Genomic DNA, 57671 nt, shown 5'->3' with positions numbered 1-57671 from the left:
TTTTTATTATATATGTAATGAATTTATCATTCAATATCTTTATAGGTCATTTGCTTTATATTTCATTTTTGTGGCTTTTCCACCTCTAATATGCCTTTCTGATTTATTTAACTCTAATATCAAATGTGTCTTTTCTGCTATTGCTGGATTTATCTTAGGTAATCTTTCTGTCATATCCTTATGAATTGTACTCTTGCTTACTCCAAATACTTTTGCTGTTTTTCTTATTGTTGCCTTTGAGTCAATAATATATTGAGCTACTTCTAAAACTCTTTCTTCTATATAGTCTTTCAAAATTATACCTCCTTAACTTACATCTATTTATTATTTACTTAATCTTCAAAAAAATTCATAATATCTAAAATTAAATAATTTATATAAGTATCAGTCATTTAAAATGACTGATACTTAGTAAATTATTTAGCAATAAAATAAGCACTTGGATCAACATCTTTTCCATTTACATCTTCTACTTGAACATTTAAAACATCTCCACAAAGCTTTGATGTAAATATTCCTGAAGTATTTCCTACAGTACCTATTTCAGTACCAGCGCTAACTACATCTCCAACGGCTACTTTGACATCTTCACTTAAGTTAGCATATTTTGTTTTTAATCCATTTGCATGAGCAATAACTACAAATGTTCCGTCTGTAGTGTTGCTTGATACTTCTTCAACCTTTCCTTCTGCAGCTGCTTTAACAACAGTCCCTACAGCAGCATTTATATCTATTCCCTTTCTAGATGTATCTTCAGTCTTATTTTCATCTGAATAAGTTCTTATCATCTTTCCAAATTCTCTTGAAATAGCTACTTCACCATCTATAGGAAATGATAATACTACATTGTTATCAGTTCCTGCTGAAACATCAACACCAGCTTCTTGATCTAAATTATTATCTTGTGAAACTTGTTCTCCATTATCATTTGCTACTTTATTTTCATTGTTTATATCATTTGTATTATTAGTAATATCTTTTTGAAGTGATTCTTCATTATTTGCTAACTTATCATTACTTTCCACTCTTTCAGCATTTTGCTTATTAACATTTGAATCAACTTCTGAAGAATTACTGTCTTGAACATCATTTAAAGATAATTCATTACTTGTTTTATTTTGCTCCTTAGCAACAGAATTTTTCTTAATAGTAAATGCTGCTATAGTTGCAACTACACATAGACATACAAGTAAAACTAAGTAAAAGCCCTCCTTTCTGAAAAAGTCCTTTACTTTATTTTTTTTATTTTGGTCCATTTCAACACCTCCTTTCTTGTATTCTTACCTAAAAAATTAAATTAATTCAATTTAAATCCAGTTTTTTTACGTCAAATTTATATAAAAAAAAACAAAAAAGGGGCTGTCGCACTAAAAATTTTATATACAATATATTGTTTTAAAAAATAAAAATCAACACAATATATTGTAGTATTTATTCTTAATGCGACATTCCCTTTTTGCAACATATTTTTATAGAATTATTATTGTTCAAACCTTAAATTTTGTATTTTAATTCCTGTATAATAATGCTTTAATATTTCATCATATTTCTTCCCCTCTTTTGCCATAACATTAGCCCCATATTGACTCATACCAACATCATTACCATATCCAATACAATTAAATTTAACTACATTATCATTTATTTCATAATTAAAATTAATAGAATTTAATCCTAATAAAAGCATAAACTCATTTCCACTAATAACTTTATTTCCTACCTTAATTTCTAAAACCCCTCCTGAGTCGCTTCTAGATAAAATTTCAATACTTTCATTAATATTATCTAAAGTTAACTTAGCATTAGGATACTTACTATTTATTATATATACTAATTTACCTACTGTAATTTCTTTTATCGTATTATAATTAGGGGAATCTTCCTCTCCAAGACTATCCACAGGCTTAAGATATGGAATTTTTCCAATTCCAATTATATCTGATGCTTCCGTCTTTCCTGAACTAACTAAAAAAGTTAACGGATATAATATTATTTCATTATCATATGTTAATACCATTCCTCTTGTTGACTCAACTGCACTTTGCACCTTATTCCAATACCTTTCTCCATTTTCATCTCCCCATTTATTAATCAATTCATTTTTTGATGAATAAACCTGACAATGTGCTGAGTTACATATATCTGCTCCATTAGCCTCATTACAATGCTTTATCTTCTTATTTATGGCATACGTTCTTGATATTATCGCTTGACTCTTTAAAGCCTCATCATTAAAACTAATTGGCATTATATTTGCAACTACACTGCATATATATTCCTCTAAATCAACCTCTTCTATTCTATCTTCTAATGTAATATAAACTGATATTTTATCATTACTATTAATAGCTACTTCATTATTTTCCTCATTTACAACTTCCTCACTAACATTACTTACATAATCATTATTACTATTACTTAAATTAGCACTATCATTTTTTTTCTTTAATAGACTTACATTAATATCTGCTTTCATGGTTATCATAGGTATTATTATCATAAATAATATAATACAAAAACTAGTAATAAATATTAACTTAAACCTTATATCTCCCTTAAATTTAATTTCCTTCATAATACCCCCAGCCACTAATATTACATCTATATATATGTTTTTATATATTAAATAATTCTATTTCCAAAGTTAATATTCTCCACAATTTATAATTTTCATTCAATAAATAGTTACTTTTTATAAAACAAAAATAAGGAACCCCTAAGGCCCCTTATTTATGAATTCTATATATTTCAGCTCCAAGCTTCTTAAATTTTTCTTCTATATTAGTATATCCTCTATCAATATGATAAACTTCACCTATTTCAGTTTCTCCATTTGCTACTAATCCAGCTAATATCATTGCTGCACCTGCTCTTAAATCAGTTGCTTTAACTTCACACCCTGTAAGTGTTGATACACCTTCTACTATAGCTATTCTTCCATCAATTTTTATATTTGCTCCCATTCTTCCTAATTCGCCAACATGCATAAATCTATTTTCAAATACTGTTTCAGTTATTACACTAACTCCTCTTGTAATTGATAATAAAGCCATGATTTGAGCTTGCATATCTGTTGGAAATCCTGGATAAGGCATTGTCTTTATATCAACAGGCTTCTTTTCCTGGGTTCCATCTACAATCATCTTTTGTCCATCTATACTACAATAAACTCCACATTCCTTTAATTTTTCAATAGTTGGCATTAAATGCTCTTCATTAACTCCATTTATTGTTATCTTACTATTAGTAATTCCTGCTGCAACCATAAATGTTCCAGCTTCTATTCTATCAAATATAGGTGTAAATGGTTCTGGCTGTTTTAATTGTGATACACCATGTATAGTAATTTTTCCATATCCTGCTCCTTCAATTTTAGCACCCATAGAATTTAAAAATCTTGCTAAATCCCATATTTCTGGTTCTTCTGCTGCATTTTCTATTACTGTAATCCCCGGTGCTAAAATAGCTGCCATCATAATATTTTCAGTAGCTCCTACTGAAGGAAAATCTAAATATATTCTATTTCCATGTAACTTATCAACTTTAGCTTCAACATATCCATATCCAATTTCAGATTCTATGCCTAATGATTTAAAGCCCTTTAAATGTAAATCTACAGGTCTACTTCCAATATTACATCCCCCAGGCATTGATATTTTACATCTACCAAATCTAGCTAACATAGGTCCCATAACTAAAAAAGATGCTCTCATTTTTCTAATTAATTCACTATTAGGATCCACTTCCTTTAAATTTAAAGTATTTATCTTTAAATCCCCTGTTATTGATGAAAATTGCACTTCACAATTTAACTCTCGTAATAAATTAATTAAGACAGTTACATCTTCTAACATAGGTACTTTTTTTAAAATTATTTCAGTTGGATTTAAAATAGTTGCAACTATAATGGGTAATACTGAATTTTTTGCAATACTTATATCAACCTCTCCTTGAAGCTTTCTCCCACCTCTAACTATGATTTTTTCCATATTATCCTCCATATTTATTGTTAGTATGTTACAAAAATTACTGGTGTTCCTATAATTAAATACGAACCTGTATCATATTTAATTCGTCCAATGTTTATATCTTGATCATTTTCAGATATAGCCTCTGAAATATAACCATTATTTATATTTAAAGACTCTTTTATTTTTAAATGTAAATCTTCTTCTAAATCATCAATTGGCTTTTTCCCTTCTGTATTTATCTTTCCCTTAATAAAAGAAAAATACCTTTCATTTATAAAATTATCACTTCTTATTTCCTTAGATAATTCATTCAAATCCTTTTCTATTTTATTAACATCATTATTTATTAAAATAATTTGAACTTTTGTTAAATCTCCATACTTATAAATATTGACATCATAATTGATGCCATCTTTTTCTGCATTAATACTATTATTTTCTTCTATATTTATTAAATAATTATTTCTTTCAAAAAGTTCCTTTATCCTTAAATATTCATTCTTTAAGGACTCACTTACTGTATATTCAACTTTAATTCCATTTTCAACAAAATCATAATTATCTATTACGTATTTTTCAATTTTTTCAAAATCATTATTTTTTGCTTCACATTTGTATTCTTTATTATTAATAACTAATAGAGAAAAGATTAAAAGAAATATTAAAAATACCTTTTTCATATTACATATCCCCTGCCTTTCCTCTAAAATTATTGTCCAAACTATATTTTTTATACATAAATATTTTTCTTACTTTAAAATCATTTGTGAATTTAAATAGTTTATCTAATATCATATATATTACTAAACTTATAAAATAGTTCTTTTTATTCTAAATTTAATATAATTCTCTACTAAATTCGTCTATATATTTCATTATATTCAATACTTAAAAGATAATTATATAAATTATTTTTTACAAAAAAAAATAAGAAAATCACTTTTTAGCGATTTCCTTATTTAAACATAATTTATTTTAATTTCAATCTTGCCTTTGCTCTTAATAGCGCTCTATTTGCTCTTTCTATATCGATACGCTCTTCTTTATTATTTAATCTTTCTTTTGCTCTCTTTAAAGCTTCTTCAGCACGATTTACATCAATTTCATCAGGAAAATTAAAAGAATCACAACAAAAATTAATTGTATCATCCTTAATATATACAATTCCTGAAGATGTAAATAATCGTTTCTTTTCACCTGTACTTGTTGTATAACTACTTACTGTTGGAACAGTAGCAACTATAATTGGTGCATGATTTGCAAGAAATTCAATATTTCCATTGCTTTCTGATGTTGATAAGCTAATAACTTCCTCAGTTAATTTTTCACGTCCTGGAGCTACAATATTAAGTTTTGCTGTCTTCCCCATAAATTACATCTCCTATTTCATATTCTTAGCTTTTTCTACAACTTCTTCTATAGTTCCAGCAAATAAGAATGCTGATTCTGGTAAATCATCATATTTACCTTCTAATATTTCTTTAAAGCCTCTTACAGTCTCCTTAACTGGAACATATCTTCCCTTCATACCTGTAAATTGCTCTGCTACTGTAAATGGTTGAGATAAGAATCTTTGAATTCTTCTAGCTCTTGCAACTACAGCCTTATCTTCATCTGATAATTCATCAACACCTAAAATAGCAATTATATCTTGTAATTCTGTGTATCTTTCAAGAATATTCTTTACTTCTGTTGCAACTTCATAATGCTCCTTACCAACTATTCTTGGATCAAGAATTCTTGAAGAAGATTCTAATGGATCAACAGCTGGGAATATTCCTAAAGATGAAATAGCTCTAGATAATACTGTTGTAGCATCTAAGTGCGTAAATGTAGTTGCTGGTGCTGGGTCAGTTAAATCATCCGCTGGAACATATACAGCTTGAACTGATGTTATTGAACCATTTTTTGTTGAAGTAATTCTTTCTTGAAGAGCTCCCATTTCTGTTGCTAATGTTGGCTGATATCCAACTGCTGAAGGTATTCTTCCTAATAAAGCTGAAACTTCTGAACCAGCTTGTGTAAATCTAAATATATTATCTATAAATAATAAAACATCTTGTCCTTGATCTCTAAAATATTCAGCCATTGTTAATCCTGTTAATGAAACTCTCATTCTCGCTCCTGGAGATTCATTCATTTGACCAAATACTAATGCAGTTTTATTAATAACACCTGAATCCATCATTTCATGGTAAAGATCATTTCCTTCTCTAGATCTTTCTCCTACTCCTGTAAATACAGAAATTCCACCGTGTTCTTTTGCTATATTATTAATTAATTCTTGAATTAATACAGTTTTCCCTACTCCGGCTCCTCCAAATAGACCAATCTTACCACCCTTTTGATATGGAGCAATTAAATCAATTACCTTTATTCCTGTTTCAAACATTTCTGGTTCTAAAGATTGCTCCTTAAAGCTTGGCGCTGGTCTATGTATAGGATATGTTTCATCAGCTTCTATAGTTCCTTTATTATCTATAGGTGTTCCTAAAACATTGAATAATCTTCCTAATACATTTTTACCTACTGGTACTGATATTGGCTTGCCTGTATCTACAGCCTTCATACCTCTTCTTAATCCATCAGTAGATTCCATTGCTATTGCTCTAACAATATCATCTCCAACATGTTGCTCAACTTCTACAACTAACTCTCTATCACCCATATCAATTTTAATTTCATTGTATATGTTTGGTAAAGAAGTTTCATCAAATTTTATATCAACTACAGGTCCAATTACTTGAACTACTTTTCCAATTTTATTTTCAGTCATACTTCTTCCTCCTTGCTACTTTTGAGCTTCGGCTCCCCCAACAATTTCTGAAATTTCTTGCGTTATTATACCTTGCCTAATTCTATTAAACTTTATATTAAGACTTTGCAATATATCATTTGCATTTTCTGTAGCACCATCCATTGCTGTCATTCTAGCACTATGTTCACTTGCCTTGGCATTTAACATACATGTTTTAAGTTGACTCTTTAAATACATATCAATTGCATTTTTAAATACAGCTTCTTTATCTGGTTCAATTATATATTTTCCATCTTCACAGCTTTCATTTTCTATAGGCAATATTTTAACACTTTTTACTTCTTGTTTAACTGGAGAAATAAATTCTGTATATACTATATTTACTTCAGAAACTTCTCCTTTTTCATATAAATATATAGCATCATTATATATCTTATTAACATCCTTAGTAGCAGGTATATCTGGTAAATCTACATATTCAGCATATGTACTTATTCCATATCTTGAAGCATATGAAATCCCTTTACTTCCAGCAATAACAACCTTAGCTCCACCACTTTTCTTAACTAAGTTATTTAAATACATAATTATATTATTATTATAACCTGAACATAATCCTGTGTCTGAAGTTAATACAATATATAGCTTATCTCCTTCGAAGCTTTTATAATAAATTGAGTCAAAATCTTCTGGCATACTAGCAGCAACTTCATTAATAACTTCTGTACACAAATTATTATATTGCTCATTAGCTACAAGCTCTTTTCTAGCTTTTCTGAGTTTAGAAGTAGCAACAAGCCCCATAGCTTTAGTTATTTTTCTAGTACTTTCAACTGACTTTATTCTTCTTTTAATTTCTATAAGTCCCGCTGCGCCCACTGTTTTACCTCCTAAAGAATTGCATAGCTATAAAAAGCTATGCATCTTTTAAAAATTCTTTCTTAAATTCAATTATACATTTTTCAATGTTTTCTTTTAAGTTATCACTTAATTGTTTTTCATCTATTATTTGCTTTAATACATCTCTATGATGTGTATCCATAAATTCTAAGAATTCATCTTCAAATCTTCTTATATCTTTTACTCTTATATCAGATAAGAAATCATTTAAAGTTGCATATAATATAACTATTTGCTTTTCAACATCCATAGGCTTATATTGCTCTTGTTTTAATACTTCTAATATTCTTTTACCCTTTTCTAATCTTCTCTTAGAATCAGAATCTAAGTCAGATCCAAATTGAGCAAAGGCTGCAAGTTCTGTATATTGTGCAAGCTCTAATCTTAAAGTTCCTGAAACTTGTTTCATTGCTTTAATTTGAGCATTACCACCAACTCTTGATACTGAAATACCTGCATTTACTGCTGGTCTTTGTCCAGTATTAAATAACTCACTTTCTAAGAATATTTGACCATCAGTTATTGATATTACATTAGTTGGAATATATGCTGTTACATCTCCTGCTAATGTTTCTATTATTGGAAGTGCAGTTAATGATCCTCCACCATGCTCTTTAGATAACTTTGCAGCTCTTTCTAAAAGTCTTGAATGGATATAGAATACATCTCCTGGGTAAGCTTCTCTTCCTGGTGGTCTTCTAAGTAATAATGACATTGTTCTATAAGCTACTGCATGCTTAGATAAATCATCATATATTATAAGAACATCTTTCCCCTTATGCATGAAATATTCACCCATACTACATCCTGCATATGGAGCTAAGTATTGAAGTGGTGCACTTTCTGATGCAGTTCCTGCAACAATTATTGAATAATCAAGTGCTCCCATTTCCTCTAATGTATTAACTATATGTGCAACTGTTGATTGTTTTTGTCCAATAGCTACATATATACATATTACATCTTTACCCTTTTGATTTAAAATAGTATCTACTGCAATTGCAGTTTTACCTGTTTGTCTATCACCAATTATAAGTTCTCTTTGTCCCTTTCCAATTGGAACCATAGAATCAATTGCCTTAATACCTGTTTGTAATGGCTCATTTACTGAAGATCTATCAATAATGCTTGGTGCTGGAACTTCTATTGGTCTAGTTCCTGAATAATTAATAGGTCCTTTACCATCTATTTCTTCACCAAGTGGATTTACGACTCTTCCTAAAATCCCTTCCCCCACAGGTACTTCAACTATTTTATTTGTTCTTTTAACTATGTCGCCTTCTTTAATTCCTTCTTCAGATCCTAATAAAACGCATCCAACGTTATCTTGCTCTAGATTTAAAGCCATTCCATATACATTGTTTGGAAACTCTAAAAGTTCACCTTGCATGCAATCATCTAATCCATAAACTCTGGCAATTCCATCACCAATTTGGATTATCGTACCTGAATCAGAAGTTTTTATTTGATTTTCATATCTTTGTATTTCTTTTTTTATGATAGATGTTATTTCTTCTGGTTTTATATTCATGCAATCACCTCTATTCCGTAGTAAGCATTAGCTTTTTCAAGTCTTCTAATCTTGTTTTTACAGTTCCATCTATGATGTCATTTCCTATTCTTACATAAATTCCACCTAAGATTTCTGGATCTATTATTTTTTTCAATATAATATCTTTGTTATACTTCTTTTCAAGCTTTTCTACTAAGGAATTATATTCATATTCTTCTAATGGAATTGTAGTTTTAACAATTCCTTGCAAAACATTTAATTTGTCTAAATGGATTTTTTCCATTTCTTTTAATTTTTCTTTTAAGAATAATATTCTATCTTTTTCTATTAATATTAATAAAAACGATAAAAGTTCTTCATCTATTTTTCCTTTAAAAATATTAATAAAAACTCTCTTTTTTTGTTTCGTACTTATTTGAGGATGCTTAATTACTTCTTGAAACTCTTCATCCTTGTCAATAAGCTCGCATATTTCTCTTAAGTCACCCAGATATTCATCAACTTTCCCATTTTTTTCAGCAACTTCATATAGTGCAAGGGCATATCTTCGGTCTAAATATTCATACATATTTAATTACCTACCTCTGAAATAAACTCGTCAATTAACTTTTTATTTTTTTCTTCATCAATATTCTTTTCAATTACTTTCTTAGAAAGTTCTAAAGCTAAATCTATTGCTTCTTTCTTTAAAGAATATTCTACTTTTTCTCTTTCTCTATCAATTTCAACTCTAGCTCTTTCAATAATTAAATTTGCTTCTGATTTTGCATCTTCAACAATTTCATTATAAACTTTTTCAGCCTTTTTCTTATGAGCCTCTGTAATTGCTTTTCCTTCTTCTTTTGCTCTATTCAATGCTCTCTCATTTTCAATTGCAATCATTCTAGCTTTATCTGTAGCTTCCTCAGCACTATCAAGCCTATCATTTATATAATCTTCTCTTTCATCTATTATTGCTTTAACTTTACCAAAAAAGAAATGTTTTAGTATAGCTAAAAGAATAATAAAGTTAATAACTGAGGCTAATATTAATCCTAAATTTATTTCCATTTATTTCTTTCGCCTCCCCTTTGGAGTACTTAATATTTTTAATAATTAGCTTAATCCAACGAATATTAAAATGATTGAAACTAATAATCCATATATAGCTGTTGCTTCAGCAAAACCTGCTCCTATCATTAAAGCTGTTGTTATCTTACCACTTGCTTCTGGTTGTCTAGCTATACCTTCTACTGCCTTTCCTGTTGCATTTCCTATTCCTATAGCTGCTCCTACACCTACTAATACTGATATTGCAGCTGCTAATGCTCTTACTGAAATTTGATCCATAATAAATTCCTCCTAAACTTTGTTTTTTACTTTAGTCTTTTTGATTAATAAATAAATTTAATAACTAAATCATTAATTTAGATTTTTTGCTTAGTGCTCTACTGTTATCTTTATATTTATCATTGTTAACATTACAAAAATAACCATTTGAATACAACCATCAAATATATCAAAATATGCATGTAGTGGCACTGGTAGTCCAATTTGTGCAATCCAAGCAATCTTATCCAATGATTCATAAACTAATTCTACTAAGAATGATGCTGCCAAGATATTACCAAATAATCTTAATGATAATGATACTGGAAGCATAACTCTTTCAATTACATTTATTGGTAACATCATAAGCATTGGTTGTCCATAACCTAAGAAATAATGCCCAATTCCAATTTTTTTCATTGTATATCCTTGAATTACTACAAATGATATTAAACCTAATGCAAGTGTTACACTAAAGTTATTGGTAACAGGTGTTATACCAACTAAACCTAACAAATTCATAGTAACTATAAAAACTGCTAATGTTCCTATAAATGGTATCATATCTCCATACTGTTCACCCATATTTGCATTTACAACATTTTGAATTGTGGTATATATGTATTCTACTACCACTTGTTTTTTTCCAGTAGGCCTACGTTTTAAATCTTTTGTTGCCCACCATGCCAATATTCCTATTAATAATACAAGTACTAATTGAATTATAGCTTCTGGCTTAATATCAATTGCTAGCTTTCCAATATTAAAAGAAAAAATAGGATGAGTTAATTCCATCTACTCACTTCCTTTCCGACTTCTTATCCAGCTAAAAATTATAATAGGGAAATGTGAAATAAATCCTCCCAAGTAAGTTAAGAGATAGAATAAATTTTTTGCAAACAACATTGCAAATAATGCTACGCACAATATCCTAATTATATAACTTAATGGAAATATAATTTTTGGAATAGTAGTTACTCCATTTAAATTCTTGTCCAAAATAATTCCACTTACTAAAAAATTAGCTATAGAAACCGCCAATCCAAATAAATATATAAGTGAAATATTTGTCCCAAAAAAACAATAAAGAATAATAGATATACATATCCCTAACACAATATCATATTTAACTGAATTCTTTAATAATAGCTTCACTTCAGTAGTCATCTATCATCCTCCTATTAATCGTATGTTATTATACGCCTCCCTTAAAATTAATGTAAATCTTATTTTACTCTATTTTTTATAGTTTTCAGCTATATTTTGCCTTTATAACTCAATACTTCTTTATTACTTACCTAAATTGCTATTTTTAAGCATTTTCTTTTTTTTTGACAAATAAAAAATTAAAATTTCTTTTTTTTAAATTTTCTTAATATTCCATATTTCGCCTTTTTATATTTGTTAACGTTTCATAAATTATAATTTTTATTAATTTTTATAAAATTTATTATTATTTTAATTAATTTATTTTATTTTTTTATTATTCCCCAATTTTTATTATATATGTATTCAATGAAATACTATTAAATTATGAATAATTTACTTTTAATTTATTCATAATTTTTTTTAAATTTTTTTTCATTTTATAATTAATCGCAATATTTTTCCATATTATCCTATTTATTATGCTAAAATTCAAAAGGGGATGTCGCACTAAAATTTTTATACACAATATATTGTTTAAAAAAATAAAAATCAATACAATATATCGTAGTATTTATTCTTAATACGACATCCCCTTTTCATTATAGTACTACTCTCTTTCAACAACCAATGCAGTTCCCATTCCTCCACCTATACAAAGAGTTGCTAGTCCTTTTTTAGCATCTCTTTTTTGCATTTCATGAAGTAATGTAACTAAAATTCTAGCTCCTGAAGCACCTACTGGATGACCAAGTGCAATTGCTCCCCCATTAACATTTACTTTATTCATATCAAAATTTAAATCTTTAGCAACTGCTAAACTTTGTGCTGCAAATGCTTCATTTGCTTCAATTAAATCCATATCTTCCACTGTTAATCCAACACCTTCTAATGCCTTTTTAGTTGCGTGGAATGGCCCATATCCCATTATTGAAGGATCTAATCCCTTACTTCCATAAGAAAGTATCTTTGCCATTGGTTTTAATCCTAATTGAGCTGCTTTTTCTGCACTCATAACTACAAATGCTGCTGCTCCATCATTAATTCCAGATGCATTAGCAGCTGTAACTGTACCATCTTTAATGAATGCAGGCTTTAATTTTTCCATCTTTTCAATTGTTGAACCAAATCTAGGGAACTCATCTTGTGCAAATACCTTTGGTTCTCCCTTTCTTTGTGGTATAATAACAGGTACAATTTCATCTACAAATCTACCTTCTTTAATAGCCTTTTCAGCCTTTAATTGTGAATTTAATGAGAACTCATCTTGCATTTCTCTTGTTAATCCCCATTCTTTAGCAATATTTTCAGCAGTTACTCCCATATGATAGTTATTAAATGCATCCCATAAAGCATCCTTTATCATAGTATCAACTATTTTTCCATCACCCATTCTTTGTCCCCATCTTGCTCCTGGAACAGCATATGGTGCGGCAGACATATTTTCCATACCACCAGCAACCACTACATCACAATCTCCTGCCTTTATCATTTGAGCTGCTAATGCAACACATCTTAATCCTGATCCACAAACTTTATTTATTGTCATTGCAGGAACTTCTACTGGTAATCCAGCTTTTACAGCAGCTTGTCTAGCTACATTTTGACCTTGAGCCGCTTGTATAACATTCCCCATTACTACTTCTTCAACTAATTCTGGTTTTATTCCAGCTCTATTTACAGCTTCTTTAATTACTATTGCTCCTAATTCTGATGAAGGAACATCCTTTAATGATCCTCCAAATGATCCAATTGCAGTTCTTACTGCACTAACTATTACTACCTCTCTCATAAAAATCCTCCTATTAATTTACCCTAAAATCATAATAGTGCTAATTGCTTAAATTGTTAAACAATTAACACTATTATTATACCACTTTATTTTTTCCATTTTCAACTAATTTTAAAAATATTTTACTTTTAATTTAAGGTTTTAATTATTTTAATAATCTTATTTTTTACTTATAGTTAATAAACTTATATTACATTTAATATATTAAGAGATGTTTTTTTACTTACTATATAATTGCAAGCTAAACATCATCTATATTTAATGATAAGTTTATTTCTTTATAACTTGGAACTAACTGCCTTAATTCAACTCCTGCACACTTAAACATCATTTTAGATGCCTTTACTGAATCAGTATTAGAATATTTATCACTTAAATAAACTACTTCACTAATCCCTGATTGAATTATTGCCTTTGCACATTCATTACATGGAAAAAGTGCTACATATATTTTACATCCTGATAAATCCTTTCCCTTTGCATTTAGTATTGCGTTTAATTCTGCATGAACAACAAAAGGATATTTTGTATTTAACATTTCTCCTTCTTTTTCCCATGGAAATTCATCATCTGAACATCCCTTTGGTAAACCATTATATCCTATACTTTCTATTACATTATTTTTATTTACTATACAAGCTCCTACTTGTGTATTTGGGTCCTTACTTCTCTTTCCAGATAACAATGCTACTGACATAAAGTAATCATCCCAACATAAGTAACCTTCTCTTTTTGCCATTTTTATTACAACCTTTCATTTAATTTTTAATTAATAGCTTATGTATAAATTAATCATTATCTAAATTTAAAAAATGCGAAAACCTACTGGCTTCGCACTTTTTTTATTTTTATTTAGTTCCAAAAAGTCTATCTCCAGCATCACCAAGACCTGGTACAATATACCCCTTTTCATTTAATTTTTCATCAATAGATGCTAAATATATATCAACATCTGGATGTTTCTCTTGTACAAGCTTAACTCCTTCTGGAGAAGAAATTAAACACATTAATCTAATCTTTTTAGCTCCTCTTTTCTTTAATAAAGAAATAGCATCAGCTGCAGAACCACCTGTCGCTAACATTGGGTCTACTACAATTATATCTCTTTCAGCTATATCTTGAGGTAACTTACAGAAATATTCTACTGGTTGAAGTGTTTCTTCATCTCTATATAATCCAATATGCCCTACCTTAGCTGCTGGTATTAAGTTTAATATTCCATCAACCATTCCAAGACCAGCTCTTAATATTGGTACTATAGCAATCTTCTTACCTGCTAACATTTGGCACTTTGTTTTACAAATTGGAGTTTCTACTTCAACTTCCTCTGTTTCTAAATCTCTTGTAACTTCATAAGCCATTAGCATAGAAACTTCTTCTACTAATTCCCTAAAATATTTTGATCCAGTATCCTTACTTCTAATATATGCTAACTTATGTAATATTAAAGGATGTTTAATTTCTGTTACTTTACTCATTGTTAATTTCCTCCTAGTTAAACCTTAAATATATTTAATTACTTAGAATATTTCTTTTCAATTTCTGTTATCTTATTTATTCTTCTTATATGCCTATCGCCTTCAAATTCTGCTCCTAAAAATGCTTTTACTATATCTATAGCAAGACCTTTTCCTACAACTCTTTCTCCCAAAGTTAATATATTAGCATCATTATGTTCTCTAGTTGCATGAGCACTAAATGTGTCTGAGCAAAGTGCTGCTCTTATTCCCGGAACCTTATTTGCTGCTATTCCTATTCCTATTCCTGTTCCACAAATTAATATACCAAAATCAAATTCTTTAGCTACTACAGCCTCTGCAACTGGCAATGCAATATCTGCATAATCACAAGCTTCTTCTGAATATGTTCCAAAGTCTTTAAATTTAATATTTTGAGATTTTAAATACTCTGCTATTTCTGCTTTTAAATTTAATCCACCATGGTCACAACCTAATGCAATTTTCATAAAATCCACCTTTCTATAATTGTCTATTTTATAAAAAAAGAAGAATAGGTTCCCCCATCCTCCTTGATTATACTTCTAAAATATCATATCCTGCAGCTTTATTTAATCTATTCATAATTGCAAGCCCAACACCATTTTCTTCAAATCCTTGACATAAAATATATTGAACTCTTAAATCATCACATTTTCTTAATGCCTCAAAAAGATTTTTTGCAATTTCCTTTAAATCATTTTCACTACCTAGTGATATAACTTTTCCATTATTAAATTTATTTAAATTTTCATTTGTAGTTAATATTGCTACATCATTACCTTTTTCTATATAATTCTCTACTATTTCATTAATTATTTCAATAGTTTTTTCATTTTTCCCCTTAATTATTTTTAAATGAGCATTTGGAGCATAATGTTTATACTTCATTCCAGGAGCTTTTGGTTTAAAATCATCATTAGGTTTTGATTTTAATGCTTTATCTAATTCTATTTCTGGATTTATTTCCTTAAGCATTTCCAATGTAATTCCACCTGGTCTTAAAACTAATGGTGGATTTACTGTACAATCAACAATAGTAGATTCAACTCCTATATCGCTACTTTCTCCTCCAATTATATAATCAACTCTTCCATTTAAATCTTCTACACATCTTTCAACCTCAGTTGGACTTGGTCTTCCAGATATATTAGCTGATGGAGCTGCAATTGGCCTTTCTGCTAACTCTATAAGCTTAAGTGCAATTTCTGAATTAGGCATTCTAATCCCAATGGTGTTAAGATTTGCACTTGTTACATTTGGAATTATATCTTTTTTTTCTAAAATAACAGTTAATGGACCTGGCCAAAATTTATCAATAATTTTTTGTGCTACCTCTGGAACATCCTTAACTAACTCTGAGATTTCTTTTGTACTAACGTGAATAATAAGAGGATTATCCTGTGGTCTTCCCTTAGCTATAAAGATTTTCCTTACAGCTTCATCATCTAATGCATTAGCTCCTAATCCATATACAGTTTCTGTAGGAAAAGCTACTGTACCACCATTTCTAATAACTTTTCCTGCTTCCTCTATAAATCTAATATCTGTATTTATATCCTTTATTATGGCAACCTTTGTTTCCATAAAAATTTAACCTTCTTTCTCTAAATTTCTTTCTGTCCTCTAGCAATCTTAATACTTTCTATAGCTGAAGATGTATATATTGCATTAACACAATTCTTATATATATTATCTAATAATATATACTTATTTAATTCTCCACAATTAATAACTTGAAAATAATATGCAGCATCATTGCGTATTTTTTTTATTCTTATGTATTCATCTGCAACTTCTTTATTTTTATTAATAAAATCTTTAGAAATAAGCTTTAATTTTTTATTTTTAGATCTAATTGATGTAATAATTATTATCTCTAAATTTTCATTACTTTTATTAGTATGTACAATTGCTACTTTATCACATTGAACTAAAGAATAAGTTGAAAATATTCCATTTCTAAATTTCAATTTATTATTATAACAAAAAAATTTAAGATATGATTTATTAACCTTGTTTATTAATGCTATACAAATTAATATTTCTATTACGGCTAAAAATATAACTAAAATAGTTGAATTTATATAAGATAAATAAGTACATAGCGGAAGAAATATACCTAAAAATACCATTAATGAATAAAATATCTTATTATAAAAATTTTGTTTTTTCAAGGCTTTTTCTATCTTCATATAATCACCTATTTTAAAAGGGGATGTCGCATTAAGAATAAATACTACAATATATTGTGTTGATTTTTATTTTTTAAAACAATATATTGTGTATAAAATTTTTAGTGCGACAGCCCCTTTTAAACTTATATTGAATCAGTGTTACCCATTGCTTTCATTTTTTCAGCTTGGTCTGCAGTAATTAAAGCATTAATAACTTCTTCAATATCTCCATTCATGAAACTATCTAGTTTATATAATGTTAACCCTATTCTATGATCAGTTACTCTTCCTTGTGGATAATTATAAGTTCTTATTCTTTCACTTCTATCCCCTGTTCCAACTTGACTCTTTCTATCTTCAGCTATTCCAGCAAGTCTTTCAGCTTCAGCAACTTCATATAATCTAGCTCTTAAAACTTTCATAGCCTTTTCTTTATTCTTAAGCTGTGATTTTTCATCTTGACAAGCTACTACTGTTCCTGTTGGAATATGTGTAATTCTAACAGCTGAATCTGTTGTATTAACGCATTGTCCTCCATTACCAGAAGATCTATAAACATCAATTCTTAAATCTTTATCATTTATTTCAATTTCAACATCATCAACTTCTGGTAATACAGCTACTGTTGCCGTTGAAGTGTGTATTCTTCCTGAACTTTCTGTATCTGGTACTCTTTGAACTCTATGTACACCACTTTCATATTTAAGTTTTGAGTAAGCACCATTACCCTTAATCATAAATACTACTTCTTTAAATCCACCAAGATCATTTTCATTTGAACTCATTAATTCAACTGACCATCTTTGAGATTCTGCATATCTTGTGTACATTCTGAAAAGATTAGCTGCAAATAATGCTGCTTCATCTCCACCAGCACCACCTCTAATTTCAACAAATACGTTTTTATCATCATTAGGGTCCTTTGGTAATAAAAGAATTTGAATCTTATTTTCTAATTCTTCTTCTTGATCTTTTAATGAAGAAATTTCTTCTGATAACATTTCTCTCATTTCTTTATCAGTTTCTTCTTCTAACATTTCTTTGTTAGCTTCTAAATCTTCAACAACCTTTTTATATTCTCTATAAGCTGTTACGATTACTTCTAAATCAGCATGCTCCTTACATAGCTTTCTCCATTCTTTTTGATTAGCCATTATTGAAGGATCTGATATTTTAACTGATAGCTCTTCATATTTATTTTCCGTAAATGCTAATTTATCTAATAACATAATATCACTCCGTACTGTATTTTTTCATATTGAACAATTATAACATATTATTTATATTTTTATCAAGATACAAGGATTTACAAGTATATTAAGCATTATAATGCTAAGTAAAAATATTCATTTTTTAAATTTAAACTTATTTTCCTTGCCACTCTCCTATAACTACTCTATCATGTCCTACTAAATCTTTTATTACCCTAATATCCTTATATCCCTTTTCACTCATTAATTCACTAACTTCATAACCTTGATCATGACCTATTTCAAATGCAAGTATACCATTTTCCTTTAAAACTTTATTACTATCATTTATAATTCTTCTATAAAATTTTAACCCATCATTTCCCCCACTCAAAGCAGTATGTGGTTCATAATTTTTAACATCTTCCATTAAAGTGTTAATAACTTCATCTTTTATATATGGTGGATTAGATAATAATATATCATATTTCTTTTCTTGCTTAATTACTTCTTCTAATAAATCACTTTTTATAAAATTAGCTCTATTGCTTAATTTATGCTTCATTATATTCCTTTTAGTAATCTTTTCAGGGATATCATAGTAATCAATTAAATCAACTTTAGTGTTTTCTCTAAAATGTGCTATTGATATACCTATAGCACCACTTCCACAACATAAATCACAAATTTTATACTCCTTATCCTTATCTAAAAATTTAAGTGCTTCTTCCACTAATACTTCAGTATCACCTCTAGGAATTAAAACTCCCTCTTCTACATTAAAATCTATCCCCATAAATTCAACAGTTTTTAATATATAACTAATAGGCATTTTGTTTATTCTTTTTTCAATTAAAGAATAAAATTCTCTTTCTTTAAAATTACTTACTTCTTCATCTTTATTAGTAATTAAATAAAGCTTATCTTTTCCTAATACCTTCCCTAATAACAGTTGAGTATCTAAAATATACGTATCTATATTAGCTGCCTTTAATTTTTTGTTTCCATCTATTAATAATTCCCCTATTTTCTTCTTATATTCAATTCCTTCTGCTGCAATTAAAGATTTTATAGCAACCTCTAATTGAGAATCATCAGGTTCCTTAGTTGTAAGTTCTTGTAATTTTAATCCAGGATATGCAATTATTTTTCCCAATTTACTTTCAGTCCTTCCAAGCCATTTAATAATTTCATAAGTTATTCCTGCTACTATAGGTGTTAAAATTATTCTTAAAATCAATCTTTGCCAAAAGCTACCCCATCCAGTTAATGAAAATAAAATAATACTAACTAACATAGTTAAAAATAAAAAATTAGTTCCACATCTAGGGTGTAATCTTCCAAACTTTCTTACATTTTCAATAGTTAATTTTTCTTCAGCTTCATAACAAAAAATTGTTTTATGCTCTGCTCCATGATATTGAAACACTCTATAAATATCATCTAATTTGCTAATTAAAAACATATACATAATTAAAATTGCTATTCTTATTACTGCTTCTATCAAATTCAAAGCAATCGAAGAAATTCCAATATTTTTAAATAATGATGCAATTCCTGTAGGAATTCCTAAAAACAATCCCGTTGCAACTAAAAGTGAAATTATCATACTAAAAGTAACTAATAAATCATTTGCAGCCTTATCACCAAATTTTTCTTTTAACCAAATGTCAAATTTTGATTCTTCTTCATCATCTTCAAAAAAACTTGCTGAATAATTTAAAGTCTTGATTCCTAGGATTAATGAATCAATTAAAGAAACTGCACCCCTAATAATAGGAATATTTAAAAATTTATATTTTTTTGTAATTGGCTTAGTTTTTTCAACCTTAACTTCTATTTCTCCATTAGGGGTTCTTACAGCTGTTGCTATTCCTTTAGATCCCCTCATCATAACACCTTCAATTATAGCTTGCCCCCCAACATCACACTTCCTCATATACTCCACTCTCACTTTTATTCATTTTTATATTTGAAATAGCAATGACCACATAATGATTCATATTCCACATTATCTACATTATCAATTGCTACTTGTTGTCCTTCAAATACAAATTTATTATTAATTTTTCTTCCATTTAATATAGCTTTTTTACCACATTTACAAATAGTTTTTAGTTCTTCAATACTATGTGCTAATAATAATAATCTTGTACTTCCCTCAAATCCTTCCATTTTAAAATCAGTTCTAAGCCCATAACAAATTACTGGAATATCTAAACAAACTGCAACTTTAAAAAGTTCATCAATTTGATTCGCCTTAAAAAATTGAACCTCATCTACTAATATACAATCTATATTATATTTTTCACTTTGCCACTTATTAACTTCATCATAAATATTTTGAGCATCATCAATTAATAAATCTACCTTTCTTTCAACCCCAAGTCTTGATACTAACTTATCTCCACCCTTTTTATCTGTAGATGGTTTAATTAATAAAACCCTCATTCCACGCTCTTCATAATTGTAAGCAACTTGCATAAGATTTGTTGATTTTCCTGAATTCATTGCACCGTATCTAAAATATAATTTGCTCATATCGTCTCTCCTCTTATATATGTCTCTTATTCGATTATAGCATTTTAATAAATACATAAAAAGATGTTTTTATTTCTTAGTTATATTGACTGTATTTGTCGACTATGATATAATTTTATAGGTCATTGCAAGTCAATGAATGTATTTTGAAAGAGGTGAATTAAATGAAACAAGGCATACATCCAGAATACCATCACGATGCTGTGGTTAAGTGCGCATGTGGAAACACATTTACAACTGGTTCTGTTAAAGAAGAGTTAAAAGTAGATATATGTGCTAAATGCCACCCATTCTTCACTGGTAAGCAAAAAATCGTTGATATCGGCGGTAGAGTTGACAAATTCAACAAGAAGTTCGGTCTTAACAAATAGAATTAAGTTAGAATTTATGAGAAAGGATTTATTTCTTTCTCATTTTTTCTTTTATAAATAATTAAATTATATTAAAAAGGCTATTACAATAATTGATTTACTTAATAAAAGTATGAATTTCAACTAATGTTATAGCCTTTTTTATTTAATTAAGAAATAAATTATTTCTTGAATATATCATTTTTAGGGAAAACCTGAATAAACTCCCTATTATTTTTTGTTTTTGATAGCATATTTATTAAATTTTCAGTAATTTTTTCAATGTTTCCATCTCTATACATTACCTTTCTAATAGCATATGCAACTTCCTTTTCTTCATCTGTTAATAATAAATCTTCTTTTCTTGTTCCTGATTTATATATGTCGATTGCTGGGAATATCCTTCTTTCTTGTAATCTTCTATCAAGATGAACTTCCATATTACCAGTTCCCTTAAACTCTTCAAAAATCATATCATCCATTCTTGAACCTGTTTCAATTAAGGCTGTTGCAAGTATTGTTAAACTTCCACCTTCCTCAATATTTCTTGCAGCTCCAAAGAATTTTTTAGGCATTATTAATGCTCCTGGATCTAACCCACCTGATAAAGTTCTTCCAGTAGGTGTAATTGTTAAATTATATGCTCTTGATAATCTTGTTATACTATCTAATAATATAACAACATCTTTTCCTTGTTCCACCATTCTTTTAGCTCTTTCTAATACCATTTGAGCTACTTTTGCATGATTTTGTGGTTCTTCATCAAAAGTTGAATAAATTACATCTCCATTAATAGATCTCTTCATATCAGTAACTTCTTCTGGTCTTTCATCTATTAATAATACAATTAACTTTACATCTGGATGATTTATAGTAATATTTTGAGCAATTCTCTTTAATAAAGTAGTTTTACCTGCTTTAGGTGGAGCTACTATTATTCCTCTTTGTCCTTTTCCTATAGGGCATATAATATCCATTAATCTTGAAGATAAATCCTTCTCATTATTAGTTTCTAAATGTAATCTTTCATTTGGATATATAGGTGTTAATGTTTCAAAGTTTTTTCTTCCTATTGCCTTTTCAGGATTATCTCCATTAACTTTTTCAACAAACAATAATGCCTTAAATTTTTCACCATCTTTTGCTTCCCTAACTTTTCCTTGAACCTCATCTCCAGTTCTTAAATTAAATCTTCTAATTTGTGATGGAGATACATATATATCATTTTCACTTGTTAAATAGTTATCACATCTTAAAAATCCAAAGTTATTATTTTCTTGAACCTCTAAGACACCCTTTGCTGATCCCGATTCATTTATCATTACTTTTAACTTTTCTTTTTTTTCTTCTTTTTGCTCTTCTGTTATGTTATTTTCTCTAGTTGAATAACCATTATTAGTATTATTAGTATTATTAGTATTATTAGTACTTTCCTTTTCTCTTATCTTTGGAGCAATTTTTTCTCTTAAAACTACACCATTTTTTTCTATAGAATTTGGTGTTACCTTTACTAATTCATCTATCAATTCACTTTTCTTTAATTTACTTATGTTTTTTATTCCAAGCTCTTTAGCCTTATTTTTTAAATCTACTAAAGTCATCTCAGAGTATATTTCTCTTGTCAAAATGACACCTCCAATAGTTTCTATTAATTAGGGATACGATTTAGATTAACCTTAAGGTTTGATATATTGATATGAAAAATAATTCTTCAAAATAAATTCATAGTTTAAAAACAAACTTAATTTTATATATAATTATGAACTAATACTCTTTAAAATACAATAGAAACTTATATTTTAAGCTTTTCCAATATAAACATTTTTATAACATTAAACAATAAAAACGAAGGAATTTCCTTCGTTTTTATTAATTATCACCTAATGATGCCTTTATAAATCCTTTGAATAATGGATGTGGTTTATTAGGTCTTGATTTTAACTCAGGATGAAATTGAACTGCTACAAACCATGGGTGGTTTTCTAGTTCTACAATTTCAACTAATCTTCCATCTGGACTAGTTCCTGTAATTTTCATTCCTGAAGATATTATTTGCTTTCTATATTCATTATTAAATTCATATCTATGTCTATGTCTTTCATATATTAACTTATCATCATAACATTCATTTACTTTTGAACCTTCTTTTAATTTACATGGATATAATCCTAATCTCATTGTTCCACCTAAATCTTCTATATCCTTTTGCTCTGGCATTAAATCTATTACTGGATACTTTGTTTCAGGATTAATTTCATAACTATTGGCATTATCATATCCTACTACATTTCTTGCAAATTCAATTACAGCGGTTTGCATTCCTAAACAAATTCCCAAGAAAGGAATTTTATTTTCTCTTGCATATTTTATAGCTTCTATTTTGCCTTCTATACCTCTGTCTCCAAATCCACCAGGTACTAAAACCCCATTAACATCACCTAGTAATTCTTCTATGTTTTCTGAGGTAACATCTACTGCATTTACCCATTTAATATTAACATTAGTACCATTTGCTAATCCACCATGATTTAACGCTTCTACAACTGATAAATATGCATCATGTAGTTCTACATATTTTCCTACCAATGCAATGTTAGTATTTCCTTTTAAATTTTTTAATCTTGATACCATATCAATCCATTCTGAATTATCAATATCCCAACAACCTAATTCTAATTTTTCTACTACAAGTCTATCTAATCCTTCTTTATGCAACATTAGCGGAACCTCATATAAATGATTTGCATCTAAATTTTGAATTACACATTTTCCTTCAATATTGCAAAATAAACCTATTTTATTTTTTAAATCATCAGATAATTCCTTTTCTGACCTACAAACTATTATATCAGGTTGGATACCAATACTTCTTAATTCTTTAACAGAATGCTGAGTTGGCTTAGTTTTTAATTCTCCTGATTTTCCTAGGAAAGGTACTAATGTAACATGAATAAAACATACATTTTCTCTTCCTACATCATATTTTATTTGTCTTATTGCCTCAAGAAACGGCTGTGACTCAATATCTCCTACAGTCCCACCAATTTCAGTAATTACAACATCTACATCTCTTTCCTTAGCTACCCTATGTACCCTTTCTTTTATAGCATTTGTAATATGGGGTATAACTTGAACAGTTCCCCCAAGATATTCTCCCCTTCTTTCTCTTGAAATAACAGACCAATAAATTCTACCAGATGTTATATTGCTGTTTTGAGTTAAATTTTCATCTATAAATCTTTCATAATGACCTAAATCTAAATCAGTTTCTGCTCCATCATCAGTTACAAAAACCTCACCATGTTGATAAGGACTCATTGTACCTGGATCTATATTTAAGTAAGGATCAAACTTTTGTATTGATACCTTTAAGCCCCTATTTTTCAACAATCTTCCTAAAGAAGCTGCTGTTATTCCCTTTCCTAAACCTGATACAACCCCACCTGTAACAAAAACATATTTTGTATTCATTTATATTCCCCCATTTTTTTGTTTTTATTATTGACTATTGATTTTATCAATGATATAATTTAAATTACCTCTCTTATACAATTATCAAATATTTACCATAAATAATATAGTACCACATTAGCTTTATTAAAGCTAGTGCTTTTATGCATTTTTTAAATTTTCTTTTATTTTTTCCTCTAACTCAAAATATTCCTCTCTAAACCTTTTATTAATAAGTATTTTTTCTTCAGCAATTTTAACTTTATTATATAAACTTTTATTATTTGAAATACCTAACCTTTTCCTTAATTCATTATTATTTAAGCATTTAAAATTTTTCATAAGCAAAGTTATTAAATATGAATTTTCTCTTTTTTTCCAAAACTCATTTATTTCTTCATATTTCAAATCATAATACTTACAAATTATCATTATTATAATTCCTGCCCTATTTATATTCTTCACACCACCTTGATTTACATATTTTCTTTAATTCTTTCCTTACTATAAACTTTTATACATAAAAAAATACATCTTAAAAACTTTTTAAATTTTTAAGATGTCAAACTTTTTAATTTACTTGAATTTTTATATCTAATATTGTTGTTATACCTTCTTGTCCATCAAGTCCTATAACATACTTAGAGTGTATTTCCCCACCCTCTTCATTCATATTTATTTTTAATCTTTTAGTATCTATATTTAAATTTAACATACCATATGGAGTATTATATAAAGATAGTACATTTTCACCTTCTTTGAATTCCATATTTGTACTCGTTGAACCAACTCTTTCAAGTACCATACTATTATGTTTTATATTTAATGTAGTTGTTGTCCCATCCATTCCAGATAGCTCAGATTCTTCATATATAGCTTTAAATCCATCTTCATGTATAATAAATGTTCCAGGTGTTACAACTTCTATTGCTTCATTTGGCTCAATATCTGAAAAACTTTTTACTGTTATAATTGCTCTTTTTTCCATTTTATCCTCCTACTTTATAGAAATAATAAATTGTTCTAGCTCACTATCACTTATTGCTTCTACTTCTATATAGTTATCTAATTTTCTTCCATATATACCATATTTAATTTTGATTTTATCTTGTTCTCTTCCTTTACTATATCTAGCTGCCATTCTCGCTGCTAATACTTTATCACTTTCAGTTCCATTACCCTCTAATAATACTAATGCGCCTGAAAACTCTGCTGCATGGAATGATAAATATTCCTTATTAACAAGCATTTTAATTGCCTCTCCTTCTTCCTTGGTTCTAGCAACTATTATCTTATTATTATCAGCAGTTCTAAAGTGTCTTCCATATCTTAATAACTGTAACTCAGATTCATTAACTTCATCTTTAAATGTTAAAAGATCTCTTAATCTTAATGCATAATTAGGTTCAGTAAGCTTACATCCTCCTGCTGGTGATGGATATTCTGTTATCCCCCACTTTTCAGCTAATTCCATTTGTGTTTTTCTACTTCTTCCTGATATATCTAATAATTTTTCTCTATCAACTAGTCCATTTAGCTCCATTTCAGTTGGTTCAATATTTTTAGCACAAAGAGGTCTTAATATTTTATTTGAAAATCCTGATTCTTTCTTTACAATATTTAAAGCTTGTCTGTTTTGAGACATAGGTCTTTGATTTAAAACTTCTCCAGTTATTATAAAATCTGCATTATGTTCTTCTAACAATTTTCCTGCATAATTCATCATCATAGCATGACAATCTATACAAGGATTCATATTCTTACCTCTACCATGCTTAGGATTTTTAACTAATTCTAAGTGTTCTGGAGAAAAATCAACAACCAATAATGGTATATCTATTTGTTTTGCCATTTTAATTGCACTTTGCTCATTAAAAAAATATGATCTAAAACATATTCCTAATACATCTATTCCTTGTTCCTTTATTAATTTAGCAGCTAATATACTATCTAACCCACCTGAAATCATTGCTAATGATTTTGTCATTTTGTCCTCCTCTTTATTTAAATAAATTTTTAACAACATCAACCATTTTACTTTTAAACTTAATGTCATCATTTTCATTATTTAAATTATTTATTTCTTTTGGTTTTATATTTTCAATTTCTTGTTTTAAATTATCTGAATTAACATCACTTTTGCTTTCATCAACAAAACATAATGATGGAAACATTACACACCACCAGTTACGCCCTTGCCCTGATCCAATTATAACTCTAAATGCCTCATAATTTCCTTGTGGAAAAACATAATCTCCATAAACCTTATCTGGAAAATTTTCATATGAAAGCATTGTATTTACTTCATAATCATAATTATTATTTAAAATTACATCCTTAGCTATGTTATTTACATAATCAATATTATCATTTAATATAATTTCAGCTTCTTCTAAAGATGTTACTCCCTTAAGCTTCTCACTTAATGCTTCTACAACCTTATCTCTTACCTTTAACTTTAAACTTTGATCTTCTTCAGTATCACTATTTGCTATAACATGAAATCTAATTAGCTTGTCCTTAATTTCCTCATAATTAAGTGTTTCAAGTTCTAAGCTATTATCTTTATTATTTATTATATCATTCTTACAACATCCATTTAAAGTAAATATTAACAAAACTAAAATTACTATAAAATTATTATATCTTTTCATAACATAACCCCTTTCTTTTAGTAATAATTATTGACACTTTAAAGGGGTTTATTCATTTAATTTAATATTATTTAATTTTTTAAATAGTTCTAGTTAAAAATACTTCTCTATGATTTTCCTTCATTTTTTCATAACATCTTTGTGCCTTTAACATATCATCAAAAAATGCAAATACACTTGGCCCACTGCCACTCATCATACTTCCAACAGCACCATATCTATTCATTTCTTCTTTTATTCTAATTAATATATTATGTTTTCTTAAAGTTACATTTTCTAATAAGTTTTTCATATTATTTGCAACATAATATAAGTCATCATTTTCAATAGCTTCTATTAATTTATCAGTTTTAGGATGTATCCTTGCTTTATCCAATTCAAATGACTTATATACTTCTTTTGTGGATACCCCAAATCCTGGTTTAACCAATACTAAAATTTTATCCTTAAATGGTTTTAATTCAGTAATTTTTTCTCCTATTCCTTCACAAAGAGCAGTTCCCCCTTTTATACAATAAGGTATATCTGCACCTAACTTTAATCCTAATTCCATCAATTCTTCATCTGAAGCATTTACTTCAAATAGCTTGTTCATAAGTTTTAATACAGCTGCACCGTCAGTACTTCCACCTGCTAGCCCTGCTGAAACTGGGATATTTTTCACAATGTTTATATAGACACCTTCTTTAATATCATATTTTTCTTTAAATAACATTGCTGCTTTATAAGCTAAATTTCTAGAGTCAGTTGGCACATAGCTTTTATTACACTCTAACTTTATATTACTTTTACGCTTTTCAACATATATTTCATCATATAAATCAATATTTTGCATTATCATCTTTAATAAATGATAACCATCTTCTTTTCTTTTTCCTACTACATCTAAAGATATATTTATTTTTGCATAAGCTTTTATTTTCATTTATTCAAATCCTTTCAATATGGAAAGTATCTATCCTAAATTAAAGTTCAGAGCAAAAACTCTGAACTTTTATAAATTATATTATATATATTATTTTTCTTATAGTAAATATATCATTACTGTATTCTTTAAATCCAATTAGCAATATTCCCTACATTTTCATTAACGGTTTTATTAGATTTAATAAATTCTACTAAGGGTTCTAATTCCTCAAAAAATACAATTATCATATCCCCTGGAGTAGATTCAACATATGCCCTTTCTAAAGCTTTTACTTCATCTAATATAACCTTAAAATCCATATTACTATTTTGTTCTGAAACCCCTTCACTTATAGCTTTAGCTATTTCTCCTTTTTCTCTACCTCTTTTGTTTCTATCTTCCTTTATTATTATTTTATCAAGATATCTTGAACTTATCCTACCAATTTCTCTTGCTACAATATTCCCCCTATCTCCTGGTACTCCTATTACTCCAGTAATTTTCCCCTCTGTCATATATCTTAGTTTTGATAATACCTTTTTATATCCATCAATGTTATGACCATAATCCAAAATTATTTTAACATCATTACAATTATAAATATTAAATCTTCCTGAATTTTCATTTGCATTAAACTTATTAAGACCTATTTTTATCATGGCATAATCAATTCCTAATCCTACTAATGCAGCACATGCTGCCATAGAATTTTCAATATTAAAATCTAATCGCCCATTTAAAGTAATTGGAATATCTTCTATATTAATTATTTTATATTCTCTTTCTAAGTTATTAACACATATATAATTATCTTTTAAGTAAACTGAAATTCCATGCTCAAGAATATTCCTTTTTATTAATGGATTATTACAATCAACTGAAAAATATATTATATTAGACTTTATATTATTTATTATATTTTTGCTCCATTTATCATCAGCATTTATTACAACATAACCATCATCCTTTACAGCTTCAGCTACTAATGATTTTACTTTACACAAATCATCCATTGTATTAATTCTGTCTACCCCTAAATGGTCTTCAGTAATATTTGTTACCACTGCTACATCAGCTAAATCATATGCTAAACCCTTTCTAATTATTCCACCTCTAGCTGTTTCCAAAACAGCTACATCTACATCTTTATTAAATAATACACATTTAGCACTTTCAAAGCCTGTATCATCTCTCTTATCAATACATTCTCCATTTATATATATTCCTTCGGTACTTGTCATTCCAACACAATATCCCATCTTTAACAATGTGCTATTTATTAATCTAGTTGTAGTCGTTTTTCCATTTGTTCCTGTAATTGAAATTACAGGTATATTCTTCGGATTATTATTGTACATCATATTAATTATATCTATTCCAACATTTCTTTTAATGCCTTTCCTTGGATAAGAATGCATTCTCAATCCTGGTCCTGCATTTACCTCTATAATTGCTCCTTCACTTAATAAAGATTTTTTTATATCTTTTGTACAAATATCAATACCACAAATATCAAGTCCTATAGCCTTAGCTGCTCTTACACACATATCTTTATTTTCTTTTGAAATATCATCAGTACAATCAATTGCACTACCACCAGTTGATAAGTTTGAATTCTGTCTTAAAACAATCTTCTTATCTTTTTCTAAAACTGAATTTATTTTATAATTATTTATATTTAAATTTCTAATTATTTCATCATCTATCTTTATTTTGGTAAGTGGCTTTTCATGATCATATCCTCTAGATTCATCACTGTTTAAATCTTCTATAAGTTCTTGTATAGTTTTAACTCCATCTCCTATAATATATGGTGGAATTCGCTTTGATACAGCTACTACCTTATTATTTACAACACAAACCCTATAATCATCACCTTCATAGTACTTTTCTATTAATATATCTTTGTACTTTTCATTTAGCTTATTATAATTATCTATTAACTCTTTATCAGTTTTAATATTTAAAATCACATCTCTTCCTTTATTTCCAAACTCAGGTTTTAATACAACTGGATATCCTAATTCTTTTGCTGATTTTAATAAGCTCATAACATCGCTTACCTTTTCCCCACTTGAAACTGGTAAGTTTTGTATTGTCAAAAGTTCCTTTGAAACTAATTTATCACATGATATATCTGCTGCAACACAACTTGTTAAATTACTTATTGCTGATTCTATAACCTTACCTTGTTTACCATATCCAATTTGATAAAATCCACTATCTGCAATTTTTAAAACTGGCATTCCAATACTTTTCGCAGCATTACATATTTCTAATGAACTAGGTCCAATTACCTCATCATTTAATATATTTTTTATTGCTTTTAATCTCTCATCAAAAAATACATTTTCTCCATATATAAATGAATTTATAATATCTACTGCTAACTTTCCAATTTCAATTCCAGTTTTACTATACTCATACTGATATACAACAATATATTTATCTCCTTTTATTTCCCTTGCTTTACCATAATATATATCCATACCTAAAATATTATGTATAGCAATAATCATATGTTCACAAATATGAGCTAAATATGTTCCTTCTTTTAATCTTTTTACAAACCCACCTTCTTCATCTATACCACATCTATGAGTATGTAATATTGGAAGTAATCTTATTAATTTTTCATTAAACCTTTTTATATCCTTGCTTGGTATTTCTGAATATCCTTCTAAGTCCACATCTAAAACTATGCATTTTTTATGTGAATGAATATTCCTACCTTCATACACCGTACTACCTATGATTTTCATGAAAATATTTATCCTCCTCAAAAGGTATCTTTTTTAATAAATCAAATTTATCTCCCTCTTTTAATACATGAAGTTTAACATTAAACATACTTAATATTTCATTACTATATTGTTCTGAAACATTGCTATAAGTAATTCCACTTCCATCTATAAAATATACTGCTCCAGAACCTATCACCTCTGCTGTTCCTTTATCACTTACTAAAATTGCAGTATCTTCATCTATTCCTATTCCCAATACTTCTGGATTTTGTGCAATTGCAGTAAGTAGTCTCCCTACCCTTCCTCTTTGAGCAAAATGCTGATCTATTATTATATTTTTTACTAATCCCAATCCAGGTGACATTTTTAATGTACATTTATGTGGCGATTCATCATCTTCACCTTCTACAATCATTGTATCGCTCATTACAGAAGCACCTGCCGAAGTTCCTGCAATTACGCCTCCATTACTACATAATTCTTTAATAACATTATAAATAGGAGTCCCACCTATCATACTTGTTATTCTTAATTGATCTCCTCCTGTAAAAAACAACAAATTTGTAGTTTTAATTAAATTTATATTTTTATCATTAAATGCATCTTCTCTTTTACTAATGTCAAGTTTATCAATATTTTTTATTCCTAACTTTATAAATACATTTTTATAGTCATCATAAGTTTTTTCTGGATACTCTGTTGCTATAGTTGCTATTAACATCTTATCTTCTTTAGTATTTATATACTCTGCAACTTTTTTTAATATTTCCTTTTTTCCTCTTTTATCTTCTGCACCTCCTATAATAATTAAATTGCCACTTATTTTTTCATTCAAATTATCACCTCATATCATGTATTTCTTATTTTATCCAATTGTTAGAAATATATACACATCAATAAAAGAGGCGCTACAATCATTCATGTAGCGCCTCTTTTATTAATTAATATTAAAATTTACATTTTCCTGGTATTATTATTTTTTTGCCAACTGTTAATGACTCTGAACCTTCTAACTCATTAATTTTAATTAACGAATCCATTGTTGTGTTATATTTTTTAGCTAATTCCCATAATGTATCACCTACATTAACAACATATATTGTTACAGATGACTTCTTACATTGTTTTTCTTCTTCACTTTCTTCTATATCAACTATCCATTCTTTTTCTACTTTATAACAAACCTTTGTTGCTATAGATAACGTTGCTCTTATTCCTATTGTATTTGCTTCAACAGTTCCATCTATATTTTCTAAATGAACATTACAAATTGCATTCATATCAGGTTTAGTGCCTTTTAAATCTACAACTGATGTAAATGGAATTTCTCCAGTACACATATCAAATCTAAAATTTTCCTCTTCAGAAGTTTTATAAAATACTTGTATCTTTACTATTCCTTCAATTTTTATAATATCATCTTCCATTGTTGTATCAGTAATTAAAGGATATCCTGATGTAAATACCACAGAAGATATTTTTTCATCTTCATTTTTAGGGTATAAATTATCCTTTATTATTAATTCTGATGGTACTATTCCTTGAATCAATCCTATATTATATTTCTTTTTAGTTAATAAAACTGATTTTGTTGGTGAATATGCATCCTTAATTACATCTATAACTTCCTTTGAAACAACTCTAACTGATCCTTTAACTAAAAACTCAATGTTTACAGCTCTACTTTCTCCTAAATCATCTGCAATTACTATATAGTCATAGCTTACTATTTCAATTTGATTTGAAGCTAACATATCACTATTAACTCCAATTGCTTCTTCTTCCTTAGATAAATAAACATCATCTTGTAGCAAGAAAATACTATTTTCATCTTTTCCCTTACATAAAACTTCTATCTTACAATAGCATCCAAAGTAAATTTTACCATCACCTAATTTTACTTCTTTTTTGTGTAAGTTTATTGAACAAGCTAGTATTTCATCTATTTCAGGTTTATCCATTGTTGCTTTAATCATAGATTTACCCATTATCTCAATAGTAGTTTCACATTTTATTTGATTTATTTCCTCACTCTTTTTCTTAATTTGTATATCATCTTTTCCTTCAATTTCTTTTACGAATTCAAATTCACAAACCTTATAAATTTTCCAATTTATAGTCCTTATTCCATCAATAGCTATCTTACGTTCATTCATAATACTAGCTTGAATATGTTCTATTGCACAATCTACTTCGCAGATAACTTTATGTTCTTCAGAATTAATATCAATATAGTCAGCAAATTTTTCTGATAAATAAACTGAATTTATACTAGTTTCTTTACTTTCATCCTCTGATAAGTACATAACAGAATAATTAATTTGACCTTCTATCATTATTTTATCTGCTAAAATTTCTTTATTAGTAATAGTTGAATTAGCTTCTATTCCCAATATTTGATAAACGTCTGGATGTGAATCCTTTATTAAATATTCACCCTTTAGTACATTATCAGTAGAACTTTCTCTTATTAATTGTTCATTTTGAATACTTTCCTTAATAACATCTATCTGAGACATTTTACCCCTCCCTTATAGTATAACTTACTATAATTTATATTCTCTAAATATATATTTATTCTAATCTCTATAAACTGTTTACTAATTTTTTAGTAATAAATTCATCAAAATTTTTATATTGATCATTTTAATACCATTATTTAGGTGTTTGTGTCGAATTTTATCGATTATTTAAAAAAATTTTATTTTTTTTAAATAAATTGTTGACTTTATTATAAATATGTCATATTATAAAGATGGTTATTGACCATATAACCTCTCATAAATTCTCAATACCCTTTTATACCATAGTTGAAAGATGGATACCCGCCATCTTTCTTTTTTTTATTTATGTATATTTTTTTATTTTAAAAGTTATTTTTTAGAAATATTTTTATAAAAATTTAAAAATACTTTTAAAAAAATAAAAGCTTCGAATTTCTCGAAGCTTTTATTTATACTGCATAATATAAAGATACCGTCTTAGTTAAAACATCTGAGTAGCTATAAGTTACTGTTCTTTGATTATCATTTTCTAATCTTACAACAAAAATACTAGGATGAACACTTTCTATAACTCCATCATTTACTAATATTTTTTTTCTTCCACTATTTGCTTTTAAAGTAACCTTTTCGCCTACGTGGTTTTCTATGTCTTTTCTTATGTTGGCTAATGTTTTATTTCCTTCCATATTACCACCATCTTTCTAAGTATATTATAAAACTTTTTAGCATTTTTGTCAAATAATTCTAGTTATCTTATCACCTTATAGCCATTTTGTCAATATAAACTTTTTCCTTTATCTATTTACCAAATTATCTATTAATTATTATTAACTTTTTTTATTTTTTTATTCATTATTATAAAATTATCAATAAATATTTAATGCGCAAAGAATAGTAAATTATCATATTATAAATTGATATTAATGTATTAAACTTGGAGAATAAAATGGTAATAGGTGATGTTGTTGTTAGAAAATCTTATGATAAAGATATAACTTTTAAAATAATAGATATAAAAGAAGTAGATGGTAAAACTATATATATTCTTAAAGGAATTAGCATACGAATAATTGCTGATTCACCTGAGGCTGATTTGGAGCCTGTTGATGTTGATTTTATTGGAGAAAAAGAAAAAATATTAAACAGCCGTATTAATGAAGCTATAAAAAAGGCTGTTAATACTCGTTCTAGATTATCCCCTAAAAATAATTCCATATTATTGCCTAGAGGAAATAAAGTTCCCAAAAATAATCCCAATAAAGATTTAATCTTTGGTCGTCCTGGAAAAATACTTCATATTGATGGAGATAAGGATTATTTGGAAACGTGTCTAAAAGTATATAAACAACTTTCATTAGATGCAGTTGGTCGTGCTATTTTAGAAAAAGAACAAGCCAATCAAGTTGTAGATTTAGTTAAGGAAATTAAACCTGATATCGTTGTTTTAACTGGGCATGATAGTGTTTTAAAAGAAAGTAATGATTACTTAAACTTAAATAATTATAGAAATTCAAAATATTATATTGATGCTGTTAAAGCACTTAGAAATTATAATTCAAGCTATGATGAATTAGTTATATTTGCAGGAGCTTGTCAGTCATGTTATGAATGTTTATTAGATGCTGGAGCTAATTTTGCTAGTTCTCCAAACCGTGTATTAATCCATTGCTTAGATCCAGTATTTGTATGTGAAAAAATTGCCTATACAACTATTGACTCTGTTGTTTCAATAACAGATATAGTTGAAAATACTATTACAGGAATAAAAGGAATTGGAGGACTACAAACCAGGGGTAAATATAGAGAGGGATATCCCAAATCAACGTTTGTTTAGTTAGTAGTTTTTAGTTGTGGATGGGGATGGGGGATGTCGCATTAATAATAAATACTATAATATATTGTATTAATTTTTATTTTTTAAAACAATATATTGTGTATAAAAGTTTTAGTGCGACAGCCCCTTAAAATATATTTTTAAAAATTCAGCCTAAGCTGAATTTTCTCCTTAACTACTAACTACTAACTACTAACTAATTTAAAAGCCGGCTTTAAAAAGCTGGCTTTTAAATTGTATTATATTCATTTTTAAAATGTTCTAAGAATTTTAAGTATTCTTCCTTTTCATTAATTATACTTTCTAATTTACTATCAAAAGTATTTTGTCCCCAGTTTACTTCATTGTAATAATATCTGTTAGCAAGTCTCCAATATCTTTGTGGAAATTGTAAGTATGCATATAATACGTTATATTCACATTCATCTAACTTTGAAACCTTATTATATGATTCAATAATTGCATTTGCAAAATCTATGTTCCAATTATTTCGCTTTAAAACCTTTATCATGAAATTTGAAATATCAAATGTTCGTACTTCCCTCTTGCAATAATCAAAATCAATCACGCTAACTGAATTATCATTACCTAAAATAATGTTGTGATAAGTATAATCATGATGGCAGAATCCCTTTTCATGTTCTGCAATTTCACATAATTTAACATATTCTGATGCATTTAAAGTATTTAATGCTTTCTTTGCTATATCCTTATAGAATTCCATTGATTTTAAATATAATAAGTCAAAATCACTTTTTCTATTTTTCTTTCTTATCATATCTCTCATCTTATCTAAAGATTTAATTCTCTTTTCCATAAGACTTGGCCATCTTCCTAAATCACTTTTTAATTTAGAATTTTCGGGTGGATCATATCCTTTAGATGCTTCATGTAACTTAGCTAATGTTTCAGCTGCAATTTTAACCTCTTCTATATTATGAAAATCACATTCTCTTCCCTCTAACCACTCAGATAATGTATATAAATCTTCATTAACTAATGCATATGGTTCACCATCTATATTTAAGAAATATTTATCTACATTTTTAAATCCATTTTTTATTAAATGCTCTTTAGCTCCATAAACAAACAAAAGCTTCTGTGGTCCATAATTTATCTTTTTAAGACATCTTTCACCCTTATTAGTTTTAATATAATAGATACCCTTATTAGCTTTTATTATATCTATTTTTATTTGAAATTGTCTTTCTATTTCAAATTCTCTCATCATACTTCCTCACCCCCTTTATATTTATATGTACATATATCTTCTTTTATTAACATTTTTTATTTATTATAATATAATAAATTATAACTATTTTGAAAGGATTAAATCATGAAGATTGGTATCGATGGAAGAGCCGCAAAATGGTATAGAGGAACAGGTATAGGAACCTACACTTATCAACTTATTAACAATTTAAGCAAATATGATAATTTAAATCATTATCTTACATTCATCCCAGAAGATTCTGATTTAAATCTTAAAGACAACTTCTCTATCGCATATACAAAAGACTCCTCTAATGATAATTTTTGGGATGATGTAAAAGTTCCAAATTTACTTGATAACTTTAATATGGAGCTATATCACGTTCCTCAAAATGGTGTAGGCCTTTCAGACAATATTAATTGTCCTAAGACCATTACCTTACATGATATAATTCCATTAAGAATGCCACAAACTGTTAGCAATCGTTATTTAAAAATATTTATTGAAGAAATACCAAAAATACTAAAAAATTGTGATGGCATAATTACTGTTTCTGAATTTTCAAAACTTGATATATCAAAGGAGTTTAACTTTCCATTAAACAAAATATTTGTAACTCATCTTGCTGCTGAAGAAATTTATAAACCTATTAATAGAGCCTATTGTAAAAAATTTATTAAAGAAAAATATAGGTTAAATGATGATTTTATTTTATATGTTGGAGGATATAGTCCTAGAAAAAATATTATTGGCATTTTAGATGCATTTTCTTTATTAAAAAACAGTTTAAAAAAGAATTTAAAAGTTGTTATTACTGGCAGAAGGGGGATTTCATATGAAATTTATAGAAATAGAGCTATAAAACTAGGAATTTTAGATTCAGTATTATTTACCGATTTTATTCCATTAGAGGATTTACCTATATTTTATAATGCATGCGAATTTTTAGTATATCCTTCCTTTTATGAAGGATTTGGCCTTCCACCACTTGAAGCAATGGCATGTGGTGTTCCAGTAATATCTTCTAATGTTACATCTATTCCAGAAGTTTGTAAAAATTCAGCTATATTAATAGATCCTAATGACATTGATGAATTATCCTATTCAATGGAAAGAGTTTTAACTGATAGTTTTTTAAAACTTACTATGATTGAAAGAGGGTTATCCACAAGCAATAATTATTCATGGAAAAATACTGCATTAACTACTATAAAAGCTTATGAAAATATAATAAGATATTAAAATATTATTAAATAATATATATTAAAAAGGGTTTGCAAATGCATAACCCTTTAATTTTTATTCTAAATTTTCATTTATATTTCTTAATAATTCACTTCTAAAAATATCATTTTCTATTTTTTCCTTAAATCTACTTACGAAAACCTCTTCATCCCAGGACTTTTGTTTTAAATAATAATCCTTTGTAATATTTATAAAGTCCTTTGGATAATTTAACAATGCAAAAATAACATTCTTCTCTTTATTAGATATATCTAAAATACTACTGTAATCATTTATTATATTAATTACTACTTCTTTTTTATATGCATAATTTTTAATAACTTTAATCATATAATTATATATATCTATTGATTTCATTCCAAACTTACAAAAATCAAAATCAATAATATTAATTTTATTATCTTCTATTATAAAATTATGATGTGCTAAATCTAAATGGCATAATACATTATTGTCCTCACTTGAAAATAACTCACTATATGAACCATTAGTTAATAAATTTATAGATTTATTTAAATCATTTTTGGCCTTTGCTATATTATTTAAAAATATTAAATCAAAATCATTTTTATAGTTAAACTTCTTAACTATTCTCTCTATTTCTGTCAAAATACATAAATCATTTAAAAACTCATATATCATATTTTTTAAACTATTTAATTTAATTTCTTCTGCTGTGAATTTACTAATTATCCCTTCTGAAGCCTTATGAAAATATGCTATTGACTTAGTACACCATTCAACTTCTATTGGGTTAGTAAATATTGCTTCTCTTCCATCTATCATATCTAATAATACATATGAGTTACCATTCCATTGAGTAATTATTTTTCCATTTGAATTTCTACAATATTGAAGTATATATTCATCTTTTTCCTTTATTATATTTAATGCTTTATCAATAAAATCAATTCTTTCATGAGAAGAATTAATTTTTTTTAATATTTTTTTACCCTTATCAGTAAAAATAGCAAATACCTTTCTTAAAGGAATAATATCATATACGTTTATACCAAGTTCTTGAAAAAAATCTTCACTTAAATCATAACTACATAATATACTTTTATCTACATATCTAAATTTATTCATTTTGTTCCCCCACTTATAAAAGTTCAATACCATCTATTCTTTGTGACATATTAATTTCTTTCACCCATTCATCATTAGTAAATCTACTTCTATCATACTTTATTTTTGATAATATCTTAATAGCTTCAATTGGATAATTTACTAATACTCTTATATAATCTATACTTTCATTTCCTAATCCTGATTTTTGTGAAAAATCATTTACTATTTCCATTACACTCCCACTATATCCCTTCTTCTTTAATCTCTTTATATAGTTATAGCAATCATGTTCTAACATATTATATGAAATATATCTTGTACTTCTTATACAAATTATCATTCCATCCTTTTTTAAATTTCCTTCATCTACCTTTCCTAAGCATATTTCATAATCGTTCATACTCCTTAATATTAATTTTAAGTACATATTTTCATCTAATGCATTTATTGTTCTATTAGCCCTTGCTAAAATCTTATTTCCTTCTTCAATGATGAAATAGTCAAAATCATCTTTATAATATTTTTCCTCATACAATTTAATCATTTTTGATATTTTCTTAGTTTGTACTATAAAACTTTCTATTTCATGTCCAATTGAGCTCTCAATTCTAGGAATTATATATGATTTTTTTCCTTTCAAAATTTTTTGTACTTCTATTATTAGTGAAATTTGATTTTTTACATTCCATTCTTTTTTTTTATTTTTTATCCTTGGAAAATTTTCTTCGCCAACAATAATTCCATTGCTATTTAAATACTCTATAATATCCAAATTCATTCCACCTCTCTATTGAAAATATGATTCTATGAATTCTTCCCTATATTCAATATCATCCAAGTATTTATTTATCTTATCTTCAAAAAACTTTTCTCCCCAAGGCTGCTGTTCCCAATAATATTGAAGTCCAATTTGCCAAAATGCTTGCGGAAAACTTATGAAATCCCCCATTAATTTAAATTCATCATTATTTAAATCATTGGTTTTACAATAGTTATCTATTATTAAATTGGCTTTTTCCTTACTCCATTTTGCTCCCTTCATTACCCTTATTAATAATGATGATAAGTCATGCAAATGAGAATCCAAAATACAATAATCAAAGTCTATAATGTTTAACTCACCCTTTTCATCAATTAAAATATTATGGTGTGCAAAATCATGATGACAAAATCCAAATTTTTTTACCTCCTTATCCATAACCTCCATATATCTATGACTTATTAAGGATTGTATTGCTCTTTTTCCCCTTTTTATTTCATCATCTAAACTTTTTAAATAAATATAATCAAAATTTGATTTATATGCTTTTTGATTTATTCTATTTTTAAAATCTAAGATTTCATCACATCTTGTGTTAAATACTTTAATCCATGAATACCACCCAATTCGTGGTCTCATTTGCTTATTTATATTAAAATTTGTACTACAATTATGAAGTTCTCCAAGTTTTTGAGCAACTTTTGCTAATTCAATAGGATTATCATAATTACTAACTCTTGAAGGTATCCATTCTGTTAAATAAGCATATTGCTTTTCTAACTTAACATACCTTGAACCATTTACACTATTTAATATAATTGGAATTTTACTAAATTTTTTTTTTTGTAAATGCTCCATTGCAGATAAAATAAAATAAAAATGTGGAAAGTCATACTTTATTATTTTTATAGCATAATCACCATTTTCAGTTCCTATCCTATAACTATTTTTAACCTTTTCTACATCTTGTACCTTGATATTATAATTAGATTCTATATATTTTTTTAATTCTTCTTTATCCATAGCTAACTCCTAAAGCTTTCTTCCTTGTATTATATGAAATCCTATATTTCATTGTGTTTACTATCACATAAATTACTTTTTTTAATATTTATATATTATAGGTTTTTTAGGAGGCGTTATGCTTTGAAAATTTCAATTGACGCTAGAGGAGTTAATTTATATAAAGGTTCTGGAATAGGTACCTACATTGAAAATCTTCTTAGGGAACTTCTTAATATAGATAAAAAAAATACTTATTCTATATTTTGGGCAGGTGAAAATTATAATGAATTTAAAAAAAATAATTCAAAAATAATTTTTACTTCCAAAAGACATGGAGGATTTTACGAAAATTATTATTACCCAAGTTTTATTAAAAATAATAATATTGATTTACATCATATTCCCCAAAATGGAATAGGATTAAATTCACTTTATACATCTCCAGTAGTAGTTACTATTCATGATTTAATTCCATATATATTACCCCAAACTGTTGGCAGGGGGTATTTAGAAAGATTTCTTAAAGATATGCCTTTTATAATAAACAATGCAAAGGCAATATTAACAGTTTCTGAATATTCTAAAAAGGATATATTAAGATTTTTTCCTTCAATAAAAGAAGAAAAAATTTTTGTTACACCCTTAGCTGCAAATTTAAATTATAAACCATTGAATAAAACATCCTGTAAGGATTATATAAAAAATAAATATAATATTTATTCACCATTTTTATTATATATTGGTGGCTTTAGCACTAGAAAAAATGTAAGAGAAATTATACTCTCCTTTAAAAAAATTTATAAATCATTAAATAAAGACTATAAGCTTGTATTATGTGGCTCTGTCCGTGATGAAGGAGCTAAACTTCAAGAATTATGTAAAGAACTCTTTATAGATGATAAAATTATCTTTACAGGATTCATACCCGATGATGATTTACCTTATTTTTATAACGCTTCAGAATTATTTATATATCCTTCTCTTTATGAAGGATTTGGATTACCTCCTCTTGAAGCAATGAGTTGTGCTACTCCTGTAATAGCCTCTAATCTTACCTCTATTCCTGAAGTTACAGAAAATAATGCAGTTTTAATTAACCCAAACAATACAGATGAATTAGCTTCTGCAATACTTTATTTATTAAACTCCCCTGATTTATTATTAAAATATGGTCAAATGGGTTATAAGCATAGTTTAAATTTCAACTGGCAAAATACAGCAACTTCTACTTTAAAAGCTTATGAAAGTATTTTAATTTAAATATAATAAAACCATATGAATAAAAATTCATATGGTTTTATTATATTTATTTACAATTAATTATTTACTGTTTGTGATGGTGTTAATGTTACATTTGCATTTTGAGTTTTACCATCTCTAATAAATTCTATGTTAATAGAATCACCTTCCTTTTTAGAATTCTTTACTTCTTGTAATTCTTCAAATGTTTTTATTCTTCTTCCATCAGCCTTAACAATTAAATCTCCACTTCTTAATCCAGCCTTTTCAGCTGATGAATATTCAGTTACCTCTACAACATATAACCCTTCTTCTAAATTTAATTTTTTAGCTAATGTTTCATCAACAACTCTAACTGATACACCTAAATTTAATATTGGTTTAGATAATGAATCAATTTTTTCTTTTACATCATTTATTGGAATTGCAAATCCTATACCCTCAGCACCATCACTTGCCTTTAATGTATTAATTCCAATAACTTGACCTTTAGTATTTATTAATGGTCCACCACTATTACCAGCGTTAATAGCTGTATCTGTTTGTATTAAGTTTGTGCTAACACCTGATTGTGTTTCAACATTTCTATTTAATGCACTTATTATTCCCTTTGTTAATGTTGATGATAATTCCTTTGATAACGGATTACCAATTGCCACTACTTCCTCACCTGGTTGTAATGCATCTGAATCACCTAATTCTACAACTCCAGGAACTTTTACTTCCTCATTTATTTTTATCATAGCAATATCTTTGTCTGAATCATAATTAACTACTGATGCAGTTACTTCTCTTCCATCACTTAAAGTTACTGTAACTTCCTTTGCTCCATCAATTACGTGATAGTTTGTTAATATATAACCTTCTTCATTTATTATAAATCCAGATCCCATACCTTCTGTTTCTTGTTGGAACCATCCATTAACACTTTGAACTGTTTTTGTTGATACCATAACAACTGCAGGTGCTACCTTCTTATATATATCAACTGCAGATAATGCTGTATTATCTTTTGCAAATGATGCTGGATCAGCTAAGACCTTACTACTTGACTTTTCACTTGAATTATTTTTTCCTGATATAGCGTAAGTAGCTCCTGAACCAACTACTCCACCAAATAAAGAACAAATAAGTGCTATTGCAATATACTTTGCAAATCCATTTCCATTTCCTTTTTTATTTTTTTTCTTCGGTTCTTCCTCAAAATTATTTTTTGTTTCTACATACTCAATTGTATGTGCTTCTTTATAAGCTGCATCATAAATATTCTCATTATCCATATATATTATCTCCTTTTTATTTATATTTAAATATAACCTTATTTATTTATTTGATACTTATAATATAACCACTATATGTGTCAAATATATGACAATTATAAGTCTTAATTAAAATTAAACTATTTAATAGCAAAGATTAAAACATATATAATTTAAATCAGAACCTAAAATTGTAAAAAAATAACGCTAGCAAACTGCTAGCGCTCTAAATTATTTTTTTGCTTTTTTAACATTATCAATTTCTTGTAATTGTTTTACCGTTTGTCTTATAGCCGAAAGAACATTTTCCTTATCATTTAATGGTAAATAGTCTTTTTCACAACTACTTACGTATACAGTTGTTAAACTTTCATCTCCTAAGTTCTTTAATGGATCATCACTATTTTTAGTTAATAAATAATAAGGAACATCTGAAAATACACCTTTATTTTGACTATGGCTTGTACCTTTAAGTATATTATTAAATTCATTATAAACTGCTGTTGTATATTTTGATTTAGTTCTTAATGCTAAAAATTCTTCTTTATTCTTTTCTAAAAGACCATTTTCATAATCATCTAAATTAATATCTAAATTTAATTTATCTAACAACATTGTAAATCCACACTTAGAACCTATTTTTTCAATCAGTCTCCTTATCTTAGTTATAGTCTGGCTTTTTTTATACTCATTTGTTTGAGTATATTTTTCATTAATAGGATCAATCATTATTGCAGCTGCAACAGAATCCTTAAACTGTTCTGCAAAACTTGTTAATACTAATGATCCATATCCTTCCCCAACTATAATATATGGACCAGAAAGTCCAGCTTTTCTTAATAATATTTTTAAATCCCTTGCTTGCTCTTTTGGTATTCTACCCGAAGATGAAATATCACTATATCCATATCCTTGTCTATTATAAACAAATGTCCTAACACTATCTTTTTCCATTAATTTCTCTACAATAGGAGTCCATTCTTCTAAGGTAGTACCTATATCCCCATCAAAAATAATAGTATAACTACCTTCCCCTTCTACTCTATAATCCATTCTTAGTTCATCCACAGTTGTATAGTTTACTCTCTTTTTTAATCTTTCCCCATCAATAAAATCAACTAAACTTTGTGTAACTATCCCAATTATTAAAATAGCAACAATTATAGTAATTGCAATTTTAAAATTATCTTTAGGACTTCTATGTTTTTTCATGCTTACTTTGCGTACCCCATTTGAATACGGTAAAAACTTCATTGCCTTCTCTCCCCATACATCCCTAATTTATATTTTTATAAATATGTTTAAAACCTTTAAGTATATGTACTTAATCCCTAGCTTTATAATTTTAAATTTGGTTTTGCATTTAAATTTAAATCATTAACTTTTCCATTAATAAAATTAAAATATGCTGCACTTCCTATCATAGCTGCATTATCTGTACATAAAATAGGAGTTGGGAATAAAACCTTAATTCCTTTCTTACCAGCTTCATTAATAAGAGTTTCCCTTAATGTTGAATTTGAAGCAACTCCACCTGCAATTGCAATAGTATCAATATTTTTTTTCTTACAAGTTAATAATACATTATCCTTTAAAACATCTACTACAGCTTGTTGGAATGAAGCTGCAACATCAGCTTTATTAATTTCAATATTTTGCATATTACACTTATTTAAATAATTAAGAACTGCTGATTTTACCCCACTAAATGAAAAATCTAATGTTTCTTCATGGAAATTTGCTTTTGGAAATGTTATAGCTTTCGGATTTCCTTCTTTTGCTAATTTATCTATTTTAGGTCCCCCTGGATATCCTAGTCCTAATGCTCTTGCAACCTTATCATATGCTTCACCAGCAGCATCATCTCTAGTTTGACCTATTACTTCATATATCCCATAATCCTTAACATGAACTATAAAAGTATGCCCACCTGAAACTACTAATGAAATAAATGGAGGTTTTAAATCCTTGTGTTGTATATAATTTGCACAAATATGCCCTTCAATATGATTTACACCAACTAAAGGCTTTTTACTTGCAAATGCTAATCCCTTTGCAAATTGTAATCCTACTAATAATGCTCCAACTAATCCAGGACCATATGTAACTCCAATTGCATCTATCTTTTCTAAAGTAATATTTGCTTTTAATAATGCTTCTTCAACAACTCCACTTATAGCTTCTATATGCATTCTTGAAGCAACTTCAGGAACTACTCCCCCATACTGTTCATGAGTACTTATTTGTGATGCAATCACATTTGATAATATTTCTCTTCCATTTAATACAACAGCTGCTGAAGTTTCATCACAGCTTGATTCTATAGCCAAAATATATTTATCTTCCATTTATTTTACCTCTTCTTTTACTGAATAATACCAATTTGTATTATATATTAATAATATTACATAATCAAATTATTACTTGTGAATATAAATTCACTAATGTATATTTAAAATATAACAAATACCTTGTAGTATAATCCTACAAAGTATTATATACTTTTAGAAAAAATTATTCATTATTTTTTATTTGTTTTTATGGATTTTTAAGGATTTTTTAATAATTATGTTTGTTTTTAGTATACCCCTTATTAATTATTAACATTTTTTTATTATAAATTACTTTACTTTAAAATATTTTAGGAGAAATACTTATGAAACCTTATGCAAAAGTAATAGTTTTAGGATCACCTATTACTAAATCAAATTTTAAATTACATAATAAAGATGGAAGAGCTATCTTGCCTTATAATACAGGAAAATCCCTTGATAAATATGCTCTTTATGAAGAAGAAATAGCTTATTATGCAAGAAGTCAAAATCCTGATTTAATATTAGAAGAGTCACTTATTGCAGTTTTAAAAGTTTATTATAAAAGTGAAAAACGACATCCTGATACTGCAAATATAACAAAAAGCATTTTTGATGGAATAGAAAAAAGCGGTTTAATCGTTAACGATGCTCAAATTAGAAAAATAATAGTAGAAGAGTTTTATGATAAATTAAATCCAAGATTTGAATTAGAACTATTTGGAGAAAGTACTTACTCACTTTCTTATTCTATTACTGAAAATGAAATACAAAACGAAAAAAGATTATATTCTTCATTAAAAAAATCTATTCGTTCCACGGATGAATTGAATAAAAAAACTAAAACACCAAAGTCACCTAAAGAAGAAAAAATTGATTCCTCTATATATAAATGTTCAATTTGTAAAAATATCTTAAAAGAAAATAACTATATAACTGCTGATAAAGGTAAAACTTTAATTTGTAAAAATTGCTTTAATAAATTACTTTAAGGAGACTTAGTATTTATGAGAAAATATGTATTTTTAGGAGACAGTTTAATTTACGGTTATGGTGTAAGTCCAAAGGATAATTGGGTATATAAATTAAAAAACACCCTTAATTTAAATTTATATAATAAAGGTATAAATGGAAGTACAACTACAGATATGCTCATTAGATTTGAAGAAGATGTTTTAAGCTTAAACCCTACTGATGTATTTATTATGGGTGGCACAAATGACTTGCTTTCAAATCGTAGTGTACAATCTATTATTAATAATATAGAATTAATGATTAAAAATTTATTGAAAGAAAATATAAATGTAATTATAGGTTTTCCCCCAAATATAATTCCATCCATTGCTAATAGACTCTTTATGCCATCTACTACCTATGATTATTGCGAAAAAAATTTGCCTTTATTACGAAAAGAAATGTTAAGTTTATGTTTATCATATAATATAAAATATATCGATTTTTATTCAATAACACAAACTGCTAATGAACATCCTAATTTATATATTGATGGAATTCATTTTAGCCGTAAAGGACAAGATTTACTATTACAAAAAGCTAAAAATTATTTTCTTTAAAAAAATAATTATAAATATATTTCTATATATAAAAAAATAAGCATAGATTTTATCTCTATAATGACTTTTATCTATGCTTATATTTATTATAATAATTAGTAAGATTCTTTTAAATACTCAAAAATTTGATTTCCAAGTTTAAATCCACTTTCTCCACTATTTAATAATGAATCAATTCCATCTTTCATAGTTCCACATATAAATATTCCTTCAACAGATGTACGATTATTTTCACTTTTTATATAATCCTCATCCATCATAATGCTCATCTTTTTTATAAAATCAATGTCAGGAAAATATCCTACTGACAAAACTAATGAATCACATGGAATAGTTGTAATTTCATATGAATATAAATTTTTAATTCTACATAAATTAACTCTTTCCCCACCTTCAATATCACTAATTTCACTTTCATAAATTATCGGTATATTAAAACCATTAACAATATCTAATTCATTTTTATTAAATGATTTTCTTTGTGTAACTATACCTTTTATTGTTGCACCTTCTATCACTAATCTTCTTGCTACAATAAGAGTCCATATATCATCGCCAGAAATAATAACCTCTTTTCCTGGAATATATCCACTATAATTAATTAATCTATGAGCTGCACCTACAGTAAATATTCCTGTAAACTTATGAATTGGTATTAATATATTTCCCGTATATCTTTCTCTACATCCAGCTGCTAATATTATAGCTTTTGCTTCTATTTCTACTATTCCCTCTTCTGGATTTACATAAGTAATTATCTTATCCCTATTAATTTCTAAAACTCTAGTGTTTAATTTATATAACCCACCTAAAGCCTTATAATCCTTTATTAAAATACTTCCAAGCTCAGGACCAGTAACAGTTTCATTTAAATAATACTTACCAAAACCATTATCAATAAATAAATTTAAATTACCTCCTAAAACATCTTCCATTTCTAAAATTAAGACATTTTTAATACCTGATTTTAAAGCTGAAACTCCAGCAGAAAGTCCAGATGCACCTGATCCAATTATAACTAAGTCATATTTATTCATTCTTTGCTCCCTCACCAGCAATTGAAAGTTCTTTTATTATAATACTTGGACTACCAACACTACTCATAGGGAATTTTAAATCAGAGCCTATTTCTTCTATATTATTTAATAAAGTAAAGAAGTTACCTGCAACTGTTATTTGTTCTACTGGGTGAGTTTTTATACCATCTTCTATATAAAACCCCTTAGCAGCTAAAGAAAAATCTCCTGTTATTGAGTTTGCTCCTGAATGTAATCCAGCAAAATCAGTTATTATTAATCCTTTATTGATTTTCTTAGTCATTTCTTCTAATGAATTAATACCAGGTTCTATATAAAAATTTGTTGGTGATACTGATATTGGTGATGCATATGATGCTTTAAATCCATTACCAGTTGATTTTACCCCAGCCTTATTAGCTGTTTTTAAATTATGAAGAAGGCTATTTAACTTACCATTCTTAATTAAATAAGTTTTTAATGTTGCAACACCTTCATCATCAAATGAAACTGATGCTAAACCATCTTCTAAGTGAGGATCATCTACTAAATTAACAATATCTGTAGCTATTATTTCTCCTTCTTTATCTTTTAATAAACTTAATCCCTTTTGCACTGCATCCCCACTAAAGATTCCTGCAAAAGTTGATAAAAGCGATACCATTGCTTCATTATTTATTATTACTTTATAATTTCCTGCTGCAATTGATGTTCCTCCAATTTTACTTAATGCTTCATCTACTCCCATTTTAGCAATTTTATCTGGCTTAACATCATTTAATGATTTTGCTACTACATATCCACAGCCATCATACATTTTATCCAAATCTTTTACTATTGGTACAACATAAGCTGTTAATAAATTAGATTTATTACTTAAGTTTAGTCCCTTAGAATTTATTATTCCATATTTTCCAGAACTATATGAAACTGAACATCCACTAAAACTTTCTACCTTATTGCAATATTTTTTAGCTTCCTTTTCCATACTTATTGCAATATTGATTAACTTATCTGCTGGTATATCTTCTAACTCTTCATGATAAGTACTTATTTCCTTATATTCCTTATCTCCCTCATATATAAATTGAATATCATTATTTTCAATTGCTAATACATTTTCCTTAGCCTTTTTAACAAGCATTTCTATAGCATCTTCATCTAATATTTCAGTATAAGAATATCCAATTCTATCGCCAAATTTTCCTCTAAATGATAAACCTGCAGAATTATTTAAATTATACTTTTCAACTTCTTCCTTATAAACACTTATACTTAAACTTTCCCTATCAACATAATATACTTCATATTCAGAAAATCCTTCTTCTTGTGCCTTTGAAAATAATTCTTTTACAAATAAATTTAACTCCATACTCTCCCTCCTATCTTCCACCAACAGTTATTTCTTTTACTCTTATCATTGGTTGACCAACATTAGTTGCTATACTTCCAGATGAAGAACCACACATTCCCTGCCCTTGAGTCATGTTATTTCCAACCATATCTATATTCATTAAAATTTCGCTTCCTTTACCAATTAAGCTAGCTCCCCTAACAGGTTCTTGTATAACACCATTTTTAACAATATATCCTTCTGAAACAGCAAAATTAAATTCACCAGTAACAGGATTAACAGATCCACCACCCATTTTTTTAGCATATAACCCATCACTTATAGATTTAATTATATCTTCTGGATTGTCATCACCATTAGCAATATAAGTATTAGTCATTCTTGATGTTGGCGCATACTTATAACTTTGTCTTCTTCCACTTCCAGTTGGATTCATTCCCATTCTTCTTCCATTTAACTTATCTATCATATAAGATTTTAATATTCCATCTTCAATAAGAATATTCTTTTGCGTTTTATTGCCTTCATCATCTATATTTAAAGATCCCCATGCATTAGGTATAGTTCCATCATCTATTGCAGTTACCTTTGTAGATGCTATTTGCTTTCCAAGCATTCCAGTAAATACTGAATTTCCTTTAGCAACGGATGTAGCTTCTAATGAATGTCCACAAGCTTCATGGAATATAACTCCACCAAAACCATTATCAATAGCAACTGTCATTCTTCCTGCTGGACAATTTCTTGCATGTAACATTGTATATGCCTGTCTTGCAGCTGACTTTCCATAATACTCTGGGTCAATTTCATTAAACATTTCAAATCCCATATGTCTTCCTGGACCCTCAAAACCTGTTTGATTTTCACCATTAATAGATGCTATAGCATTTATAGTTAATCTTGTTCTTATTCTCTTATCTTCTGTATATAGCCCTTCTGTATTTGCAATTAAAATATGCTGTTCTTTATCTGCATATCCAACTCCAACTTGAGCAATTTCACTATGATAATTTTTAGCCGAATCATATGCAACCCTCATTACCCCTATTTTTTTATTAAGCTCTATAGATGATGGTGTAAGTATTATTGGATTTATATTAATATTTTCTCTTTCATTTAAAACTATCATTTTTTCTTCTTTTAAATCCCCTAAAGCTAGTGCTGCTTTTTGAGCAACATTTAAAAGCGATGTTAAACTATTATTATTTGTATATGCATATACACTCTTTAATCCCTTAAATATTCTAATTCCAATTCCATAAGATCTTCCTCCTATAGAATTTTCAACTTTTCCATTTAATATACTAATTGAATTATTTAAACTATCTTCTTCAAATATTTCAGCAAAATCTCCACCAGTTATTAAACATCTTCCAAGCACCTTTTGTGCAACTTCACGAGATAACATAAATCATTCCTCCCTTTCACTATTATTAATTATATACTAACTGCCTCCTAGGTCAATCCATTTTCTGGGTTAAAACCTGGAGGCAGTATTTTAAAAATTCTTTTTCCAAAGTGATGGACTAAATAATATGAGCATAGGATATATTTCAAGTCTTCCAGCCAACATACAAAATGATAATACTAATTTGCTTAAATCTGAAAATGCCGAAAAATTCCCTGCTGGACCAACCATTTCAAGTCCTGGTCCTATATTACTTAAAGTTGCTATTACAGATGTAACAGTTGTAGTAATATCAAAATTATCAAAAGAAACTATAAATATAGCAATTAATGATATAATTATGTATGCAAATATAAATAAAAATACTCCTGATATAGTTTCTTCTTCAACTACATTTCCATCAATTTTCACACTTTTTACTCTTCTAGGATGAAGAATTTTATCAATTTCTCTTCTTATGGCTTTAAAAATTATTACTATTCTTATAGTTTTAATTCCACCACCAGTAGAACCAGCCATTGCTCCCATAAACATAAGCATAATTAAAATAACTTTACTTAAAGTTGGCCATAAATTAAAATGGCTTTGTTTTAATAAACTGTTGAAATTTGATTAACCTCTATAAATATGGTTATAATATATAATATAACTACTATTTAGGAGGTTTTTTATGCCAAGAGTTAATAATGTTATTCAGCAAGTTTCACAATTAAATACATATGAGCAAGAGAAGGTATTTGATTTTTTAAAGACTGTATTGATGTCAAATGGAATAACTAACTCTATAGATGAAGAAATCGCTGAAAATAGATTTAACAAGGGGAAGTGCTGTCCTTTTTGCAATCATGATAAAATATCTAAGTATGGAAAATATCATGGTAAGAATGGCGTTAAACAAAGGTATAAATGCCAAAATCCAGAGTGCAAAAAAACTTTCAATGATTTTTCTAAATCCCCGGTTTCAAGTAGTAAAAAGGGATTAGATAAATGGCTACTATATGCTCAATGTATGATAAATGGTAACACTATTAGGCAATGTGCAGAAATTGTTGAGATTAATATTGCAACAGCTTTCTTTTGGAGACATAAAATTATAGACGCTATTAGAAAATTTATTGGCTACGGCTCTCTTGAGGGTGTTATTGAACTCGATGAGACATACTTTGCCCTTAGCTATAAAGGGAATCATAGCAAAAGTTCTAATTTTACTATGCCAAGGGAATCAAGAAAGCGTGGTAAAGAAATAAATACAAGAGGTATATCAAAGGAATTTGCCTGTGTATTATGTGGTGTAGATAGATTAGGAAATATATATACTGGTTTAATATGTGATGGCAGACCTAACTATACTGATATAAATAGGGCTTTATCAGAGGTTGTTGAAAAAAATTCTATTTTATGTACTGATAAACATAGGAGTTATATCCCATTTGCGGCTCAACATAATTTTGAATTACATCAAATTAGGGGCGGGAGAAAAACTGTGGATATTTATAATATTCAAAGAGTCAATGCTTTTCATAGTAGCTTAAAAAGATGGATAAGAAAGTTTAATGGTGTTTCAACCAAGTTCCTAACAAACTACCTATTTTGGTATAAATGGACCCAATTATTTAAAACAGAAATGGAAAGGAATAAACCTAAAAAGTTCTTTATTCATGCTAATTCAACACATTCTGTATCTTTAATAAAGGATTTTAAGATTAGAAGACCAATATATGTATAAAGGTAAAATTTGTTTTAATTTTACTATTTTTAGTGTACAATAAATATAATGATTGATGAACAATTGTATTTAATTTGAAAGGAGGAAAGACATGAAATCTAAGTATGCGAAAAAATCATATATAGAGGTAATATGTTTTGGTGCAATTATTGGTCTGATTACTGAATTATTGAATTTTTATCCTAATGATGATTTATGGGGTTGGAGTTCTATTGCAAGCTCTTTTGGCTTTTGGATATTCTCAACAACATTTGTGATTTACTTTAGTTCTTCAAATAAAAATGCAATGATAAATACCTTCTCATATTTATCCAGTATGTGTATCAGTTATTATTTGTTACAAGGTATCATTGATTTTTTCACCCCAAATGTAACAGTTGATAAGTTTCTCCAATGGAACCATCTATTCCACTGGATTGGTATAGCTGTTTTTTGCGGACTTGTAGCTTATGTCTTGTTCTATTGAAACAAAAAGACAGTTTGGGGTAGTGTGTTGTATGCACTTCCTGTTGCGGGGATGTTAGTTGATACGATTAACAACTGCATGAAGTTCTACTATTCGCAGACAAATTTAGCAAACAGCATTTTGGGTATTATATTTCTTCTCATTATGTTCGTGGTGCTATTTAAGAAAGTAGATAAGAAATGTATATTTGTGTTTGTATTAATCGTTGTTGCGTTAATCGGCTTCATACTGTTCCCAACGACTTCTCAAAGTATTACAATGGAATCTACTATAACTTGCGAATTAGGCGGTGAAACTGAGGTGTTTTACATAAAAATGAGGGATGACGGTAAAATATTAGAAATTGAGGGTGACGAAACAGTTTATGAGGAAATAGATATTAATTCCTTAAAAACTATTCCAGAAGTAGTCCATGCATTGCAAAACTATTACGAGAGCAAAGGCGGAGCATGGAAAATGGAATAACTTCCAATTTGTAGAGTTGATTTAGCGAACAATTTTAAATTATTGCGATTCAAATAGGATGTCCAAATGGACATCCTATTATGTTATGCTAATTTCAACACTATTTTAAAACAAAGCCATTAAAATTTACCGTTGCATATCCTGTTGTCGTAACAATTGATGACACTTGAAATGCAGAATCTCTTATAGATTTAGTTACATCACCATGATTAAATGGTATTATGTTAACTGCTATAATTATAATTGAAGCAAATACAGCTATTAAATACCACTTCAATTCTTCACTTTTAAAGAATGCTTTAACATTTCCTCTAATTAATTGGAAGTATAAAACAAAATTTACTCCAAATAAAAGCATGAAAATAGTAATAATCCATTCTACTGCAGGATTATTAAAAGCAGCAACACTTGCATTCATATTAGAAAATCCACCAGTTCCAGCAGTTCCTAAAGCGTGTATTATAGAATCATACCATGACAATCCTGCACTCTTTAAAAATATAGTTTCTATTAACGTTAATACAAAATAAATTGCATATAATATCTTTGCAGTTTGTTTAATTTTAGGCACTATTTTTCCTGGAGTAGGTCCTGGGCTTTCTGCCTTTAATAAATGTATTGTATTCCCACTAAATGTAGGCATTAAAGCTAATATAAATATTAAAAAACCCATTCCTCCTACCCAATGAGTAAAACTTCTCCAAAATAATATTCCTTTAGGTAAAGATTGAATTTCTGTTAATATTGATGCCCCTGTTGTGGTAAATCCTGATGATGTTTCAAAAAATGCATCAACTAAAGATGGAATAGCTCCACTAAATACAAATGGTAATGCACCAAAAAATGAAATTACTATCCAAGCTAATCCAACAGTTAAAAATCCTTCTTTTGCATATATTTCATTCTTTTTTCCCTTAATTTTTATAAGAATTAAAGCTATAGGAATCATTAATAATACGGTATATAAAAATGCATTAGCATCTCCTTGTCCATAAAAAAGTGCTACAAAAAACGGTATTAATAATAATATTATTTCATATTTCATTACATGACCTATAATATTTAATATAGCAGTAATGTTCATTATCTATGTCCTCCAGATATTATGTCGTTTATATTACTAAGTTTTTCTCTTTTTGTTATAACTATTACTCTATCACCAATTTCAAGCTTATCATCTCCTGATGGAATAATAATCTTATCATTTCTTACTATTGTTGCAATAATAATATCACTTATTATATTTATATCTTTCAATTTTTCATGTAGAAATTTAACATCTTCTCTAACTAAAAATTCAATTGCTTCTGCTTTTTCATCAAATATCTTATAAATATTTTCAATACAACACTTCTTTTCATCCTTTAAGAAACGTATATATTTTAATATTTTATTTGCTGTTATGGTTTTAGGACTTATTATTGTGTCTATTCCAACATTTTTTGCTATTACATTATAATTAAATCTAGTTATCTTAGTAATAACATTTTTAACTTCATTGTTAATTGCAAATAATGATGTTAATACATTTTCTTCATCCCTGCCTGTAAGTGCAATAAATGCATCAGCTTGTTGTAAATTTTCTGATAAAAGTAACTCATGATCAGTTCCATCACCATTTATTACAATAGCCTCTGGTAAAGTTTCATTTAACTCAATACACTTATTTAAGTCTAATTCAATTACCTTAGGTGTTACTCCTAAACTATCAATTATTTTAACTAAATAATGAGTAACTCTTCCGCCTCCAATTATTAATGGATGCTTAATCTTATCTTGGAATTTACCAAGCTTTTTAAAGAAACCTTCTATTTTTTTGTGTTCTCCTATTACATATAACTTATCATCTTTGTGTAATATAAATTCACCATTTGGTATATATATTTCTCCATTTCTTTCAATACCAGAAATTAATATAGAATCCTTTAATGATTTTATATCCTTAATTTGATATCCATCTAATCCATCGCCCTCTACTACCGTAAATCCAACTAAATCAACTTTTCCCTTTGCAAAAGTATCTACACTTCTAACAGATGGGAATTTTATTAATTTAGCTATTTCTAATGCAGCTTCCTTTTCGGGATTTATTACCAAATCAATTCCTAATTCATCTTTAAGCATTAAGATCTCTTCAGAATATTGAGGTGCTCTTACTCTAGCTATGGTATATTTAGCACCAAGTTTTTTAGCTGCTAATGAACAAAGCATATTTACTTCATCACTATTAGTAACTGATATAACTACATCAGCTTTGCTTATTCCAGCTTCATGAAGTACCTTTAAACTTGTTCCATTACCTTTTACACCCATTATATCTAGCTTTTCAACTATAGAATGTAATGCTTCATTATTATTATCAATTATAGTTATATTATCCTCCTCTTTAGAAAGAAATTTGGCCAGTGTATATCCAACCTTACCAGCTCCAATAATTATAACTTCCATTTGCTTTTACCCCTTATCAGTAATAATATTAAGTTTATTTTTTCTTATATTACTCAATTATATGACATATTGATAGATTTTTCATCTATTTATTTTAAATTTATGTTAATTAATTATTTACAATTATTTTTAAATAAAAAAATAAAGCTAGAAATAGTTTCTAGCTTTATCTGGCTCCGCGAAGAGGGCTCGAACCTCCAACCTATCGGTTAACAGCCGAGTGCTCCACCATTGAGCTATCGCGGATTAATCTAAGAGAATTTATTCTCTGAAAATTGCATATGAATTATTTTATATTATTGGTCAAGCCCTCGACCTATTAGTATCAGTCAGCTACATACGTTACCGCACTTCCACCTCTGACCTATCAACCTTGTGTTCTTCAAGGGGTCTTACTAGCTTATGCTATGGGAAATCTCATCTTGAGGGGGGCTTCACGCTTAGATGCTTTCAGCGTTTATCCCTTCCCGACTTAGCTACCCAGCCATGCTCTTGGCAGAACAACTGGTGCACCAGAGGTCAGTCCATCCCGGTCCTCTCGTACTAAGGACAGCTCCTCTCAAATTTCCTACGCCCGCGACGGATAGGGACCGAACTGTCTCACGACGTTCTGAACCCAGCTCGCGTGCCGCTTTAATGGGCGAACAGCCCAACCCTTGGGACCTACTACAGCCCCAGGATGCGACGAGCCGACATCGAGGTGCCAAACCTCCCCGTCGATGTGGACTCTTGGGGGAGATCAGCCTGTTATCCCCGAGGTAGCTTTTATCCGTTGAGCGATGGCCCTCCCACGAGGTACCACCGGATCACTAAGCCCGACTTTCGTCCCTGCTCGACTTGTAGGTCTCGCAGTCAGGCTCCCTTCTGCCTTTGCACTCTACGAACGATTTCCGACCGTTCTGAGGGAACCTTTGGGCGCCTCCGTTACTTTTTAGGAGGCGACCGCCCCAGTCAAACTGCCCACCTAACAATGTCCAGTCACCAGATTCATGGCGTCCTGTTAGAACCCCAGTACTGTCAGGGTGGTATCCCAAGGTTGACTCCACTAAGGCTGACGCCCTAGTTTCCCAGTCTCCCACCTATCCTGTACAGACAATACCGGAATTCAATGCTAAGCTACAGTAAAGCTCTACGGGGTCTTTCCGTCCAATCGCGGGTAGCGAGCATCTTCACTCGCACTACAACTTCGCCGGATTTGCAGTTGAGACAGTGCCCAAGTCATTACGCCATTCGTGCGGGTCAGAACTTACCTGACAAGGAATTTCGCTACCTTAGGACCGTTATAGTTACGGCCGCCGTTTACTGGGGCTTAAGTTCACACCTTCGCTTGCGCTAAGTGTTCCCCTTAACCTTCCAGCACCGGGCAGGCGTCAGCCCCTATACATCAGCTTACGCTTTAGCAGAGACCTGTGTTTTTGCTAAACAGTTGCTTGGGCCTATTCTCTGCGGCCTGCTCTCGCAGGCACCCCTTCTCGCGAACTTACGGGGTCAATTTGCCTAGTTCCTTAACTGCAATTCTTCCGCCGGCCTTAGGATTCTCTCCTCATCTACCTGTGTCGGTTTGCGGTACGGGCACTACTTCTCTCTCTAGATGCTTTTCTTGGAAGCATGGAATCATGTACTTCGGTCTTAATGACCTTCCCCATCACGCCTCAGAATTGTTACAGCGGATTTGCCTACCGTAACTTCCTAAACGCTTAGACTAGCATTTCCAATCGCTAGCACACACTATCCTTCTCCGTCACACCCTCGATAATAACGATGGTAGTGGTATCGGAATATCAACCGATTGTCCATCGCCTACGCCTTTCGGCCTCGGCTTAGGTCCCGACTAACCCTCAGCGGACGAGCCTTCCTGAGGAAACCTTAGATATT

At 28.3% G+C, this 57671-nt stretch carries 53 protein-coding genes, 1 tRNA gene, 1 rRNA gene and 2 pseudogenes (1 of these 57 cut by a window edge); 9 read left to right on the top strand and 48 right to left on the bottom strand.

Annotation, left to right across the window (positions count from 1 at the left end; translation table 11 throughout):
* Window positions 1–39: 39 nt before the first annotated feature.
* The 22 genes from spoIIID to ACUN06_RS02265 form a co-directional block, all read right to left on the bottom strand.
* Window positions 40–294, bottom strand: a complete 255-nt coding sequence (spoIIID, locus tag ACUN06_RS02370) for a sporulation transcriptional regulator SpoIIID (protein ID WP_291736265.1) — start codon at window positions 292–294, stop codon at window positions 40–42.
* A gap of 122 nt (window positions 295–416) precedes the next feature.
* Window positions 417–1256 (bottom strand): M23 family metallopeptidase, encoded by an 840-nt coding sequence (locus tag ACUN06_RS02365; RefSeq protein WP_291736263.1) that lies wholly within the window; start codon window positions 1254–1256, stop codon window positions 417–419.
* Window positions 1257–1480: 224 nt separating this feature from the next.
* Window positions 1481–2575, bottom strand: coding sequence for a stage II sporulation protein D (gene spoIID, locus ACUN06_RS02360; RefSeq protein ID WP_294399709.1), 1095 nt, complete (start codon window positions 2573–2575; stop codon window positions 1481–1483).
* 151 nt (window positions 2576–2726) lie between these two features.
* Window positions 2727–3989, bottom strand: coding sequence for a UDP-N-acetylglucosamine 1-carboxyvinyltransferase (murA, locus tag ACUN06_RS02355; RefSeq protein WP_291733648.1), 1263 nt, complete (start codon window positions 3987–3989; stop codon window positions 2727–2729).
* A gap of 20 nt (window positions 3990–4009) precedes the next feature.
* Entirely contained in the window at window positions 4010–4651 is a 642-nt protein-coding gene (locus ACUN06_RS02350) for a hypothetical protein (protein ID WP_291733646.1), read from the bottom strand.
* Between the two features lie 290 nt (window positions 4652–4941).
* Window positions 4942–5340, bottom strand: a complete 399-nt coding sequence (gene atpC / locus ACUN06_RS02345; protein WP_291733645.1) for an ATP synthase F1 subunit epsilon — start codon at window positions 5338–5340, stop codon at window positions 4942–4944.
* A 12-nt stretch (window positions 5341–5352) separates the two neighbouring features.
* Window positions 5353–6747 carry a F0F1 ATP synthase subunit beta gene (atpD, locus tag ACUN06_RS02340; RefSeq protein ID WP_291733644.1) on the bottom strand — a complete coding sequence of 465 codons (1395 nt, stop codon included), beginning with the start codon at window positions 6745–6747 and terminating at the stop codon, window positions 5353–5355.
* A gap of 15 nt (window positions 6748–6762) precedes the next feature.
* Window positions 6763–7608 carry an ATP synthase F1 subunit gamma gene (atpG, locus tag ACUN06_RS02335; RefSeq protein WP_291733642.1) on the bottom strand — a complete coding sequence of 282 codons (846 nt, stop codon included), beginning with the start codon at window positions 7606–7608 and terminating at the stop codon, window positions 6763–6765.
* 37 nt (window positions 7609–7645) lie between these two features.
* Complete coding sequence (gene atpA, locus ACUN06_RS02330; protein ID WP_291733640.1) at window positions 7646–9160, bottom strand: F0F1 ATP synthase subunit alpha; 1515 nt, start codon at window positions 9158–9160, stop codon at window positions 7646–7648.
* Between the two features lie 10 nt (window positions 9161–9170).
* Entirely contained in the window at window positions 9171–9710 is a 540-nt protein-coding gene (locus tag ACUN06_RS02325) for a F0F1 ATP synthase subunit delta (protein WP_291733639.1), read from the bottom strand.
* A 2-nt stretch (window positions 9711–9712) separates the two neighbouring features.
* A complete protein-coding gene (locus ACUN06_RS02320) occupies window positions 9713–10192 on the bottom strand; it encodes a F0F1 ATP synthase subunit B (RefSeq protein WP_291733637.1) in 480 nt (159 codons plus the stop codon).
* Window positions 10193–10237: 45 nt separating this feature from the next.
* Window positions 10238–10471 carry an ATP synthase F0 subunit C gene (gene atpE, locus ACUN06_RS02315; protein ID WP_291733636.1) on the bottom strand — a complete coding sequence of 78 codons (234 nt, stop codon included), beginning with the start codon at window positions 10469–10471 and terminating at the stop codon, window positions 10238–10240.
* A gap of 90 nt (window positions 10472–10561) precedes the next feature.
* A complete protein-coding gene (locus tag ACUN06_RS02310) occupies window positions 10562–11245 on the bottom strand; it encodes a F0F1 ATP synthase subunit A (RefSeq protein ID WP_291733635.1) in 684 nt (227 codons plus the stop codon).
* 961 nt (window positions 11246–12206) lie between these two features.
* Window positions 12207–13388: an acetyl-CoA C-acetyltransferase gene (locus ACUN06_RS02305; RefSeq protein ID WP_294369232.1), complete on the bottom strand. Its 1182-nt coding sequence runs from the start codon at window positions 13386–13388 to the stop codon at window positions 12207–12209.
* Window positions 13389–13629: 241 nt separating this feature from the next.
* Entirely contained in the window at window positions 13630–14127 is a 498-nt protein-coding gene (locus tag ACUN06_RS02300) for a deoxycytidylate deaminase (protein ID WP_291733627.1), read from the bottom strand.
* Window positions 14128–14236: 109 nt separating this feature from the next.
* A complete protein-coding gene (gene upp / locus ACUN06_RS02295) occupies window positions 14237–14866 on the bottom strand; it encodes a uracil phosphoribosyltransferase (RefSeq protein WP_291733626.1) in 630 nt (209 codons plus the stop codon).
* A gap of 38 nt (window positions 14867–14904) precedes the next feature.
* Window positions 14905–15354: a ribose 5-phosphate isomerase B gene (rpiB, locus tag ACUN06_RS02290; RefSeq protein ID WP_291733625.1), complete on the bottom strand. Its 450-nt coding sequence runs from the start codon at window positions 15352–15354 to the stop codon at window positions 14905–14907.
* A 67-nt stretch (window positions 15355–15421) separates the two neighbouring features.
* The gene (locus ACUN06_RS02285; RefSeq protein WP_291733623.1) at window positions 15422–16471 is read right to left on the bottom strand and encodes an L-threonylcarbamoyladenylate synthase; all 1050 of its coding nucleotides are present in this window, start codon (window positions 16469–16471) and stop codon (window positions 15422–15424) included.
* A gap of 20 nt (window positions 16472–16491) precedes the next feature.
* Entirely contained in the window at window positions 16492–17079 is a 588-nt protein-coding gene (locus ACUN06_RS02280) for a hypothetical protein (RefSeq protein WP_449390040.1), read from the bottom strand.
* A gap of 125 nt (window positions 17080–17204) precedes the next feature.
* Window positions 17205–18290: a peptide chain release factor 1 gene (gene prfA, locus ACUN06_RS02275; RefSeq protein WP_291733117.1), complete on the bottom strand. Its 1086-nt coding sequence runs from the start codon at window positions 18288–18290 to the stop codon at window positions 17205–17207.
* A gap of 136 nt (window positions 18291–18426) precedes the next feature.
* A complete protein-coding gene (gene prmC / locus ACUN06_RS02270; RefSeq protein WP_449390039.1) occupies window positions 18427–20190 on the bottom strand; it encodes a peptide chain release factor N(5)-glutamine methyltransferase in 1764 nt (587 codons plus the stop codon).
* A gap of 17 nt (window positions 20191–20207) precedes the next feature.
* Window positions 20208–20849, bottom strand: a complete 642-nt coding sequence (locus ACUN06_RS02265; RefSeq protein ID WP_440250348.1) for a thymidine kinase — start codon at window positions 20847–20849, stop codon at window positions 20208–20210.
* Window positions 20850–20956: 107 nt separating this feature from the next.
* Between ACUN06_RS02265 and rpmE the strand changes: the two genes are divergently transcribed.
* Window positions 20957–21163: a 50S ribosomal protein L31 gene (gene rpmE, locus ACUN06_RS02260; RefSeq protein ID WP_005212373.1), complete on the top strand. Its 207-nt coding sequence runs from the start codon at window positions 20957–20959 to the stop codon at window positions 21161–21163.
* Between the two features lie 161 nt (window positions 21164–21324).
* Here the strand turns inward: rpmE and rho are convergent, their stop codons facing one another.
* The 11 genes from rho to ACUN06_RS02205 form a co-directional block, all read right to left on the bottom strand.
* Entirely contained in the window at window positions 21325–22743 is a 1419-nt protein-coding gene (gene rho / locus ACUN06_RS02255) for a transcription termination factor Rho (RefSeq protein WP_440250352.1), read from the bottom strand.
* 268 nt (window positions 22744–23011) lie between these two features.
* A complete protein-coding gene (locus ACUN06_RS02250; RefSeq protein WP_294369225.1) occupies window positions 23012–24613 on the bottom strand; it encodes a CTP synthase in 1602 nt (533 codons plus the stop codon).
* A gap of 141 nt (window positions 24614–24754) precedes the next feature.
* The gene (locus ACUN06_RS02245; protein WP_291733101.1) at window positions 24755–25057 is read right to left on the bottom strand and encodes a hypothetical protein; all 303 of its coding nucleotides are present in this window, start codon (window positions 25055–25057) and stop codon (window positions 24755–24757) included.
* Between the two features lie 106 nt (window positions 25058–25163).
* Complete coding sequence (locus ACUN06_RS02240) at window positions 25164–25580, bottom strand: DUF1934 domain-containing protein (protein ID WP_291733099.1); 417 nt, start codon at window positions 25578–25580, stop codon at window positions 25164–25166.
* A 9-nt stretch (window positions 25581–25589) separates the two neighbouring features.
* A complete protein-coding gene (locus ACUN06_RS02235) occupies window positions 25590–26579 on the bottom strand; it encodes a tRNA 4-thiouridine(8) synthase ThiI (RefSeq protein WP_294399563.1) in 990 nt (329 codons plus the stop codon).
* 13 nt (window positions 26580–26592) lie between these two features.
* Complete coding sequence (gene spoIIR / locus ACUN06_RS02230) at window positions 26593–27246, bottom strand: stage II sporulation protein R (protein ID WP_294162809.1); 654 nt, start codon at window positions 27244–27246, stop codon at window positions 26593–26595.
* Between the two features lie 79 nt (window positions 27247–27325).
* Window positions 27326–28171 carry a 4-(cytidine 5'-diphospho)-2-C-methyl-D-erythritol kinase gene (gene ispE, locus ACUN06_RS02225; RefSeq protein ID WP_291733093.1) on the bottom strand — a complete coding sequence of 282 codons (846 nt, stop codon included), beginning with the start codon at window positions 28169–28171 and terminating at the stop codon, window positions 27326–27328.
* A 128-nt stretch (window positions 28172–28299) separates the two neighbouring features.
* Window positions 28300–30915, bottom strand: coding sequence for a cyanophycin synthetase (gene cphA, locus ACUN06_RS02220; RefSeq protein WP_449390038.1), 2616 nt, complete (start codon window positions 30913–30915; stop codon window positions 28300–28302).
* Window positions 30899–31732, bottom strand: a complete 834-nt coding sequence (locus ACUN06_RS02215) for a cyanophycinase (RefSeq protein WP_291733089.1) — start codon at window positions 31730–31732, stop codon at window positions 30899–30901. The genes cphA and ACUN06_RS02215 overlap by 17 nt, the downstream gene beginning before the upstream one ends.
* 112 nt (window positions 31733–31844) lie before the next feature.
* Window positions 31845–33416, bottom strand: a complete 1572-nt coding sequence (locus ACUN06_RS02210) for a DUF3794 and LysM peptidoglycan-binding domain-containing protein (protein WP_294399556.1) — start codon at window positions 33414–33416, stop codon at window positions 31845–31847.
* A 434-nt stretch (window positions 33417–33850) separates the two neighbouring features.
* Window positions 33851–34087 (bottom strand): Veg family protein, encoded by a 237-nt coding sequence (locus ACUN06_RS02205; RefSeq protein WP_291733083.1) that lies wholly within the window; start codon window positions 34085–34087, stop codon window positions 33851–33853.
* Between the two features lie 260 nt (window positions 34088–34347).
* Between ACUN06_RS02205 and yabG the strand changes: the two genes are divergently transcribed.
* Window positions 34348–35235 carry a sporulation peptidase YabG gene (gene yabG, locus ACUN06_RS02200; protein ID WP_412192475.1) on the top strand — a complete coding sequence of 296 codons (888 nt, stop codon included), beginning with the start codon at window positions 34348–34350 and terminating at the stop codon, window positions 35233–35235.
* A gap of 229 nt (window positions 35236–35464) precedes the next feature.
* On the opposite strand, the gene ACUN06_RS02195 is transcribed toward yabG, so the two are convergent.
* Window positions 35465–36466 carry a CotS family spore coat protein gene (locus ACUN06_RS02195; protein ID WP_291733039.1) on the bottom strand — a complete coding sequence of 334 codons (1002 nt, stop codon included), beginning with the start codon at window positions 36464–36466 and terminating at the stop codon, window positions 35465–35467.
* Window positions 36467–36571: 105 nt separating this feature from the next.
* Here ACUN06_RS02195 and ACUN06_RS02190 point away from each other — a divergent pair, with 105 nt between their 5' ends.
* Window positions 36572–37690 carry a glycosyltransferase family 4 protein gene (locus ACUN06_RS02190; protein ID WP_449390037.1) on the top strand — a complete coding sequence of 373 codons (1119 nt, stop codon included), beginning with the start codon at window positions 36572–36574 and terminating at the stop codon, window positions 37688–37690.
* A 57-nt stretch (window positions 37691–37747) separates the two neighbouring features.
* On the opposite strand, the gene ACUN06_RS02185 is transcribed toward ACUN06_RS02190, so the two are convergent.
* From ACUN06_RS02185 to ACUN06_RS02175, 3 genes are read right to left on the bottom strand one after another with little or no spacing between them, the layout of a single operon-like run.
* Window positions 37748–38782, bottom strand: a complete 1035-nt coding sequence (locus tag ACUN06_RS02185) for a CotS family spore coat protein (RefSeq protein ID WP_449390036.1) — start codon at window positions 38780–38782, stop codon at window positions 37748–37750.
* A 13-nt stretch (window positions 38783–38795) separates the two neighbouring features.
* Window positions 38796–39536: a hypothetical protein gene (locus ACUN06_RS02180; RefSeq protein WP_412335560.1), complete on the bottom strand. Its 741-nt coding sequence runs from the start codon at window positions 39534–39536 to the stop codon at window positions 38796–38798.
* Window positions 39537–39551: 15 nt separating this feature from the next.
* Window positions 39552–40547 carry a CotS family spore coat protein gene (locus ACUN06_RS02175; RefSeq protein WP_294369210.1) on the bottom strand — a complete coding sequence of 332 codons (996 nt, stop codon included), beginning with the start codon at window positions 40545–40547 and terminating at the stop codon, window positions 39552–39554.
* Window positions 40548–40670: 123 nt separating this feature from the next.
* On the opposite strand from ACUN06_RS02175, the gene ACUN06_RS02170 reads away from it, so the two are divergent.
* The gene (locus tag ACUN06_RS02170; protein WP_291733049.1) at window positions 40671–41789 is read left to right on the top strand and encodes a glycosyltransferase family 4 protein; all 1119 of its coding nucleotides are present in this window, start codon (window positions 40671–40673) and stop codon (window positions 41787–41789) included.
* A gap of 56 nt (window positions 41790–41845) precedes the next feature.
* Here the strand turns inward: ACUN06_RS02170 and ACUN06_RS02165 are convergent, their stop codons facing one another.
* The 3 genes from ACUN06_RS02165 to tsaD all read right to left on the bottom strand — a co-directional run bounded on the left by ACUN06_RS02165 (window position 41846) and on the right by tsaD (window position 45375).
* Window positions 41846–43048, bottom strand: a complete 1203-nt coding sequence (locus ACUN06_RS02165) for a S1C family serine protease (protein ID WP_294369209.1) — start codon at window positions 43046–43048, stop codon at window positions 41846–41848.
* A gap of 210 nt (window positions 43049–43258) precedes the next feature.
* Entirely contained in the window at window positions 43259–44281 is a 1023-nt protein-coding gene (locus ACUN06_RS02160) for an alpha/beta fold hydrolase (protein WP_294369204.1), read from the bottom strand.
* 83 nt (window positions 44282–44364) lie between these two features.
* Window positions 44365–45375, bottom strand: coding sequence for a tRNA (adenosine(37)-N6)-threonylcarbamoyltransferase complex transferase subunit TsaD (tsaD, locus tag ACUN06_RS02155; protein WP_294382971.1), 1011 nt, complete (start codon window positions 45373–45375; stop codon window positions 44365–44367).
* A 308-nt stretch (window positions 45376–45683) separates the two neighbouring features.
* On the opposite strand from tsaD, the gene ACUN06_RS02150 reads away from it, so the two are divergent.
* Both ACUN06_RS02150 and ACUN06_RS02145 read left to right on the top strand, forming a co-directional pair.
* On the top strand, window positions 45684–46331 hold the full coding sequence (locus ACUN06_RS02150; protein WP_291733061.1) for a RusA family crossover junction endodeoxyribonuclease: 648 nt from the start codon (window positions 45684–45686) through the stop codon (window positions 46329–46331).
* 15 nt (window positions 46332–46346) lie between these two features.
* Window positions 46347–46913, top strand: coding sequence for a GDSL-type esterase/lipase family protein (locus ACUN06_RS02145; RefSeq protein WP_412335553.1), 567 nt, complete (start codon window positions 46347–46349; stop codon window positions 46911–46913).
* A gap of 95 nt (window positions 46914–47008) precedes the next feature.
* Here ACUN06_RS02145 and ACUN06_RS02140 read toward each other — a convergent pair whose 3' ends face one another.
* The 4 genes and pseudogenes from ACUN06_RS02140 to ACUN06_RS02125 all read right to left on the bottom strand — a co-directional run.
* A complete protein-coding gene (locus ACUN06_RS02140) occupies window positions 47009–47950 on the bottom strand; it encodes an NAD(P)/FAD-dependent oxidoreductase (protein ID WP_291733067.1) in 942 nt (313 codons plus the stop codon).
* A complete protein-coding gene (locus tag ACUN06_RS02135; RefSeq protein ID WP_449390035.1) occupies window positions 47943–49301 on the bottom strand; it encodes a TldD/PmbA family protein in 1359 nt (452 codons plus the stop codon). The genes ACUN06_RS02140 and ACUN06_RS02135 overlap by 8 nt, the downstream gene beginning before the upstream one ends.
* Window positions 49302–49311: 10 nt before the next feature.
* Window positions 49312–50691 (bottom strand): TldD/PmbA family protein, encoded by a 1380-nt coding sequence (locus ACUN06_RS02130; protein ID WP_449390034.1) that lies wholly within the window; start codon window positions 50689–50691, stop codon window positions 49312–49314.
* A gap of 90 nt (window positions 50692–50781) precedes the next feature.
* A pseudogene (locus tag ACUN06_RS02125) lies at window positions 50782–51276 on the bottom strand (potassium transporter TrkG); the annotation flags it as partial.
* An 85-nt stretch (window positions 51277–51361) separates the two neighbouring features.
* Here ACUN06_RS02125 and ACUN06_RS02120 point away from each other — a divergent pair.
* From ACUN06_RS02120 to ACUN06_RS02110, 3 genes are all read left to right on the top strand, one after another.
* Window positions 51362–52417 carry an IS1595 family transposase gene (locus ACUN06_RS02120; protein ID WP_006785445.1) on the top strand — a complete coding sequence of 352 codons (1056 nt, stop codon included), beginning with the start codon at window positions 51362–51364 and terminating at the stop codon, window positions 52415–52417.
* Window positions 52418–52508: 91 nt separating this feature from the next.
* Complete coding sequence (locus ACUN06_RS02115; protein ID WP_449389641.1) at window positions 52509–52883, top strand: hypothetical protein; 375 nt, start codon at window positions 52509–52511, stop codon at window positions 52881–52883.
* Window positions 52884–52907: 24 nt separating this feature from the next.
* Window positions 52908–53348, top strand: a complete 441-nt coding sequence (locus ACUN06_RS02110) for a hypothetical protein (protein ID WP_449389642.1) — start codon at window positions 52908–52910, stop codon at window positions 53346–53348.
* A 118-nt stretch (window positions 53349–53466) separates the two neighbouring features.
* Here the strand turns inward: ACUN06_RS02110 and ACUN06_RS02105 are convergent.
* The 4 genes and pseudogenes from ACUN06_RS02105 to ACUN06_RS02090 all read right to left on the bottom strand — a co-directional run.
* A pseudogene (locus ACUN06_RS02105) lies at window positions 53467–54432 on the bottom strand (TrkH family potassium uptake protein); the annotation flags it as partial.
* The gene (trkA, locus tag ACUN06_RS02100; RefSeq protein WP_449390033.1) at window positions 54432–55796 is read right to left on the bottom strand and encodes a Trk system potassium transporter TrkA; all 1365 of its coding nucleotides are present in this window, start codon (window positions 55794–55796) and stop codon (window positions 54432–54434) included. The pseudogene ACUN06_RS02105 and the gene trkA, both read right to left, overlap by 1 nt.
* Window positions 55797–55967: 171 nt before the next feature.
* Window positions 55968–56042 (bottom strand) — tRNA-Asn (locus ACUN06_RS02095).
* Window positions 56043–56095: 53 nt separating this feature from the next.
* Window positions 56096–57671, bottom strand: a 23S ribosomal RNA gene (locus tag ACUN06_RS02090) (it continues 1332 nt past the right edge of the window).

Source organism: Clostridium sp. ETTB3 (assembly GCF_053571985.1).
This window is presented reverse-complemented; position numbering and strand designations above follow the sequence as displayed.

Bases quoted from the DNA above. Each gene is read 5' to 3' on its own strand.
- ACUN06_RS02365 (WP_291736263.1), bottom strand. From the start codon at position 1,256: ATGGACCAAAATAAAAAAAATAAAGTAAAGGACTTTTTCAGAAAGGAG.
- spoIID (WP_294399709.1), bottom strand. From the start codon at position 2,575: ATGAAGGAAATTAAATTTAAGGGAGATATAAGGTTTAAGTTAATATTT.
- murA (WP_291733648.1), bottom strand. From the start codon at position 3,989: ATGGAAAAAATCATAGTTAGAGGTGGGAGAAAGCTTCAAGGAGAGGTT.
- ACUN06_RS02350 (WP_291733646.1), bottom strand. From the start codon at position 4,651: ATGAAAAAGGTATTTTTAATATTTCTTTTAATCTTTTCTCTATTAGTT.
- atpC (WP_291733645.1), bottom strand. From the start codon at position 5,340: ATGGGGAAGACAGCAAAACTTAATATTGTAGCTCCAGGACGTGAAAAA.
- atpD (WP_291733644.1), bottom strand. From the start codon at position 6,747: ATGACTGAAAATAAAATTGGAAAAGTAGTTCAAGTAATTGGACCTGTA.
- atpA (WP_291733640.1), bottom strand. From the start codon at position 9,160: ATGAATATAAAACCAGAAGAAATAACATCTATCATAAAAAAAGAAATA.
- ACUN06_RS02325 (WP_291733639.1), bottom strand. From the start codon at position 9,710: ATGTATGAATATTTAGACCGAAGATATGCCCTTGCACTATATGAAGTT.
- ACUN06_RS02320 (WP_291733637.1), bottom strand. From the start codon at position 10,192: ATGGAAATAAATTTAGGATTAATATTAGCCTCAGTTATTAACTTTATT.
- atpE (WP_291733636.1), bottom strand. From the start codon at position 10,471: ATGGATCAAATTTCAGTAAGAGCATTAGCAGCTGCAATATCAGTATTA.
- ACUN06_RS02310 (WP_291733635.1), bottom strand. From the start codon at position 11,245: ATGGAATTAACTCATCCTATTTTTTCTTTTAATATTGGAAAGCTAGCA.
- ACUN06_RS02305 (WP_294369232.1), bottom strand. From the start codon at position 13,388: ATGAGAGAGGTAGTAATAGTTAGTGCAGTAAGAACTGCAATTGGATCA.
- ACUN06_RS02300 (WP_291733627.1), bottom strand. From the start codon at position 14,127: ATGGCAAAAAGAGAAGGTTACTTATGTTGGGATGATTACTTTATGTCA.
- upp (WP_291733626.1), bottom strand. From the start codon at position 14,866: ATGAGTAAAGTAACAGAAATTAAACATCCTTTAATATTACATAAGTTA.
- rpiB (WP_291733625.1), bottom strand. From the start codon at position 15,354: ATGAAAATTGCATTAGGTTGTGACCATGGTGGATTAAATTTAAAAGCA.
- ACUN06_RS02285 (WP_291733623.1), bottom strand. From the start codon at position 16,471: ATGGAAACAAAGGTTGCCATAATAAAGGATATAAATACAGATATTAGA.
- ACUN06_RS02280 (WP_449390040.1), bottom strand. From the start codon at position 17,079: ATGAAGATAGAAAAAGCCTTGAAAAAACAAAATTTTTATAATAAGATA.
- prfA (WP_291733117.1), bottom strand. From the start codon at position 18,290: ATGTTATTAGATAAATTAGCATTTACGGAAAATAAATATGAAGAGCTA.
- prmC (WP_449390039.1), bottom strand. From the start codon at position 20,190: ATGAGGAAGTGTGATGTTGGGGGGCAAGCTATAATTGAAGGTGTTATG.
- ACUN06_RS02265 (WP_440250348.1), bottom strand. From the start codon at position 20,849: ATGTATTTATTAAAATGCTATAATCGAATAAGAGACATATATAAGAGG.
- rpmE (WP_005212373.1), top strand. From the start codon at position 20,957: ATGAAACAAGGCATACATCCAGAATACCATCACGATGCTGTGGTTAAG.
- rho (WP_440250352.1), bottom strand. From the start codon at position 22,743: ATGACTTTAGTAGATTTAAAAAATAAGGCTAAAGAGCTTGGAATAAAA.
- ACUN06_RS02250 (WP_294369225.1), bottom strand. From the start codon at position 24,613: ATGAATACAAAATATGTTTTTGTTACAGGTGGGGTTGTATCAGGTTTA.
- ACUN06_RS02240 (WP_291733099.1), bottom strand. From the start codon at position 25,580: ATGGAAAAAAGAGCAATTATAACAGTAAAAAGTTTTTCAGATATTGAG.
- ACUN06_RS02235 (WP_294399563.1), bottom strand. From the start codon at position 26,579: ATGACAAAATCATTAGCAATGATTTCAGGTGGGTTAGATAGTATATTA.
- spoIIR (WP_294162809.1), bottom strand. From the start codon at position 27,246: ATGAAAAGATATAATAATTTTATAGTAATTTTAGTTTTGTTAATATTT.
- ispE (WP_291733093.1), bottom strand. From the start codon at position 28,171: ATGAAAATAAAAGCTTATGCAAAAATAAATATATCTTTAGATGTAGTA.
- cphA (WP_449390038.1), bottom strand. From the start codon at position 30,915: ATGAAAATCATAGGTAGTACGGTGTATGAAGGTAGGAATATTCATTCA.
- ACUN06_RS02210 (WP_294399556.1), bottom strand. From the start codon at position 33,416: ATGTCTCAGATAGATGTTATTAAGGAAAGTATTCAAAATGAACAATTA.
- ACUN06_RS02205 (WP_291733083.1), bottom strand. From the start codon at position 34,087: ATGGAAGGAAATAAAACATTAGCCAACATAAGAAAAGACATAGAAAAC.
- yabG (WP_412192475.1), top strand. From the start codon at position 34,348: ATGGTAATAGGTGATGTTGTTGTTAGAAAATCTTATGATAAAGATATA.
- ACUN06_RS02195 (WP_291733039.1), bottom strand. From the start codon at position 36,466: ATGATGAGAGAATTTGAAATAGAAAGACAATTTCAAATAAAAATAGAT.
- ACUN06_RS02190 (WP_449390037.1), top strand. From the start codon at position 36,572: ATGAAGATTGGTATCGATGGAAGAGCCGCAAAATGGTATAGAGGAACA.
- ACUN06_RS02185 (WP_449390036.1), bottom strand. From the start codon at position 38,782: ATGAATAAATTTAGATATGTAGATAAAAGTATATTATGTAGTTATGAT.
- ACUN06_RS02175 (WP_294369210.1), bottom strand. From the start codon at position 40,547: ATGGATAAAGAAGAATTAAAAAAATATATAGAATCTAATTATAATATC.
- ACUN06_RS02165 (WP_294369209.1), bottom strand. From the start codon at position 43,048: ATGGATAATGAGAATATTTATGATGCAGCTTATAAAGAAGCACATACA.
- ACUN06_RS02160 (WP_294369204.1), bottom strand. From the start codon at position 44,281: ATGAAGTTTTTACCGTATTCAAATGGGGTACGCAAAGTAAGCATGAAA.
- tsaD (WP_294382971.1), bottom strand. From the start codon at position 45,375: ATGGAAGATAAATATATTTTGGCTATAGAATCAAGCTGTGATGAAACT.
- ACUN06_RS02150 (WP_291733061.1), top strand. From the start codon at position 45,684: ATGAAACCTTATGCAAAAGTAATAGTTTTAGGATCACCTATTACTAAA.
- ACUN06_RS02145 (WP_412335553.1), top strand. From the start codon at position 46,347: ATGAGAAAATATGTATTTTTAGGAGACAGTTTAATTTACGGTTATGGT.
- ACUN06_RS02140 (WP_291733067.1), bottom strand. From the start codon at position 47,950: ATGAATAAATATGACTTAGTTATAATTGGATCAGGTGCATCTGGACTT.
- ACUN06_RS02135 (WP_449390035.1), bottom strand. From the start codon at position 49,301: ATGGAGTTAAATTTATTTGTAAAAGAATTATTTTCAAAGGCACAAGAA.
- ACUN06_RS02130 (WP_449390034.1), bottom strand. From the start codon at position 50,691: ATGTTATCTCGTGAAGTTGCACAAAAGGTGCTTGGAAGATGTTTAATA.
- ACUN06_RS02120 (WP_006785445.1), top strand. From the start codon at position 51,362: ATGCCAAGAGTTAATAATGTTATTCAGCAAGTTTCACAATTAAATACA.
- ACUN06_RS02115 (WP_449389641.1), top strand. From the start codon at position 52,509: ATGAAATCTAAGTATGCGAAAAAATCATATATAGAGGTAATATGTTTT.
- trkA (WP_449390033.1), bottom strand. From the start codon at position 55,796: ATGGAAGTTATAATTATTGGAGCTGGTAAGGTTGGATATACACTGGCC.